Source organism: Streptomyces sp. XD-27 (assembly GCF_030553055.1).
Lineage (GTDB): Bacteria > Actinomycetota > Actinomycetes > Streptomycetales > Streptomycetaceae > Streptomyces.
Genome location: NZ_CP130713.1, coordinates 4510301 through 4567815, shown reverse-complemented (window position 1 = coordinate 4567815; position 57515 = coordinate 4510301). Strand labels below are relative to the sequence as shown.

Below are 57515 nucleotides of genomic sequence, written 5' to 3'. Positions count from 1 at the left end.
CACGACGAAGTCCTGACCGCTGTGGCTGTTCGACCAGCGGTCGCCGGCGAGGCCGAAGGTCGAGCCGAGCACGTAGGAGTGCAGCGGCGAGGTCCAGTCGCTGGTGCTCCGCACCGCGGGACGCGGGGCGCCACGCGACGCCTTCTTCTTGGCCGCGGCACGATCCTTGGCCTGCTTCGCGGCCCGGTCGGCGGCGGCCCGCTTCGCGGCGGCGTCCTTGGCGGCGGCCCGCGCCTGGGTGTCGGCCTGGGCCCGCACGTCGTCGGCGACGCTCGCCGAGGCGGCCGCCAGCATGGTCGTCCGGGAAGCGTCAGCGTCCGCGGCGAGCGCCACCCCGGCCCCCAGCGCGACCGACGCCCCCAGGCCCGCGGCCACAACGGCGGCGCGGGTTCGCAGGGCCGACGTGCGCGCGGTACGGGTCGTGGTGTGCTTCGTCATCTACAACTGCCTCTCGGGACGACCGCCAGAACATGAATGCATCCCGGAGACGCGGTGCGGCGCGCCGGGATGGCCATTCCTTGGTAACCCGGGATTGCCCGGTCGCCAACAGGCGCTGCTACTAGCCGAGGTCGTAGCGAGAGTCGGGGAAATAAGACCTCCTGACGACGGGGGACATCACCGAATAGTCGGATTCGACGTCCTCCTGAGGTATGAGAGACACCTGCCCGTGGCGGCGCTGACCTGCGCAAACAAGAATCAGAGAGGCCGTCCCGAACCCCTCCCGGACCAAAGTCCCGGGCACCCAGGGCCGAAAGTCCCGAACCCTTTCACTCGCCGCCCCCTATTCCGGCTAGTAGACCGGAAAAGGCCTGTGCCGCATGTCACCGGGACATAAGATCGACGCCTTTCTGACGGGACTTTCCACATGTCCGGTTCGGGACCAACGGCCCCCGCTCCGGCGGTAGCCTGTCCGGCGTGGATCCGGCAGTCATCGGCGCACGTCTGGCATCGACCGCGGTCGCACCGCTGGTCAGGAAACTGTTCGTGAGAGAGGGGGCGGGCGCGGGGCTGGTCGACAAGCCGGTCCGCATCTCGTCCCTGGTCTCGTTCAAGGGGAGAAGCGGACTCTTACGGAGAAGGACCTGCGGAAGCTGGCGGCCAAGCTGGTGGAGCAGGCGGTGGCGGCGGCGGGGCCGGGCGAGCGGCCGTGCCACGCGGATGAGGACGAGAGGGTCGCGGAGCTCCTGGCCGAGACCCTGCTCTGCCTGGGCGAGCTGGAGATGGAGGATGTCCAGGCCGTAGCGCTGGGGCCGCAGCGGCTGGCCTGGGAGCTCAGAGGCAGCCGGGGACCGAACGATCACGGGCAGGGGCCGCCTAACCGCTTCTACCTCCTCACCAGGCTCAGCGAGGACGCGGAGGGCCTCTACGACCGCCTGCTGGAGACCGCCTGCCTGCACATCCTCCACTTCTTCACCCAGCGCTCGACGTTCGTCGCCCGCACCCTGGTGGCGCAGAGCGACCAGCTCTACGAACTCATCACGAAAGTCGACGTTCTGATCGGCCGTCTGCCGTCGCAGTCCGCCGAGGACGCCGGCTTCGAGCGCCGCTACGCCAAGTACGTCACCGACAAGTACGGCATCCTCTCCATCGTCGGCGTCGACCTGCCCCGGGCCGAGACCAGTTGGCCGCTGGACGCCGCCTATCTGAGCCTGGAGGCGATACCCCGGGCCGGCGAGTCCGAGCCCGCCGCCGAGGCCGCGCCGCGCCCCGCCGACCAGGCCCTGTCCGGCCACGACCGGGTGCTGCTCCGCGGCGGCGCCGGCTCCGGCAAGACGACGCTCGTCCAGTGGCTGGCGGTCGCGACCGCCGGGCAACGCCCCGCCCCCGGACTGGAGCAGCTGATCGGCCGCGTACCCTTCGTCCTTCCGCTGCGCACCATCGCCCGCCAGGAGAGCCTGCCCACCCCCGACCGCCTGCTGGCCGCCGTCCGCAACCCGCTGCACGGCGCCCAGCCGCCCGGCTGGGCCGACCGCGTGCTGTCGGCCCGGCGCGGCGTCCTGCTCGTCGACGGCATCGACGAGATCCCCGACCGCGACCGGGAGCGCACCCGCGCCTGGCTGGACGACCTGCTCATCGCCTACCCCGGCAACCTGTGGCTCGTCACCTCGCGCCCCTCCGCCGTCGCCGACGACTGGCTGGCCGCGCAGGGCTTCACGGAGTTCGCGCTCTCCCCGATGGGCCGCGACGAGGTCACGGCGTTCATCGGCCGCTGGCACGACGCCGTACGGACCACCTGCCGGGACGACGAGGAACGGGCCGCCCTCGACGCATACGAGGAGGCGCTGCTCGCCGCCGTCACCACCAAGCAGGACCTGGCCAGGCTCGCCACCAACCCCCTGATGTGCGGCCTGATCTGCGCCCTGCACCGGTCCCGCCGCGGCTATCTGCCGCCCGGCCGCAAGGCGCTGTACGACGCCGCGCTGTCCATGCTGCTCACCCGCCGGGACACCGAACGGCACGTCTACGCGCCCGGGGACCCGCAACTGGACGAGGAGCCGCAGATCCAGCTCCTCCAGCGGCTCGCGTACTGGCTGATCCGCAACGGCCAGGCCGAGCTGGACCGCGAGCAGGCGGAACGGATCGTCGCCGACGCGCTGCCGAACGTACCCGCCGCCCAGGCGCTCGGCGGCGCGCCGCAGGTCCTGGACCACCTGCTGCTGCGCAGCGGCGTGCTGCGCGAACCCACGGCCGGGGCGGTGGAGTTCGTACACCGGACCTTCCAGGACTACCTGGGCGCGAAGGCGGCGGTGGAGCACGGGGACTTCGGGCTGCTGGTCAACAACTCCCACAACACCCAGTGGGAGGACGTGATCCGGATGGCGGTGGCGCACGCCCGGCCTCGTGAGCGGGCGGATCTGCTGAACGGGCTGCTGGAGCGGGGCGCCCGGCCCGGTGAACCCGCGTCGCTCCGCCTCCTGCTGCTGGCCGCGGCCTGCCTGGAGCACGCGCCGGACCTCGACCCGACCGTCCGCGACGCGGTCATGGACCGCCTCGCCTTCGTCGTCCCGCCGCTTGGCGCCCCAGCGGCCCGCGAGCTGGCCGAGGTGGGACCACTGGCCCTGGAACTACTGCCGTCCCTGGTTGAGTTGCCTGACAGAGTGACGGCTTTCACGAGGACAGACAGCCCGTTCACGAGCGAGGGCGAAGCGATCGACTACGCAGCCGAGGCATGCGTGATCGCAGCGACCCACGTACCCACCGACGCGGCCATCCCCTACCTGCGGCAGTTCGTCCGCCACCCCTTCCTGCCGGTGCGCTCCCAACTCGCGTCGAGCTGGGCGCGCTTCGACACACAGCGCTACTACGACGAGGTGGTCTCCCGCCTCGCGCCGGACGACCTGTACTTCGCGGCGGAAACCGAGGAGCACGCGCGGCGGCTGCTCGCCGACGGCTGCCGGATGCTGATGCTGCGCGGTGACTTCACCGAAGACACCATCCAGCACCACCTCCCGCCCGGCGCACTCACCCATCTGCGGCTGGACAGGAACGCCGCCGTCTCCGACCTGGCCTGCCTGGACCACGTCCAGGGGCTACGCGCCCTTGTCCTCACCCGGTGCGGCGCGGTCACCGACCTGTCGCCACTGACCGCGTTGTCCCTGCACAGCCTGGACTGGGCCCCGCCCGCGCCCCGAAGGCTGCCCCGGGGGCTGGAGCGGCTGACCACCCTGGAGCAGCTGCGCCTCACCCTGCCGGGCACGCAGCTACCCGTGGCCCCGCTCCCGCGCCTCACCTGGCTCGAACTCGACGTCTACCACCCGGAGCTGGACGTTCACGCCATCGCGCGATGCTTCCCCCGCCTCCGCCATCTGCGGGTGGCGTTCCGCAGCAGCCCCGACGAAGGCCGGATCGACCTGGCCCCACTGGCCGCCCTCACCGATCTGGAGACGGTGTCGATCGCGCGCGCGGACGTGACCGGCTCGGAGCGGCTGGACGGCATCGAGATCACCCTCCACAGCAAGCTACCGAGGCGGACGGGACTCCCGGCGTGAGCAACGGACACGACGACGAACACATCGAACTCGCCGACGCCGTCCAGGCCGTCCGCGACGAGCTGCTGGAGGCGGCAGCCCGCGCGGTGGGCGCGGATGTGGTCTTCGAAGTGGGCGACATCGGCATGGAGTTCACGGTCGAGCTCCGCAAGGAGACCAAGGGCGGCGGCCGGGTGAAGGCGTGGGTGGTGGACGCGGGCGCCGACCACACGCGGTCCGAGACCCGGGCCCACAAGGTCTCCTTCACCTTGAAGGCGAGGGACGCCCGCACCGGCAGCCCATGGCGCGTCCGCAGCCCGACGCAGGGCGGCACGGACCGCTTCGGTCGCGGCGCGGGGGCGGGTGACTCGTGAGCGCCACGCTCCGGCCCGCCGACCGCGCCGTCGTCGTCCTCACGGCGGACGGCCAGGGAAGCGGTGTCCTGCTCACCGAGCGGACCGCCATGACCAGCGCCCATGTGGTGGCGGGCCGCCGCGCCGTGTCGGTGGCCCATCCGTCCCGCGCCGACGATGTGCCGTGCAAGGTCGCCTGGCTGGACGAACGGCTGGACGCTGCGGTGCTGTACAGCGCGTACCCCCTGCTCAGCGCGGCGGATACGGCCCGGCTCGGCCGGATCCGCCTGGGCAGGCTCGCGACCCACGCTCCGCTGCCGCACTGCGAGATCGTCGGCTTTCCCGCCGTTCAGCGCTACGGCGCGCAGGGGCACATCGAGTACGACCAGTACGAGGGCAGCGTGCTGCCTTTGGCCGGGGCGCTGCGCGACATCCTGGTCTTCGAGACGGCGCGCGGAGCGGTGGCGGAACCGGAGGACGGCGGCTCGGCGTACGAGGGGCTGTCCGGCGCCCCGGTCTTCGCGGGCCCGGTGCTGCTCGGCATCGTCAAGGAGGTCCCGCGCGGGCGGCTGCACCGGCGGCTGGAGGCCGTCCCCGTGGCCTCGGTCTTCTACCAGCTGGACGGCGACGGGCCGTACTCCTCCGCCAAACCTCCAGGGGTCGGCTCTCGCACGCACCACCTGATCACGGGGGGAGTCGGTCAACTGCTGGCGCAGTGGTCGGAGGTCACCGACGTCCACCCGCACGACCACCTCTTCGAGGAGGAGTACGCCCGCGCGCTGCGCGCCCGCTACGGCAAGACCCGGCTCTTCGGGGTCGACGCACTCAGCCCGAGTGACACCACGTGGGACCTGGACACCGCGTACCTCGCCCTTGAGGCCGAATCGCCGCCTCGCGGGCAGAAGCCCGGAGAAGGCCCGGTCTGGCCCCAGACCCAGCCTGGCCGCGTCCATGACCTCCTGGCCGACCGGCCCCGGGTTCTGCTGCGCGGCGAGGCGGGAGCCGGAAAGACCACCTTGGTGTGGTGGCTGGCCGCGCACACCGCCTGCGGCACGCTGGGCCCGGAGCTGGCCGCGCTGGACGGCCTGGTGCCGTTCGTGGTGCCCATGCGCGCTCTGCGCGCGCAGGGCGGCGGCTTCCCCGCGCCCGCGCGGCTGCCGAGCGTGGCGGGCGTCCTCGCCGACGACCCGCCCGAAGGCTGGGCCCGCCGCGTACTGGTCTCCGGCCGTGCGTTTCTCCTGGTGGACGGGCTGGACGAGGTGCCCGCCTCGGACCGCGCGGAGGCCCACGCCTGGCTGTCGGAGCTGCTCGCCCTCTACCCGCAGACCCGGTGCCTGGTCACCGTGCGGCCCGGGGCGGTCGACGCCGACTGGCTGCGCTCGGAGCGGTTCGAGGAACTGAAGCTGCTGTCCATGCGCGAGCAGGACATCCAGGCGTTCGTCGCCGCCTGGCACCGCGCCGCGCGTCTGGGTTCCGCCGACCAGTCGGAGTTGGCGGAACTGGAGGAGGACCTCAAGCAGAAGTTCTCCCGCAACGCGGCACTGCGAGCGCTCGCCGGTACGCCCCTGCTCTGCGCGGTCATCTGCGCCCTGCACCGCCGCCGGGGCGGCCTGCTGCCGGAGACCCGCTGGGAGCTGTACCGGGCCACGCTGTCCATGCTGCTGGGCGACCGGGACAACCAGCGCCGGATCTGCACGCCCGAGGGCATACGGATGGGCGTGGAGGAGCACCAGCAGCTGCTCCAGACCATCGCGGTATGGCTGGTACGGGGCGGGCAGGCCCAGCTGTCCCGGGCCGAGGCAGAGGGCCAACTGACGCTGGCGATGCGGCTGATGCCGCGCGTACGGGACCAGGGCGCCCCCGCCGCTGTACTGACGCATCTGCTCAACCGCAGCGGCCTGCTCCATGAACGCGGCGACGGCTGCGTCCAGTTCATCCACCGCACCTTTCAGGACTACCTGGCCGCCAAGGCCCTGGTGGAGAGCGGAGGGTTGAAGGAGCTGCTGCGGCACGCGGGCGACGAGCAGTGGCAGGACGTCATCCTGATGGCCGTCGGCCATTGCCGACCCGCTGAACTGGGGGAGCTGATCGAGGGCCTCATCGAGCAGGGCGATGCCGTCCCGGCGAGAGTCGAGAAGCGGGAGAAGCTGCACATCCTCGCCGCGCGCTGCGCCCTGGACACGGTGGTGCTGGCCGACGACGTGCGGCAGGCGGTGGACGACCGTATCCGCGCGATGCTGCCCCCGTCCTCCGAGTCACTGGGCCGGCTGATGTTCCTGGGGCCGGGCCTGCTGCCCCACCTTCCCGGGCCGGGCGGTCTGGACGAACCGGCGGCATGGCGGGTGGCCACGCTCATCGGCAGGCTGGGCGGCCGCGAGGCGATCCCGTACGCGCGGCGTTTCGCCGACAGCGAGAGCGAACGGGTGCGCCAATGCCTGGCGCAGTGGTGGCTGAACTACCCGGCGGAACCCTACGCGACCGAAGTGCTGGCGCGGCTGCGGCTGGATGTTCTGTCGCTGACGGTCTGCCGCCGTGAGGAACTGCCTCTGCTGCGGCATATCGGTCCGCTGAGCCGCCTCGTCGTCCAGGGACCGTTCCCGATGGCCGAGCTCCGCCGCCATCTCGCCGCGATCGCCCCCAGCCATCTGGCGTTCCACAGAAATCCCCACCTCACCGACATCGCCTTCCTGCGCGACCAACCCGCCTTGCGCCAGCTGCGGCTGCTCAACTGCCCGCAGGCCTTCCGCGACCTGGATCAGACCCTGCCGGGCGTCTCCGACCTTGTCCTGCTGGGCCTGTCGGACGGAATCGACGTGACCAAGCTGCGGCGGGCGTTCCCCTCCCTCATCAAGCTCTCCCTCATCTTCCTGGAAAGGGGCATAAGGAGCTGGATGTGACGCCGCTGGCGGACCTGCCGAATCTCGTGCTGACGATCAACACGGGGGCCAACGACACCCTGCACGTCATCGGCGCCGAACTCTTCGGCGACCGCCTCAGGGTGCGCAGACGGACATAAATGCGAAGCCGCCCCGGACCCTTCCCGAAGGAACGGTCCGGGGCGCCCCCGTCACGCGATCCGGACGCTTACGCGTCCTTAGTCAGGTTGGGCCCCGCCCCACCCGTCGCCGACTCGATCGGCGGCGTGTCCGGCAGTGCCGACTTCTCCTCACCGCGGAAGGTGAACTTCTTCTCCTCACCCTCGCCCTCGGTGTCCACGACCACGATGTGACCGGGGCGCAGCTCGCCGAAGAGGATCTTCTCCGACAGCGTGTCCTCGATCTCGCGCTGGATCGTGCGGCGCAGCGGACGCGCGCCCAGGACCGGGTCGTAGCCCTTCTTGGCGAGCAGCTTCTTGGCGTCGCCGCTGAGCTCGATGCCCATGTCGCGGTCCTTGAGCCGCTCGTCCACCTTGGCGATCATCAGGTCGACGATCTGGATGATGTCTTCCTGCGACAGCTGGTGGAAGACGACGGTGTCGTCGACACGGTTGAGGAACTCGGGCCGGAAGTGCTGCTTGAGCTCTTCGTTGACCTTGTTCTTCATCCGCTCGTAGCCGGTCTTCACGTCGCCCTGGGCGGCGAAGCCCAGGTTGAAGCCCTTGGAGATGTCCCGGGTGCCGAGGTTGGTCGTCATGATGATGACCGTGTTCTTGAAGTCCACGACCCGGCCCTGGGAGTCGGTCAGGCGACCGTCCTCCAGGATCTGCAGCAGCGAGTTGAAGATGTCCGGGTGGGCCTTCTCGACCTCGTCGAAGAGGACGACGGAGAACGGCTTGCGGCGCACCTTCTCGGTGAGCTGGCCGCCCTCTTCGTAGCCCACGTATCCGGGCGGGGAGCCGAAGAGCCGCGAGACGGTGTGCTTCTCGCTGAACTCCGACATGTCGAGCGAGATGAGCGCGTCCTCGTCGCCGAAGAGGAACTCGGCGAGGGTCTTGCTCAGCTCGGTCTTACCGACACCGGACGGGCCGGCGAAGATGAACGAGCCGCCGGGGCGCTTGGGGTCCTTCAGACCCGCACGCGTGCGCCGGATGGCCTGCGAGAGCGCCTTGATGGCGTCCTTCTGGCCGATGACGCGCTTGTGGAGCTCGTCCTCCATGCGGAGCAGGCGGCTGGACTCCTCCTCGGTGAGCTTGAAGACCGGGATGCCGGTGGCCGTGGCCAGGACCTCGGCGATCAGCTCCTCGTCCACCTCGGCGACGACGTCCATGTCGCCGGCCTTCCACTCCTTCTCCCGCTTGGTCTTCGCGGCGAGGAGCTGCTTCTCCTTGTCGCGCAGGCCCGCGGCCATCTCGAAGTCCTGCGAGTCGATCGCGGACTCCTTCTCCCGGCGCACGTCGGCGATCTTCTCGTCGAACTCGCGCAGGTCCGGCGGCGCGGTCATCCGGCGGATGCGCATCCGGGAGCCTGCCTCGTCGATCAGGTCGATCGCCTTGTCCGGCAGGAAGCGGTCGGAGATGTACCGGTCGGCCAGGGTGGCGGCCGCGACCAGCGCGGAGTCGGTGATGGAGACGCGGTGGTGCGCCTCGTACCGGTCGCGCAGGCCCTTGAGGATCTCGATGGTGTGCGGCAGCGACGGCTCCGCGACCTGGATCGGCTGGAAGCGGCGCTCCAGGGCCGCGTCCTTCTCCAGGTGCTTGCGGTACTCGTCGAGCGTCGTCGCACCGATGGTCTGCAGCTCACCGCGGGCCAGCATCGGCTTGAGGATGCTGGCGGCGTCGATCGCGCCCTCGGCGGCGCCCGCACCCACCAGGGTGTGGAGCTCGTCGATGAACAGGATGATGTCGCCGCGGGTGCGGATCTCCTTGAGCACCTTCTTCAGGCGCTCCTCGAAGTCACCGCGGTAGCGGGAGCCGGCGACCAGGGCGCCGAGGTCGAGGGTGTAGAGGTGCTTGTCCTTGAGGGTCTCGGGCACCTCGCCCTTGACGATGGCCTGGGCCAGTCCTTCGACGACCGCCGTCTTGCCGACGCCGGGCTCGCCGATGAGGACCGGGTTGTTCTTGGTACGGCGGGACAGGACCTGCATGACCCGCTCGATCTCCTTCTCGCGCCCGATGACCGGGTCGAGCTTGGATTCGCGGGCGGCCTGGGTCAGGTTGCGGCCGAACTGGTCCAGGACGAGGGAGGTCGAGGGGGTGCCCTCGGCCGGACCGCCGGCGGTGGCGGCCTCCTTGCCCTGGTAGCCGGAGAGCAGCTGGATGACCTGCTGCCGGACCCGGTTCAGATCGGCGCCCAGCTTCACCAGGACCTGGGCGGCGACGCCCTCGCCCTCGCGGATCAGGCCGAGCAGGATGTGCTCCGTACCGATGTAGTTGTGGCCGAGCTGGAGGGCCTCGCGGAGCGACAGCTCCAGGACCTTCTTGGCACGGGGGGTGAAGGGAATGTGCCCGGACGGGGCCTGCTGGCCCTGGCCGATGATCTCCTCCACCTGCTGGCGGACCGCCTCAAGCGAAATGCCGAGGCTCTCCAGGGCCTTAGCGGCGACACCTTCACCCTCGTGGATGAGACCCAGGAGGATGTGCTCAGTGCCGATGTAGTTGTGGTTGAGCATCCGGGCTTCTTCCTGAGCCAGGACGACAACCCGCCGCGCGCGGTCGGTGAACCTCTCGAACATCGTTAATCGCTCCTCAGAGCGGTCAGAAAGATCGGGGACGATCCCCTCCCTGTCCTTCCGCATGCTAGTCCCGCAACACGGGACAGCTCATTCCAACTGCCGACACCCGTCCGGATCACCCCCTCTTCCGCGGGGAATCTCCTGCCCGAACAGCCGACAACTGCTCCAACTCGATGGTGCGAGACGATGTTCCCGCAGGCCAGGCATCTACGCCCGCCATCAGTACGCCGATGGCGAACGCCGAGTACCCGACACGCGGGGTCACCCCCGCCCACTAGGACTGTCTTACCCGCAAGGAGTGACACTCCATGCGGCGCGCACCGGTTCGCTCCGCTACGAGCGAACAACCTTGCGCCCCCTCATCTCCCCCAGGCGCCCCACTATCACCACGCTGCGCATCTCTGCGCGTACGAAGCGTAACCTCGCGGCCGCGCCGGAAGTTGTTCCGGACATGACTGATGCCGTACGGCGGTGGTACGCGCGGGAGCTGGGCTGGCCCACAACCGGCAGCGCCCCCGTCGAGCTGCTCACGGGGGTGCGCTTCGATGTGCTGGAGCTGCCGGCCGACGCGGGGTGCGCGGTGCTGCGCCGGGTGCCGCGGACCGGCCCGGTCGCGGTCGAGGGCCGCCGCATGCGGCTACTGGTGGCCGCGGGCAGCGCGGATGAGCTGCCGGGACTGCTCGACTGGCTGGAGTGGGGCGGCATCCCGCTGGATCTGACCGCTCTCGGATCGGGCGGCCGGATGGCCGCGCCCGTCCCGCCGGGCACGTGGGGGCCCCGCTCACAGAGTGCCGCCTTCTGGGTGCGGCCTCCCGAGCCGGGGTGCGACGTGGAGTCGGCGCTGCCGACCACCTGCTTCCGGCAGGGCCGGCGCGAAGGCGTCGGGGGCGATGGGGGCGCCCCCGATCTCGTACGGCTGGTGGGCGTCGCGGCGACCGAGTGCCACCGCGCCCGTTTGCTGGGTGCCCAGCGCCGTCAGGCGTTGGCCTTCTCGTATGCCTCGCGCACGGTGGCGGGGACACGGCCGCGGTCGTTGACCTCGTAGCCGTTCTCCTTCGCCCAGGCGCGGATCTTCGCGGTGTCCTGGCTGCTGCCCGCACCGGCACGCGCCCGGCTGCGGCCGGTCGCGGCACGGCCACCGGTGCGACGGCCGCTCTTGGTGAAGGGCTCCAGCGCCGCACGGAGCTTGTCGGCGTTCGCGGTGTTGAGGTCGATCTCGTAGGTCTTGCCGTCCAGCGCGAACGTCACCGTCTCGTCCGCCTCGCCGCCGTCAAGGTCGTCGACAAGAAGGACCTGAACCTTCTGGGCCACGGGGGATTCCTTTCAAGAAAACCGGGGGGAGGCACACCTGCTCTCCAAGGGCACCCCCCAGTAAATACAGTACGGGGCATTAGGAAACCGCTTTTCCCGGAAAAACACAAACCCCCGGGAAGGTTCGACCCATCCCCGCGGACGCCCTCGGGGCCGCCGCGGGGGGAAGTGTGAGGAGTTAGCCGGGAGGGCAGCCTCTGTTCCAGAGGTCCGGGATAGGGAGCGATTCGGACATAGGACGCGCGATCACAGTTGCAGAAGCATCCGGCTGTTGCCAAGGGTGTTCGGCTTCACCCGTTCGAGACCGAGGAACTCGGCGACACCCTCGTCATAGGAACGCAGCAGCTCGCTGTAGACATCACCGTCCACCGGCGTCTCTCCGATCTCGACGAACCCGTGCTTGGCGAAGAAGTCGACTTCGAAGGTGAGGCAGAAAATGCGCCGGACCCCGAGCCAGCGCGCCGTCTGCAAGAGCTTGTCCAGGACCGCGTGGCCTACACCAGTGCCCTTGACGGCGGGGTCGACGGCGAGAGTGCGGACCTCCGCCAGGTCTTCCCACATGACATGCAGCGCACCGCAGGCAATCACCTCGCCATCGGTGTCCCGCTCGGCGACCCAGAACTCCTGGATGTCCTCGTAAAGCGTCACGGTCGCTTTGTCGAGGAGGATGCGATCGACGACGTAGGCGTCGATGAGGCGGCGCACCGCGCGGACATCGCTGGTCCGGGCTCGGCGGACGGTGACGACTTTTGATACAGCGGACATAGCCGGACGCTATCGTCAGGGGTCAGCGGCGCTGTTCACCGGGGCTCTCGCCGGGCTCGTCGAGTTGTACGACGCGCATGGCATCCCGGAGAGCTTCCCGTTGCTGCTCGGACATCATCCCGAAGAACGCGACGAGCGCCGCCGCGGGGTTGTCACTGGCGGACCACGCCTCGTTCATGAGTGCGGCGGAGTAGGCGGCGCGAGTGGAGACCGCTTCATATCGATAGGCCCGGCCCGACTCTTCCCGGCGCAGCCAGCCCTTCTGATGCAGGTTGTCCATTACCGTCATCACGGTCGTGTAGGCGATGGACCGTTCCTGCCGAAGATCTTCCAGCACTTCTCGGACCGTGACCGGGCGGTTCCACTTCCACACCCGCGTCATGACCGCGTCTTCGAGGTCTCCCAATGGCCGAGGCACAAGAGAATAATAGTGGCAGATGTCGCAAATGCCCGTTCAATTTCGGCGGCGAAACGGGCGTACGGGGTGGCGTGCGTGTGGATCGCCGGGCCCGTACGCCCGCTTGTGCGCCTGTGTGTGCGCCCCTTGAAGTGCGTTCACGCGCTTCGCGCGTGCTGTTCCGTGCGCCCGACGGCGCCCGGTGTCGTGGCTGGGGCCGGGCCGGGGCCGGGGCCCTTCAGGCCTGTTCGGCGCCCTGCGACTGCCGGGCCGCCTCGGCGCGGGCCAGCGCGCTGTCCACGGCGGCGTCTTCCTTGGCCTTGTTCGGGCCGCCCTGACTCTTCACGATCGTCACGATCAGCGCGGTGAAGGCCACCGCCATCACGATCGGCGGGACCAGCGCGGAGACGTAATCCATGGCCTGCGGCCTCCTTCTGCGTGAGGCTTTCCAGATTACGGGGCGCCCGTACGGGGCCGACTCCGACCCCGGGCGTCGGGACGGGCCCGGGGGGGGAGCGTCGGGATGCCCCCGGGGGGGAGCGTCGGTACGGGCCCAGGGACTGGGCATCGGGACGGGCCCTGGGGCTGGTGTCCCGGGCCCGGTCATCGGGACGGGTTCTGAGGCTGGGTCCCGAGGCCGGTCATCGGGACGGGTCCCGGGGTCGGGCATCGGGGCCGGACATCGGGACAGGTCCCGGGGTCGGGCATCGGGGCCGGGCATCGGGACAGGCCCCGGGCCGGTCGCCGGTCAGGCCGTGCGGGCGGCCAGGCCACCCCCGTCCGCGGCCGGGCCGCCCCCACCCCGGGGGAGGCAGGCCCCGGCGGGCGGAGCGGGGCGGCGCTTGGGCGGGAAGACCTCCGCCGGGGTCGGCACCGGCCTGCCGGGGCTCGGCGCCCCCCGGCCGGGCCGCCCGGGGCCGGGGGGCTGCTTGCGGTCGGGCTGCCCGCGCTGCGGCTGCTTGCGCTCGGGCGCCTCCGGCTTCTTGCGCGGCTCGGGCTTGGGGTCGCTGCGCGGCGCCTCCTCCGGCTTCTCCGTGGCGCCCTGCACCCGCGCGGCGGCCAGCCCGCCGGGCAGCGCCAGCAGTCGGCCGCGCGCGGGGCGGAGCGGGCGAACGGTCCGGGAGCGGGGCGCCGGGGCCGAACGGCGGTGGGCGGGGGCGCCGGGGGCCGGGTGCGGGCCGGAGGCGCCGAAGGCGGGGTGCGCGGCCGGGGCGCCGGGGGCGCGGTGCGAGCCGGGGACGCCGACGGCCGGGTGCGGGGCGCCGGGGACCGAGTGCGGGAGGCCGGGGGCCGGACGTGCGGCCGGGGCGCCGGGGGCGGGGTGCGGGACGCCGCCCGGGGCGGGACTGGAGGCGCGGTGCGGGGCGCCGGAGGTCCCGGGGGCCGGGTGCGGGCCGGAGGTGCCGAAGGCGGGGTGCGCGGCCGGAGCGCCGGGGGCGCGGTGCGGGGCGCCGCCCGGGAGGGGGCCGGTCACCGCGGGTGGCGCTCCCACCGGACGACCGGTCGGGCTCGGCGCCGCCCCATCGGAGTGGTCCGCCGGGCTCGGCACCGTCACCCCCGGCAGGCGGTCCGCGAGTACGGCCCGCACCCGCCGCTCGGCGACCCGCTCGCACTGGCTCAGCAGCGCGCGGCGCCGCGCCCGCTCGACGGCACCGGACGGGGCGGTGCACAGCCGCCGCAGCGCGGCGAGGTCCTCGGGCAACGGCTGGTATCCGGCCGCGAGCGCGCGCCGCAGATGATCGACGTAGCCGGGGGCGGCGCCGGGAAGGGCGGCGCGGTAGCGGGCCAGGTCGGCGAGGAGAAAGGCGCGCATCCGCCCGCCCTCGCGGACCGCCGCGTCCACGGCTCGGGCGAGGCGCAGGCACTCCTGGACCTCCTCGGTCCGGCTGGGGCCGGGCAGCGCGGGAACGGTGGGGGGCTGGAGGGCGATGGCGAGGGCGCGTCTGAGCACTCGCAGCTCGTCCGCGCTGAACGCCATTCCGCCGCGGGGTCCATGTGGTGTGGGCATGGGGTGACTTTAAGTGCTAACCGGACAAAATCCGCTTAGCACTTAAAGTCGGGCGTGGCATGTCGCGCGCGGCGGGTGGGTGACGGGGCGGGCTGACGCGGCCCCGGATGCGGGTGGAGGGGCGGGGCGACACGGCCCCCGAGGCGGGTGAACGGGGCGGGGGTGACGCGGCCCCCGAGGCGGGTGAACGGGGCCGGACGACACGCCCCGCAAGGCGGGGGTGGCGGGCAGCTGCGGGCGGGCTCCGGCGGGCGGGGGCGGCGCGGACGGGGGCTGCGAAGTGAGCCAGGTGGGGGGGCGGCTGCGGCGCGGGGCGCCCGCCCGGCCGCGGCCGCCTGGGCAGCTGCGGCGTGGGCGGGAGGGGCGTCCGCGAAGCGAGCCAGGTGGCGGGCAGCTGCGGCGTGGGCCCCGGGAGCGGGCGGGTGTGACCCGAGCAGGGCGGCTGCGGCGCGAGCTACGGGGCGGGGCCGGTGCGGGGCAGCTGCGGCGGGGCGGGAGCCCGCCCCGCCGTCGGGGCGGACGCTACGCGGGCGGGGGCGGCTGCAGTGCGAGCCGGGTGGCGGGCGCAGTGCGAGCCGGGTGGCGGGCGCAGGTGCGGCGCGGGACGGCCTGCGATCCGGCCGGGGGCTGCGGCACGAGCCGGGGGCGGCTGCGAGGGCGGGTGCCCGCCCGGCCAGGTCGTCGGGGCGCCCCCGCCGGCGTACGTACACCGCCCCGAGGTGCCCCTCCCGGGCGTCCCGGGGCGGGGAGGGAACCACCGGGCGGCCCCTGCCGGGAGGCAATCCCTGGCGCCCCTCGGACGGAGAGGGAGCCACCGGGCGAGCCCTCCCGGAAGGCAATCCCCGGCGCCCCCAGACGGAGAGGGAACCACCGGGCGAGCCCTCCCGGAAGGCAGTCCCCGGTGCCCCCCCGGACGGAGAGGGACCCCGGGGCGCCCCGGCCAGGAGGGGCCCCGGGCACCCCGGCCCGCGGCATGTGGGCGTGGCCCAGGCCGCGGCATGTGGGCGTGGCCCGGGGCGCGGGAGGTGGGCGGTCCGGGGCGCCCGAGGCTGCGGTCAGGTTGTGGAGGTGCGGCGGCGACGGCGGGTGGTGGCTACCGCTGCCGCGCCCGCGATCAGTGCGGCCGCCGCGCCGCCCGCGAGCAGGCCGATGCCGCCCGCGCCGGTGAGCGCCAGCGAGCCGCCGTCAGAGCCGCCGCTGGTGGAGTCCGAGGAGCCTCCCGAGCCCGAGGAGGACCCCGAGGAGCCCGACCCGTCGGAGGAGTCGCCGGAGTCGCCGTCCGCGTCCGTTTCGTCGCCGTCGCCGTTGCCGTTGTCGTCCGAGCCGGCCGTGGATCCGTCCCCGTCCCCGTTGCCGTTCCCGCCGCCCGTCGACGCGCCGTCCGAGTCGTCGTCCGGGGCGTCCTTGAAGGTGATCGCGGCGGTGTCGTTGTCCGCGTCCGGGTCGCGCGGGTCGAAGCCCGCCGGGCCCGGCACCAGCTTGACGGCGCCCTCGGCCTTCCGGTCCGCGCCCTTGGCGATCTTCACGCCGAGGACGTACGACTGGCCCCCGCCCGGCAGCTCGTTCGACGCCTCGGGGCACAGGTAGCGGCTGTGGCCCGGCTCGAACGGCTTGGTCCGCCCCTCGGCGACGTATGTCAGGCAAGCGCCGTTGGTGTCGTCGTCCGGCTCCTCGTCCAGCTCGTTCCACGCGCCCGTAACGCCCTTGGGCAGCGTGACGTCCGCGTACAGCAGCGGCTTGCCGTCCCGGCGGTACGCGGCGGCCGGGCCGTGGTTGTCCAGGCCGAAGCGGAGCACGCCGGTCGCGGGCTCCCGCTTCACCGGCTCGATGACACCGCCCCGCGCGGCGAAGTCCGCGTGGTGGTCGGCGTCGAGGCGGACCGTGCTCTCCGCCTTCGTCTCGAACTCCCCGCCGGCGGACGGGCCGAAGGCGAGGGGGGCGTCGGTGCCCCGCTTGCCGCCCAGCGGATCCTTGGTGCCCGCGGGCACGGCCTCGGCCGAGAAGTCGACCCAGGTGGCGAGCGCCTTCTCCGTGACCTTGACGGTCAGCGGGTTGCCGAGCTTCGCGGACGCGCCCGGCTCCACGGTGGCGTCCACCATGCAGTGGGCCTCCGGGCGGCCGTCGTATTCCTCGTCGAACCAGCAGTTCTTGGGCCTGTTCGCGAAGGTGAGGCCGGGAACTCCGGTCAGCCGCAGCTCGATGCGCTCGACGGGCAGGTCGCCGTCGTTCCGTACGGCGATGGGGAGGTCGACCGTGTCGCCGGTCTTCAGGCCCTTGCTGTCCGGCAGCTTGCCGGCGACCAGCTTCGGGGAGCCCACCACCACGGTGGACGAGTCCGTGTCACCGGTCCCCTTGTCCGCCGTCACCTCGTACGTGATCGTGCCGCGCGCCCCCGGCTTCGCACCGGGCTCGGGCGTCAGCGTGAACGCCTCCCACGGGCCGCGCAGACCGCCGTCGTCGAGGCAGGTGACGACCGCGCCGGACGCCGTGCAGTCCTTGTGGTTGGCCTTGATGGTGGCGACGCCCTTGAGGCCGCCGGCGTCGATGACGAACTTGGCGTTCGTCGGCAGCGGCACCTCGGCGCCGCCGTCCGCGAAGGAGTACGTCACGTACGGGGCGACCGGGCCGCTTCCGGCCAGGTTGATCTGGCCCGGGGCGGTGATGACGGCCCACGCCTCGGTGACTCCGCCGTCGGCGAACGCCGCCGGAGCACCGGCGGCCGCGCCGAGTGCGATCACCGCCCCCGCGGCCGCCGCCTGTGTCGCCGTTCTCCTGCGCCCCATGGACTTCACGCTTCTCCCCGTACCGGAACCGCAATGCATCACCCCCAAGACAGCCGAACACGCCGGATGGTTGCCCTGTGATGAACGCGCGGTGGCGGCGGGGGCCGCGCCCTGAGTCAGCGGCGCCCCGAGGCAGCGGCCACGCCCTGAGGAGGCAGCGGCGCGCCCTAACTACGGGACACGTTAACTACGGGACACGTTCCGCTCGTAGACCAGCCGCAGCCCGATCAGCGTCAGCCATGGCTCGTGCTCGTCGATCACCGACGACTCGCCGAGCACCATCGGCGCCAGACCGCCGGTCGCGATCACCGTCACGTCGTCCGGGTCGTCCGCCAGCTCGCGCGCCATCCGCCGGACGACGCCGTCGACCTGGCCCGCGAAGCCGTACAGGATGCCGGACTGCATGGCCTCCACGGTGTTCTTGCCGATGACGCTGCGCGGCCGGGCGATCTCGATCTTGCGCAGCTGCGCGGCCCGTACCCCCAGCGCCTCCACGGAGGTCTCGATGCCGGGCGCGATGACCCCGCCGACGTACTCGCCGCGCGCGCTCACCGCGTCGAAGGTCGTCGCCGTACCGAAGTCGACCACCACGCATGGGCCGTCGTACAGCTCTATGGCGGCGAGCGCGTTGATGATGCGGTCGGCGCCGACCTCCTTGGGGTTGTCCATCAGGATCGGCACGCCGGTCTTCACGCCCGGCTCGACCAGCACGGACGGCACGTCGCCGTAGTAGCGGCGGGTCACCTCGCGCAGTTCGTGGAGCACGGACGGGACCGTGGAGCAGATGGCGATGCCCTCGATGCCGTCGCCCAGTTCGTCGCCGAGCAGCGGGTGCGTGCCCATCAGGCCCTGGAGCAGCACGGCCAGTTCGTCGGCGGTGCGGCGGGCGTCGGTGGAGATCCGCCAGTGCTCGACGATCTCGTCACCGTCGAACAGGCCGAGGGTGGTGTGGGTGTTGCCGACGTCGATGGTGAGCAGCATCAGCCCTGCTCCTCGGTGTCCGCGCCGTCGCCGGGGCGTACGGTGTCCGCGCCGTCGCCAGGGCGGCGTGCGCCGGTGCTCGCGTCGTCGCGCAGGTCCAGCCCGATGTCCAGGATCGGCGAGGAGTGGGTGAGCGCGCCGACCGCGAGGAAGTCCACGCCGGTGTCCGCGTACGTACGGGCGTTGTCGAGCGTCAGGCGGCCGGAGGACTCCAGAATGGCGCGGCCCGCGACGAGTTCGACGGCCGCCCGGGTCTGCTCGGGGGTGAAGTTGTCCAGCAGGATCAGGTCCGCGCCCTCGGCGAGCACCGGCGGGATCTGGTCGAGGGTGTCCACCTCGACCTCGATCGGCAGATCGGGGAACTGGCCGCGCACCGCCTTGAACGCCGCCGCCACGCCGCCCGCCGCGACCACGTGGTTGTCCTTGACGAGCGCGGCGTCCGACAGCGACATCCGGTGGTTGACGCCGCCGCCGCAGCGCACCGCGTACTTCTCCAGCGCCCGCAGCCCCGGCGTGGTCTTCCGGGTGTCGCGGACCTTGGCCTTGGTGCCCTCCAGGGCGTCCGCCCAGGCGCGGGTGGCGGTCGCGATGCCGGACAGCCGGCACATCAGGTTCAGCGCGCTGCGCTCGCCGGTGAGCAGATCGCGGGTACGGGCGCGTACGGACAGCAGCTTCTGGCCGGGCTCGACGCGGTCGCCGTCCGCCACGTGCCGCTCGACCTCGAACTCGTCGGTGCAGACGACGGAGAGGATCGCCTCGGCGATCCGCAGCCCGGCGACCGTGCCCGCCTCGCGGGCGGTGAAGTCGCCGGTGGCGCGGGCGTCTTCGGGGACGGTCGCGACGGTCGTCACGTCCACGCCCTGGTCGAGGTCCTCCTCGATGGCCATGTGCGCGATGTCCTCGACCTGTACGGGGTCCAGACCGGCGTCGGCGAGCAGCTGTGCGAGATCGGGGTCGAGACCGCACTCCATCGGGTCGAGACCGAACGCGCCGTTGTCGTCGCCGTCGGCACCGGCGCAACCGCAGGCGTCACCGCAGCCGGTGGCACCGCCAGGGACATCGCCCGGGACGCCGATCTGCGGCAGCGGCAGGTCGACTGGCTGTTCGCGGTGGGGCTGCGCGCGGTCGGGGGTCGTGCTCACGAGTGCGGCTCCGTCTCGGGTCGAAGGGCGGCGGCGGTCGTTCGGGGGAAGCCCGGCGATTCGGTCGTACGGACGTCGAGCGTGCAGTCCCGGCGCAGGGTGACCAGGAGGTGGCGGGCCCACGCCGCATCGTCCCGGTCGGGGCGGTCCTCGCGCCAGTGGCAGCCGCGGGTCTCCTCGCGGCGGAGCGCGGCGGCGACGAGCACGCGGGCGACGAGGAGGAGGTTGGTGGCCTCCCAGGTGTCGACGCCGGGCTCGGCCGTCTTGCCGTCTCGCCGCAGTTGCTCCGCGGCTTCGTGGTGGACGGATTCCAGCGCGGCCGCGGCGTGGGCGAGCGACTCGGCGGAACGGAGCACGCCGGCGCCGGCGGTCATGATGCGCTGGATGGTGTAGCGGGCCTCGGGGGCGAGGAGGGGGGCCGACTCCCCGCCGCCGGGGCGGCGTGCCCCGCCTGCCCGCCCTGATCAGGGGCGGGTAGCCCGGAGCCGGAGAGGGCGCGCGGCGCGGCGGCGGCACCCCGCGAACCGGTGGGCGGCTGTGCGGCCGCCGTGATGTCGTCAGCGATGCGCTCGGCGAAGACCAGGCCCTCCAGCAGGGAGTTGGAGGCCAGCCGGTTCGCGCCGTGGACGCCGGTGCAGGCGACCTCCCCGCACGCGTACAGCCCCGGCACCGTCGTACGCCCGTCCAGGTCGGTCCGTACGCCGCCGCTGGCGTAGTGCGCGGCGGGCGCCACGGGGATGGGCTCGGTCACCGGGTCGATGCCGTTCGCCCGGCAGGCGGCGAGGATGGTCGGGAAGCGGTGCTCCCACATCTGCGCGCCGAAGTGTCGGGCGTCCAGGTACATGTGCTCGGCGCCCTGCTCCAGCATGCGCCGCAAGATTCCCTTGGCCACGATGTCGCGCGGCGCCAGCTCGGCCAGTTCGTGCTGTCCCTGCATGAAGCGCACGCCGTCGGCGTCGACGAGGTACGCGCCCTCGCCCCGCACCGCCTCGGAGACCAGCGGCTGCTGGCCCTCGGCCTCCGGGCCCAGCCACAGCACGGTCGGGTGGAACTGCACGAACTCCAGGTCGCTGACCTCGGCCCCGGCCCGCAGCGCGAGCGCGACGCCGTCGCCGGTGGAGACGGCGGGGTTGGTGGTGGCGGAGAAGACCTGGCCCATGCCGCCGGTGGCCAGGACGACCGCCGGGGCGCGGACCGCGCCCACCCCGTCGTGGGCGCCCTCGCCCATGACGTGCAGGGTGACTCCGGCGGCGTGCCCGTCGGCGTCCTTGAGCAGGTCGAGGACGAGGGCGTGCTCGATGGTCTCGATACCGGCCGCGCGGACCGCCTCGACCAGTGCGCGGGAGATCTCCGCGCCGGTCGCGTCGCCGCCGGCGTGCGCGATCCGGCTGCGGTGGTGGCCGCCTTCGCGGGTCAGCAGGATCTCGCCGCTGTCCGCGTCCGTGTCGAACCGGGCGCCGGTGGCGATCAGCCGCCGCACCGCGTCGGGCCCCTCGGTGACCAGCAGGCGTACGGCGTCCTCGGCGCAGAGCCCGGCACCCGCGACGAGGGTGTCCTCCAGGTGCTGGCCGGGGGTGTCGCCGTCACCGAGGGCGGCCGCTATGCCGCCCTGCGCCCAGCGGGTGGAACCGTCGTCCAACCGGGCCTTGGTGACGACGGTGACCTTCGCCCCGGCGGCGGCGCAACGCAACGCGACGGTCAGACCCGCGACGCCGGAACCGACGACCACGACATCGGCGGGCACGCTCCAGCCGGGGGCGGGTGCGTGCAGCGCGGGCCCGTCCGGGACGGGGATGTACGAGGCGGGGAGGTACGGGACGGGGCCGGGCGGGATGGGCGCGTGTGCGGCCGGTCCGCCCGGGACGGGCGCCGCGGCCGTGCGGGCCTGGGCGGGAACGGAAGCGGTCGGACCGTCATGCGCCGCCTTGGCCACCGGACCGTCCTGGGCCTGGACGGCCGCCGCCGTGGCCTCCCGGGGTCCGGACGACCTCGTGGACGTCCGGGCGTCGTTGCGTATCGCCCCGTCGGTGCCGGGAGTGGCACCGGTGCCGGGAGTAGTGCCGGTGCCGGTGGTCGTGCCGGGTTCGGTGCCCGGCCGCGGGGTCGTCGTCATCGTGCGCTCCGGGCCTCGGTCGTCGTCTCCGGCAGGGCGTCCGCGCCGTCCGGACCTGCCGCCCGCATGGCATCCGCCTCGCGCAGGGCTGTCCCACGGCCCGTCTCCGTACCTGCCCGCCGGCCCGTCTCCGTACCGGTGCCGCGGAAGTCCAGGCGGATGTTGTCGATCAGACGCGTGGCGCCCACCTTCGCCGCGACCGCCAGCACCGCTTCGCCCGCGTACGTTCCGGGCACCTCGGTGAAGTCCGCGGGGTCGACCAGCCCCAGGTAGTCCAGGACCAGCGGGGGTTCGGCATGGGCCGCTTCCGCGAGGACGGCGTGGGCCGCGGCCCGTACCGCGTCGGGCGATGCCACGGGCACCGCGTCGGCCGGCGCGACGAACGCGTCCGCGTTCGGGTCCAGGTCCGGGTCCGTGTACGGACCCGCGCCCGCGCCCCGGGCGGCCAGTCGGCCCGCTTCCCGGCCGGCGAACAGCGCCCGGGACAGGCTGAGCGCGGTGGCCCGCTCCGGGCCCGACAGGTAGCGGTTGCGGCTGGACAGGGCCAGGCCGTCGCTCTCCCGGACCGTGGGAACGCCCACGATCTCGACCGGGAAGTCGAGGTCCCGCGCCATACGGCGGATCAGCGCGAGCTGCTGCGCGTCCTTCTCGCCGAAGAACGCCAGGTCGGGGCGGGTGAGGTGGAGCAGCTTGGCGACGACGGTCAGCATGCCGTCGAAGTGGCCGGGGCGGAAGGCGCCCTCGTACCGCTCGCCCATCGGCCCGGCGGACATCCGCACGCGCGGCTCTCCCCCGCCGGGGTACACCTCGTCGACCGACGGCGCGAAGACGATGTCCGCGCCCGCCTCGGCGGCGACGGCCAGGTCGGCGTCCAGCGTGCGCGGATAGCGGTCGAGGTCCTCGCCCGCGCCGAACTGGAGCGGGTTGACGAAGACCGTGGCGGTGACGAGCCCCTTGGCGCCGACGCGTTCCCGGGCCGCCCGGATCAGCGAGGCGTGCCCCTCGTGCAGCGCGCCCATGGTCATGACGACGGCGGTCCGCCCGGGCGGCGCGGCGAACCGCGTGAGCGCCCGGTCCAGGTCCGCGCGACGCGTGTACAGCTCGACGTCCGGCTCGCCCGGCCGGGCCGCATTCCACAGCTTCGGGCTCATGCGGCCCCTCCCACTCCTGAGTCTCCTGCGTCTCCTGCGTTTCCCGGGCCTCCCGCGCCTGCCGCGTCGGAGAGGACACCCAGCAGTTCCTCGGCCAGTTCCGGTTTGAGCAGCCCGTGCGCAAGGGCCCGGTCCGCGGTCGTACGGGCCATGGCGAGGTAGCCGGCGACGGCATGCGGCGCGTGGGCGCGCAGCTCGGCGACGTGCGCGGCGACGGTGCCCGCGTCACCGCGGGCGACCGGCCCGGTCAGCGCGGCGTCTCCGCTGCGCAGGGCGTTGTCCAGGGCGGCGCCCAGCAGCGGGCCGAGCATCCGGTGGGGGGCGGCGACGCCGGCGGCGGCCAGCAACTCCATCGACTGGGCGACCAGGGTGACCAGGTGGTTGGCGCCGATGGCGAGGGCCGCGTGGTAGAGCGGGCGGGCCGCCTCCGCGATCCACTCCGGCTCCCCGCCCATCTCGATCACGAGCGCCTCGGCGGCCAGCCGCAGCTCGTCGGGCGCGGTGACGCCGAAGGAGCAGCCCGCGAGCCGCTGTACGTCGACGGCGGTGCCGGTGAAGGTCATCGCGGGGTGCAGCGCGAGCGGCAGCGCGCCGGCCCGGAGGGCGGGGTCGAGCACGGCGGTGCCGTACCGCCCGGAGGTGTGCACGATCAGCTGGCCCGGCCGTACGGCGCCGGTCTCGGCGAGCCCGGCGACCAGCCCCGGCAGCACGTCGTCGGGAACGGTGAGCAGCACAAGCTCGGCGCGGGCGAGGACCTCGGCGGGCGGGACCAGCGGCACGTCGGGGAGCAGCGCGGCGGCCCGGCGCACGGAGGCGTCGGAGACGCCGGAGACGGCGACGGGGCGGTGCCCGGCGAGCCGGAGCGACGCGGCCAGCGCGGGGCCGACCCGTCCCGCTCCGACGACGCCGACGGTGAGCCGGGCGGGACGGTCCTGCGGCTCGGGGTGGTGGTGTGCGTTCACGCGGCGTGGGCCTTCCGTTCCAGTCCGCGAGGGGTACCGGACGATTCCTCGCCATGCTACGCGGATCGCCTCCCGAAGCGGGACGCCGGGAGCGGGGCCGCGGGGCCGCGGGGCCGCGGCAGGAAGCGGGCGCCTGGCCCGGTGTCGGGCCCTGGCCGCCGGGGCGACGGGCACCGGCCGCGGCCCGGCGGCAGGCCGCGGTGCCACCCCCGTGGCCGCCGGGGTCGTTGGGACTGTTGGGGCCGCTTGGGCCGCGGGGCCCGGCGGCGGCCGCGTATCCCGCGTAGCGGCGAGAGGCAAGCCCGCGTAGCGGCGAGAGGCGGGCAAGGGCCGTCGGGGGAGGCCGCCGGGCGGGGTCAGCGGCAGGCGTCGGGGTGCGTACGCGGGCGCGGGGCCCGCACGAACGCGGCGCGCCAGGCCCGCAGCAGCGCGGCCCCGCGGCTCCGGCGGACAGCCGAGCGACCGTCCTCGCGGCCGTCGGTCCCGGGCCGCGCCACCGCCCGCCGCAGGGAGGCGGCCGCGGTGCCCGGGGCGGGTGGCATCGGTTCGCCATGGAGGGCGGCGCGGTAGGCATCGAGCATGTGCTGCTGAGTGATCGACATGCCCCCACCGTGCGACCGGTTCCCGCGCCACGGCACGTCGATTGACGGTCCGCGTCAATCGACACGAGCCGTGGTCCGCGCGGCGGGCACCATATGGCCATGGCCATCGTCCTCGACATCGCCGGTCTGCCGCCCGAGCGCATCGTCTTCAGCCCCTCGCCCCTGTCCGAGCTCATGACCGCGTTGCACGTACTGGCCGAGCCGGGGCACCATCCGGGGCTGCACGGCTGGAGCACGGCCACCGCCGCCGCGCTCAAGCAGGACCTCGCCGACCGGCTGCACGAGGCGGACTTCCTGTGGAACTCGACGTTCTCCGACATCACCAGCCCGTTCGCGGCGCTCCCGTACGGCGAGGGGCGGCCCGGGGAGACGCTCGCCGAGGACCTGGACATGCTGGACCGGCTGGACGACGAGCTGTACGTCAACGCCGCGCTGGAGATCTCCTGCGCGAGCCGCTACTGCATGGGCGGCCCGTCGCCGCTCGTGGACGCCGCCGCGCGCGAACAGGCGCTGGAGCGGGCCGTCGCGCGCGGGCCGCGGCAGCTGAGCTTCGCGCAGCGGCTGCTGGCGGACCCGCCGGGGGTACGGGCCTGGATCCGGCGGCTCTTCGAGGACTGCGAGGAGGCGTTCTTCGCGAACGTCTGGCAGCGGGTGCGGGTGGAACTGGCCGCCGACGCCCGGCACAAGACGGAGGTGCTGCGCCGCAAGGGGCTGCGTGAGGCGCTGGCCGAGGTCTCGCCCGCGCTGGCGCTGGACGAGACGGGCACCCGCATCATCGTCGACAAACTGAGCAGCGGCCGCGGCACCACGGTGGACCCCGAGGCAGGGCCCGGCCTCACCTTCGTCCCGTCCTCGTTCGGCTGGCCGCATCTGATGGTGCTGCACGCACCGCGCTGGCGACCGGTGGTCCACTACCCGCTCGCCGCGCCGGAGCTGCCGGGCCCGGCCTCGGTGGAACTGCTGGGGCGGCGGATGGAGGCGCTGGCGCACCCGATGCGGATGCGCATCTGCCGCAACCTGGCGCGTGCCTCGTTCACCACGGGCGAGCTGGCCTCGGCGCACGGCATCAGCGCGCCCGAGGTGTCACGGCACATCGCCGTGATGAAGAAGGCGGGGCTGATCACGACGCGGCGGCGGGGCCGGTACGTGCTGCACCAGTTGAACCTGCCGGTGGTGGCCAGGCTGGGCAGCGACTTCCTGGAGGGCGTCCTGCGCTGACGCCCTCCGGCCGACCGCCGACGCCCTCCGCGCCGAACGCTGAGGCCCTCCGCCGACCGCTGACGCCGCCCACCGAGCGACCGCGCCCAGGCCGTACACCCGCCGCCCACGCGGCCTACGCGGCGAACGCGGCGCACCCAGCCGTACGCCCGCGACCCACGCCGCGCACCCAGCCGTACGCCCGCCGCCCACGCGGCTACGCGCCGCCCCCCGCTCCCGCCCGCACCAGACCCGTCTCGTACGCCAGCACCACCACCTGCACCCGGTCGCGCAGCCCCAGCTTCGTCAGGATGCGCCCCACGTGCGTCTTCACCGTGGCCTCGGAGAGCACCAGACGCGTCGCGATCTCGCCGTTCGACAGGCCCTGCGCGACCAGCAGCATCACCTCGCGCTCCCGCCCGGTCAGCCGGCCCAGCTCCGCCGGGACCCCGCCCGCCGCGCCGCCCACGCTGCCGCCGCCTCCGCTCGGCAGGATCGGCGCGAAACGGTCCAGCAGCCGACGCGTCGTACTGGGCGCCACGACCGCGTCACCGCTGTGTACGGCGCGGATCGCGGCGAGCAGTTCGCCCGGCGGCACGTCCTTGAGCATGAACCCGCCGGCCCCGGCCTTGAGCGCGGAGAACGCGTACTCGTCGAGGTCGAAGGTCGTCAGGATCAGCACCTTCGGCGCGTCCTCGCGCTCGCAGATGCGGCGGGTGGCCTCCACCCCGTCGAGCCGGGGCATCCGGACGTCCATCAGGACGACGTCCACGTCCGTGCCGCGCAGCACCTCCAGCGCCTCCGCGCCGTCCCCCGCCTCGGCGACGACCTCCATGTCGGGCTGGGCCGCCAGCACCATCCGGAACCCGGTGCGCAGCAGCACCTGGTCGTCCACGAGCATGACGCGGATCGCCATCGTCACGGTCCCTCTTCCTCTTCCTTGATCACGTCGCGCTGTTCCTTGACCACGTCGCGCTGTTCCTCGGTCGCGTCGCCTGCGTCAGCCGGCCGGCCTGAGCGGGAGCAGCGCGCTGATCCGGAAGCCTCCGCCAGGACGCGGTCCCGCGTCCAGCGTGCCACCCACCATGCCGACCCGCTCCCGCATGCCGATGAGGCCGTGGCCCTGGCCGTCCGCCCCGCCGTCCTCGTACATCTCGCGCTGCGCGCCGCGCCCGTCATCCTCCACCAGCAGGCCGAGCCCGTCGTCGAAGTACGTCAGCCGGACGCTCGCCTCCACGTCGGGGCCACCGTGCTTGCGGGTGTTGGTCAGCGCCTCCTGCACGATGCGGTACGCGGTCAGCTCGACGCCGCTGGGCAGCGGGCGCGGACTGCCCTCGACCCGGAAGTCGACCACCAGGCCCGCGCCGCGCACCTGCTCGATGAGGTCGTCTATCTGCTCGACGTCGGGCTGCGGCACGTAGTCGGTGCTGTCGGAGGGCTCGCCCGTGCGCAGCACGCCCAGCAGCCGCCGCATCTCGGCCAGCGCCTGGCGGCCGGTGCCGGAGATCGTCTCCAGCGCCTGCCTGGCCTGCTCGGGAGCGGCGTCCATGACGTACGCGGCGCCGTCGGCCTGCACCACCATCACGGACACGTTGTGCGCGACGACGTCGTGCAGCTCGCGGGCGATCCGCGCGCGCTCGGCCGCCACCGCCATCTTCGACCGCTCCTCGCGCTCCTTCTCCAGCCGGGCGGCCCGCTCCTCCAGCTGTGCGTAGTAGGCCCGGCGGGTGCGTATGGAGTCGCCCAGCACCCAGGCCAGCACGAAGGGGATCGTGAGGAAGGCCGTGACGACGAACCACTGCCAGGCGGTGTCCTGCCGCTCCCAGCGCGCGTTGCTGATGGTCGGTGCGAGGAGACCGGCGGCGAGCGCGTAGCGCGAGGCCCAGCGGGCGCCGTCGGCGGCGTTGGTGTAGACGATCACCAGCAGCGCGAAGTCGCTGGGGTTCGTCTCGACGTCCACGGCGAGCTGGGCCAGCCCGCAGACGGTCGCGAGCAGCAGCATCCTCTCGGGCACACGGCGGCGCAGCGCGACGACGAGCCCCAGGCCGAGGATGATCGGCACCGCGGCGAGCTGCGGGTCCCGGCCCGCGGTGTCCTCCATGTTCCACAGCAGGCCCATCCCGACCAGGAGGAGAGCCCAGAAGCTGTCCACCCCGGTCGGGTGCCTGCGGAGGAAGTCATAGAGCCGTTGCACGTCACCCAGCGTAGGCACGGCGGATAGGTGCACGGGTCAGCCAGACGGTCGATTCCCCGTGGCCCCGCCCTACTCCCCAAGGTGGATGCCGTTCCGCATAGCGTTGGACTGTGGTGAACGCATCCTCCGGCCCCGAGTGGCTCCGCTGGCGTACGGCGGCCGAGCGCGCGCTGTACGGCCCCGAGGGCTTCTTCCGGCGCCCCGAGGGCCCGGCGGGCCATTTTCGCACGTCCGTGCACGCCTCCCCGCGCTATGCGGAGGCGGTCGCCGAGCTGCTGCGCCGGGTGGACACGGCACTGGGCCGTCCCGCGGAACTCGCACTGGTGGACATGGGGGCCGGACGCGGTGAACTGCTGACGGGCGTCCTCGCGGCCCTGGACGGCGAGGCAGCCCAGGACGCGGCTCGGGGGGCGGTGCCGGACGCGACGGCCTCGGGCCCCGACGAGGCGACGGCCGCGGTTCCGGGCACGGCTCCGTACGCCGCCTCGGACGCGGCTGCCGCCGTCGGATCCGCCACCGGGCTCGTCGCCCGGCTGCGGCTCTGCGCCGTGGAGCGCGCGGCGCGGCCGGACGGTCTCGACCCGCGCGTGGAATGGCTCGCCGCCCCGCCCGAGGGCGTACAGGGCCTGCTCTTCGCCAACGAGTGGCTCGACAACGTGCCGGTGGACATCGCCGAGACGGGCCCCGACGGCGTACCCCGGTACGTCCTCGTCGCCCCCGACGGCACCGAGCGGCCCGGCCCCCCGGTCGACGGCGCCGACGCCGACTGGCTCGCCCGCTGGTGGCCGCTGGACGAGGCCGCGGGTCCGGGGGCGCGCGCCGAGATCGGCCGGCCGCGCGACGAGGCGTGGGCGGCGGCCGTCCGGTGCCTGCGGGCCGGGCTGGCCGTCGCCGTGGACTACGCGCACACGCGCGCCACCCGGCCGCCCTTCGGCACCCTGACCGGGTTCCGGGAGGGCCGGGAGGTACGGCCGGTGCCGGACGGCAGCTGCGACCTGACCGCGCACGTCGCCCTGGACGCCTGTGCGACGGCGGGCCACGAGGCGGTGGAGGAGGGCGGTGGGCCGTCCGGCGGCCCTCCGCACCGGCTCACCCAGCGGGACGCGCTCCGCGCGCTCGGCGTCACCGGGCGGCGGCCCCCGCTCGCCCTGGCCTCCCGCGATCCCGTCGGCTACGTACGGGCCCTGGCGGCGGCCGGTGCGGCGGCGGAGCTCACCGATCCGGCGGGCCTGGGCGCCTTCGGCTGGCTGCTCCAGCCGGTGGGCACCGGATGCCGGGACCTTGGCCGGAACCTCTGCCAGGGCCTCCACCAAGACTCCGGCCAGGGCCTTCACCAAGACCCCGACGAGGGCCTTCGCCAGGCCCCCGCCACGACCCCGGCCAAGACTCAGGCCGAAACCCCGCCCCGCCGGCCCCCTGAGACACTGGTGCCATGACGGAGACGACAGTCGGCATCGGCGGCGCGGCGGAGACCACCGACATGGTGCTGAACATCGGGCCGCAGCACCCCTCCACCCACGGTGTGCTGCGCCTCCGCCTCGTCCTCGACGGAGAGCGGATCCAGCACGCGGAGCCGGTCATCGGCTACATGCACCGCGGCGCGGAGAAGCTGTTCGAGGCGCGCGACTACCGCCAGATCATCGTGCTCGCCAACCGCCACGACTGGCTGTCGGCGTTCTCCAACGAACTGGGCGTCGTCATGGCCGTCGAGCGGATGCTCGGCATGGAGGTGCCCGAGCGGGCCGTGTGGACCCGCACCCTGCTCGCCGAGCTGAACCGGGTGCTCAACCACATGATGTTCCTGGGTTCGTACCCGCTCGAACTGGGCGGCATCACCCCCGTCTTCCACGCGTTCCAGGAGCGGGAGGAGCTCCAGCACGTGATGGAGGAGGTCTCCGGCGGCCGGATGCACTACATGTTCAACCGGGTCGGCGGCCTCAAGGAGGACCTCCCGGCCGGGTGGCTGGGCCGGGCCCGGCACGCCGTCGCCGAGGTGCGGTCCCGGATGGACGTGTACGACCGGCTGATCCTCGGCAACGAGATCTTCCGGGGCCGTACGAAGGGCGTCGGCGTGCTGTCGCGGGAGGCGGTGCACGCGTACGGGGTCAGCGGGCCCATCGCGCGCGCCTCCGGCGTCGACTTCGACCTGCGGCGGGACGAGCCGTACCTGGCGTACGGGGAGCTGGCCGACACCCTCAAGGTCGTGGTCCGCCAGGAGGGCGACAGCCTGGCCCGCTTCGAGTGCCTGCTGGAGCAGACCCACAACTCGCTGGACCTGGCGGACGCCTGCCTGGACCGGCTGGCGGAACTGCCGCCGGGCCCGATCAACCAGAGGCTGCCCAAGGTGCTCAAGGCCCCGGAGGGCCACACGTACGCCTGGACCGAGAACCCCCTGGGCCTCAACGGCTACTACCTCGTCTCCAAGGGCGAGAAGACGCCGTACCGGCTCAAGCTGCGCTCGGCCTCGTACAACAACATGCAGGCCCTGACCGAGCTGCTGCCGGGCACGCTGGTCGCCGACATGGTCGCGATCCTCGGTTCGCTGTTCTTCGTCGTCGGCGACATCGACAAGTAACCGACAAGTAGTCGACGACTCATCGGCAAGGGGACGAACGCGGTCAGGAGATCGCGCTGCGCAGCTCGCCCATGTCGATCTGCTCGGTCTCGTCGTGCGCGGTCAGGTCGATGACCTCGCCCGCCTCCTCCTGCCTGGCCTGCTCGGCGAGCGCCTCGTCGCCGACGACGTCCGCGAGGTCCTCGTCGACGGCCCCGGCCGCCGCCGGGGCGTCCGGCTCCTGCGGAGCCGTGGGCCGGGCCGACTTCTGCGTACCGAAGAAGTCGAAACCGCCTTCCACACGGGCGATGGCCCGGCGGGCGGCCGAGTAGGGGACGACGGCGGTCGCGACGTTGCGGGTGTGCACGCGCGCGTCGCTGTCAGCGGCGTTCCCCTCGGCCGCGTCACTCCCGGCCGCGCCGCCGGCGATCACCGCGGCGTCGGTCACGTCGCCCGCGGTCGTGTCGCCGTCGGTCACGTCGCCGGCGATCGTGTCCCGGGCGGTCGTGTCGCCGTCAGCCCTGTCGGCGTCCGCCGCATCGCCCGCCGTCGCCTCACCGGCGGTCGCGTCCTCGCCGCCGCTCGCCTCCTCGCCGGACAGGCGGCGCAGCGCGGCCGCGGCCCGGCGGAACGCCTCCGCATCGAGCGGCCGGGCCACTGCCGGGATCTCGGCAGACGCCTCACGCGCCACGTCCTCAGCCACCACGGACTTATCCGCCACGGACTCGTCCGCCACCGACTCAGCCGCCACGGACTCACCCACCACGGGCTCGCCCACCACGGATTCACCCGCTGTCGCACGCCTCGGCGCCGGGAGTTCGTTCGGTACGGCGTCCCGCACCAGCCGCCGGCGGCTCTCCAGCGCGCGGGCGCGCTCCGTCTCCGCCGTGGCGTACCGGCGCAGCAGGTCGGCGTGCTCGTTGCGGAGCCGGGCCAGTTCGGCCCGCTTGGCGCGCAGCTTGGCGTTGAGGTCCGCGCGCACCTCGCGCGCCTCCTCCACGTCCGCCTCCAGCTCGGCGGCGCGCTCCTCGGCGCGCCACTCCGCGCGCGTCTTCTCCTTTGTCAGCTCGGCGACGCGCTTGCCCGCGGCACGGTCCCAGCCACGCATCAGGAACGCGCCGACGACGGCGGCGGCGCTCGCGGCCACGGCCAGGCCGCGAATCACCGCTGTTTCTCCGAGGACCAGGGCGCCGGCAGCGGACGCTATGGCCACGGCCCCGACCGAGATCGGGGGAAGCAGCCGGTGCAGCGGTGGGGATTGGCGATGGCGTCCACGTGGCATGGCCTGAAACTTACCGTGCGTGTGGGGCGTTTGGGGCACCACCCCGGCAAACTCCCCCAAGGAAATTCCGCGCCCTCGCGCAGATTACCTTTCCAGCAGCCCCTTCTCCTTCAAGTAGTCCCCGGCGACATCAACAGGCTTGAGCCGCTCGGCATCAACCTTCTTGTTGAGTTCGGTGAGATCCTCGGTCGTCAGCACTCTGGTGATCTTGTTCAGGGCGTCCTCGATCCCCTTCGCGCCGGCCGACTTCGCATTCACCACCGGCAGCACGTTGTCCGCGTTCTGCAGATGCTTGTCGTCTTCGAGGAGGACGAGCCCGAACTGATCGAGTGTCGCGTCGGTGGTAACGGTCAGGACCATTTCATCCTTGCCGTTCTTGACCGCCTGCTTCGCCTGCACACTGCCGACGTCCAGCGGGTCGATACCGGCGACGTCGATGCCGTACGTCTTCTCCAGACCCGGCTGGCAGAACGGCCGCTTGGCGCATTCGTCGCCCGCCGCCAGCGTGACCTTCTGCTTCGATTTCCCCAGATCCGACAGCGTCTTGAGGCCGTGCTTCGCCGCGAACTCCGCGCTCACCGCGAACGCGTTCTGGTCGACCGCCTTGCCCGCGGGGAGCACCTTGAGCCCGCGCGGCTCCGCGAGCTTCCGCAGCGCCGCCATCGTGGTCCCCACGTCGGGTGAGGCGACCGGCGCGGCGTCGGAGCCGTGCCGCTTGGCGTTGAGGAACTCCGCGAGGGTGGCCGCGTACTCCGGCACGACGTCCACCTGGCCCTTCTCCAGGGCCGGTTCGTACAGCTCGCGGGCGTCGACGGTCTTGATCGACGTCGGGTACCCGGCGTCCTCGAGCACCCGCGCGTACAGCTCGGCGAGGATCCGTGACTCGGTGAAGGGTGCGGACCCGATCACCAGCGTCCCGGAGTCGCCCCCGCCCGACTCCTCCAGGCTCCTGCCGCCCCCGGCGGCGAGGACGGCCACCAGCGCCACGGCCGTGACCGCGCCCGCGGCGGTGAGTTCGAGGGTGGCCGGCGTCTTGGGGGCCCCTTCGGCGGACGCCTTCGGGCTCCCTCCGGCGGACGCGGCCTTCGGGGCCCCTCCGGCGGACACGGGCGAGGCCTCGGCAACCGACGCGACCGACGCAGCCGACGTGACCGACGCCGCCGGCCGTCCGACGCGCCGCCGCATCGGGTCCAGCAGCCGCTCCAGGAGCACGAGCGCGCCCTCCACCAGCAGCGCCAGCGCCGCCACCAGCACCGCACCGGCCACCACCTGCGCGGTGTCGGTGAGCCGGAAGCCGGCCGTGATGATCCGGCCCAGTCCCCCGCCGCCGGGCAGCGCGGCGAGCGTCGCGGTCGCCACGACCTGGACGGCGGCGGTCCGTACGCCCGTCATGAGCAGCGGGAAGGCGAGCGGCAGCTCGACCCGGCGGATCACCTGGCCGCCGGACATGCCCATGCCGCGCGCCGCCTCCACCGCCTCGCGGTCCACCTCGCGCATGCCGACGTACGCGTTGGTGAGCAGCGGCGGCACGGCGAACAGCACCAGGGCGAGGATCGTCGGCAGGTCGCCGTGCGTCCCCAGCGGGCTGAGCAGCAGCAGGACCAGCACGGCGAAGGTGGGCACGGCCCGCCCCGCGTTGGAGATGTTGACGGCCAGCGCGCCGCCCTTGCCGACGTGGCCGAGCAGCACCGCGAGCGGCAGCGCGACGGCGCACGCGACGGCCAGCGAGACGCACGTCAGCCAGAGGTGCTCGCCCAGCCGGTGCCAGACACCCGCGTCGCCGGACCAGTGCGAGCCGGTGGTCAGCCAGGTCCAGGTGTCGCCGATGAGACCCATCAGGCCCTCCCCCGCTTCCGCGTCCAGGGCGTCAGCAGCCGCTGTACGCCGAGCAGCAGCAGGTCCGCGGCGACGGCCAGCACCACGCACAGCACGGACGCGGTGAGCACCTGCGCCTTGAAGAAGCTGCGCATGCCCTCGTAGATGAGGTTGCCGAGCCCGCCGTAGCCGATGATCGCGCCGACCGTGGTGAGCGAGACGGTGGACACGGTCGTGATCCGCAGACCCGCCATCAGGGCGGGCAGCGCCAGCGGGAGTTCGACGTCGAACAGCATGCGGACCGGCCCGTAGCCCATCCCGCGTGCGGCCTCGCGGGCGTCCTCGGGCACCGCCGCGAGCCCGGCCAGGATGTTCCGCACCAGGATCGTCAGCGAATACAGCACCAGGCCGGTGACCACCACGGCCACCGACAGCCCGAATACGGGCAGCAACAGCGAGAACATCGCCAGCGACGGCACCGTGTACAGAATCGTCGTCAGACTGAGCAGCGGGCCCGCCACGATCCGCCAGCGGCGCGCCAGCAACGCGAGCGGAAAGGCCACCAGCAGGCCGATCGCCACGGCCGCGAGCGTAATGCCCACATGCTGGAGCGTGGCGTCCGTCAGCTCCTCACCGCGGGTCCGCAGATATTCCCCGCAGACCCACTCGTTGGTGATCAGGCAGTTCTCCGCCGCCACCGGCCCACCTCCCCGTCAATTCCCGCCGACCCTATCCCCGACCGCCGACATCTCATCGGCTTGCCACACAACGGCAACAATCTCCTCCGCGAATGCGGCCACAATGGGGACCGTGATCCGATTCGAGCACGTCACCAAGCGCTACGCCGACGGCACGACCGCCGTGGACGATCTGTCCTTCGAGGTCGCGGAGGGCGAGCTGGTCACGCTCGTCGGACCCTCGGGCTGCGGCAAGACCACCACGATGAAGATGGTCAACCGGCTGATCGAGCCGACGAGCGGTCAGATCCTGCTGGACGGCGAGGACATCTCCCGGGTCGACCCGGTCGGCCTCCGGCGCCGGATCGGCTATGTGATCCAGCAGGTGGGCCTGTTCCCGCACAAGACCGTGCTGGAGAACACCGCCACCGTTCCGGCGCTGCTGGGCTGGACGCGCCGCAAGGGCCGGGAGCGCGCCGCGGAACTGCTCGACCTCGTCGGTCTCGATCCGTCCGTCTACGGCGACCGCTACCCCGACCAGCTCTCCGGCGGCCAGCGCCAGCGCGTGGGCGTGGCCCGCGCGCTCGCCGCCGACCCGCCGGTGCTGCTGATGGACGAGCCGTTCGGCGCGGTCGACCCGGTGGTCCGCGAACACCTCCAGACGGAGTTCCTGCGGCTGCAGTCCCAGGTGCGCAAGACGGTGCTGTTCGTCACGCACGACATCGAGGAGGCGGTGCGGCTCGGGGACCGGATCGCGGTCTACGGGGCGGGGCGGATCGAGCAGTTCGACACCCCGGCGACGGTGCTGGGCGCGCCCGCGACGCCGTACGTGGCCGACTTCGTCGGCGCCGACCGGGGGCTCAAGCGGCTGTCGGTCACCCCCATCGAGCCCGGCGACCTCGAACAGCCGCCGGTCGTCCACCTCGACGACCCACTGCCGAAGGCCGCCGCCCGGCTCGCGGCGGACGGCGCCCGCTGGGCGGTCGTCCTGGACGACGCGGAGGGGCTGCACGGCTGGGTGTCGGCCGAGTCCCTGGCGTCCGGCGCAAAGGCGGCGACGGGCACGGTACGGGAGCGCGCGCGCCGGATGGACGCCTGGCTGCCGGTCGGCGCCCCGCTGAAGCAGGCGTTCAGCACGATGCTCCAGCACGACGCGGGCTGGATCGCCGTCCTCGACGGCGACCGCTTCGTGGGCGTCCTCACCCCGGGCCGGCTGCACGAGGCGCTGCGCCGTTCGATCGGCGCGGACGCGAAGGACATCGCCCGCACGGAGGTCACGTTGGAAACGGTCCCGGGCGCGTAACCCGGCCCGGGGCGCGGCCACCCGGCCCCGCGCCGGAAGGCGACACCGCTAGGCGGTGAGCCGGTCCTCGTCCTCGTCGTCCGGCAACCGGCACACCCGCTCCAGGAAGAGCGCCGCCGCGATCACCGCCACACCCGCCACCACCGAGGCGCCCGCGTAGATCGCCTGGTCGCGGCGGGGCGGGACGTCCAGCTCGTTCATGGCGAGGAAGAGGCCCACCCCGCCGTACATCCCGGAGATCAGCGCCGACACCAGCGCGCTGGCCTGGCCGAAGACCACCGCGCGGGCCGCCATCAGCGGGTTGACGCCCGTGGCGCCCGGCCTGCGCTCGCGCTGCGCCCGCAGGCGGGACCGCATCGACAGCGCCGTCGCGGCCAGGACGGCGGCGATCAGCCCCAGCACGATGGGCGCGGCCACGGGCACGCTCGGCAGGGTCCCCATCGTGTCCCAGAGGCGGGCTCCCGCCCACGAGATCACCCCGGCCGCGAGGAACAGCCCGACCAGCACCCTGATACGAAGTTGGCTCACCGAGCTGTCGCCCCTCACGTTCACGTCGTAGGTCCCACCTGCCCCAGAAACTACCGGGGTCCCCGGGGGGAACGCCTACTCGGGCAGCCGCAGTTCCAGGTCCGGGCGGGGCTCCACGCCGCCGCGGCCGACCTGCTCCACCAGCCGGGCCACCGGGCCCCGCCCCGGAACCTCGGCCTCCGGGTCCACGTCCTGCCACGGCACGAGGACGAAGGCGCGCTCATGGGCGCGCGGGTGCGGAAGGGTGAGCTCCGGGTCGTCCAGCACGACGTCCTGGTACGCCACGATGTCCACGTCCAGGGTGCGCGGGCCCCAGCGCTCGTCCCGCACCCGCCGGTACGCCTCCTCGATGGCGTGCCCGCGCTCCAGCAGGGAGGACGGCGGCAGGGTGGTCTTGATCAGCACCACCGCGTTGAAGTACGACGGCTGCGAGCCCGGGTCGACGCCCCACGGCTCCGTCTCGTACACCGGCGAGACCGCCTTGACCCGCACACCCGGGGTGTCCTCCAGCGCGTCGACCGCGCCCTGGAGCGTCTCCAGCCGGTTGCCCAGGCTGCTGCCCAGGGAGATCACGGCCCGTTTCGGGTTGCTCAACGTCACGTCGGCCGCGTCCACCTGTTCCACCACGGAGGCGGGGACGGGCTGCACGGTCGGGTCGCTGCTGCTCATCATGTTCTGCTCCGGGTGATGGTGATGGTCACGTCGTCGAAGGGCACGGTGATCGGCGCGTCCGGCTTGTGGACGACCACCTCCACCTCCCGCACCGCTTCGTGCTTCAGGCACCGATCGGCGATCCGCTCGGCGAGGGTCTCGATCAGGTCGACGGGTTCGCCCCGCACCACCTCCACGACCTCCTCGGCCACCACTCCGTAGTGAACGGTCTTGGTGAGGTCGTCACCGGCCGCCGCGGGCCGGGTGTCCAGACCGAGCACGAGGTCCACGACGAAGGTCTGGCCTTCCTCGCGTTCATGCGGAAACACCCCGTGGTGACCGCGGGCCCTCAGGCCCCGCAGCGCGACACGATCCACACGAATCACTCCTGCTGGTCGTCGGTGCGCGGGCGACACCGTCTCGCGGCGACGCCCACCCATCCCCAGTCCTCCGGTGGGGACAACCCAATCGAATCTACCTGCGAGCACCGACAGCGCTCACGTACGGGGGCCGGGGCACGGCTCCACGGCCGGACGCGCACGCCCCGGGCCGCGTCTACCCGCGCCCTCGTGAACCACTCACTACCCGGTCCCGACGCGACTCGAACGAGTGGCCCATCTCACATCCCGCTGACGGGGGTGTGCCGCCCGGCCACTCGGCGGTCCCGCAGGCGGTCCGCGTATCCGGAACCGTTCAGTCCGACGCCTCGGACTCCTCGTCGCTCTCGGCCAGCACCGGCGAGCCGTGGTGCGACCACAGCTTCCAGCCGTCCGCCGTGCGCCGGAAGACGTTCGTCGCCACGACCAGCTGCCCCACCAGCGGCCCCAGCTCGCCCTCCTCCTCGGCGGGAGCGCCGCTGAGGATGTTCTCCGTACACGTCACCAGGGCCGTGTCCGCGACCACCGACACCTCGACATCGGTGAGGAAGAACTGGATGTAGTCGGTGTTCGCCATGATCAGGGCGTACGAGCGGAGCACCTCGCCGCGGCCGCGCAGCACCGGCCACCCCGGGTGCACGCACGAGACGTCCCCGTCGAGCCAGAGTCGGCTGAGCCCCTCGTGGTCGCCCCGCTCCATCGCCTCGTAGAGCGCGGTGTTCGCCCGCTCCACCTGCTCGGCGTCGGTCAGCGACGTCACGTAAGGCCCGTCCCGCGGTGCGCCGCCGGGGCGCCCGCCGCGTCCTCGACGGCGCGGACCACCCGCACCGCGTCCGCGCTCGCCGCCACCTCGTGCACCCGCACCGCCCACGCCCCCTCACGCGCCGCGATCGCCGAGACCGCCGCGGTCGCGGCGTCCCGCTGCCGGGCGGGCGGCGGGGTGCCGCCGTCCCCGGCCAGGACCCGGCCCAGGAACCGCTTGCGGGACGCGGCCACCAGCACCGGCCGGCCCAGGGCGTGCAGCTCGGCCAGGTGCGCCACCAGCGCCAGGTCGTGCTCGGCGTTCTTGGCGAAGCCCAGCCCGGGGTCGACCACGATCCGGTCCGGGGCGATCCCGCCCGCGACCGCGCGGTCCACGCTCTCGCGCAGCTCGGCCAGCACCTCCGCGACCACGTCTCCGTAGACCGCGCGGTTGTTCATGTCGATCGACTGGCCGCGCCAGTGCATCACCACGAACGGCACCCCCGCGGCGGCCACCACCGGCACCATCGCGGCGTCGGCGCGCCCGCCGCTGACGTCGTTGACCAGGGCCGCGCCGGCCTCCACCGCGCGCTCGGCGACCGAGGCGCGCATGGTGTCGACGCTGACGACGGCGCCCGCTCCGGCCAGCTCGCGGACCACCGGGACCACCCGGCGCAGCTCCTCGGCCTCGTCGACGCGGGTCGCGCCGGGGCGGGTGGACTCACCGCCCACGTCCACCAGGTCGGCGCCGGCCGCCATCAGGTCCAGGCCGTGCTTGACGGCCAGCTCGGGGTCGAACCACTGGCCGCCGTCCGAGAAGGAGTCGGGCGTGACGTTCACCACGCCCATCACCGCGCACCGATCCCACTGGGGCAGACCGACCGGCCCGACACGACCACGCAACGTACTCATGCCTCCAGCGTAGGGGCTGCCCCCTTCCGGGCACCCTCCGCGCCTCCACGCGGCAGCAAGAGCCCGGGGAAGGGGCGCGGCCCCGCACGTTCCACGGACCCCCGCCGGGAGGCGCTACGGCTACGCCACGCGCTCGACCTCGTGCCGCCGCACCGGCGCGTCCGACAGTTCCGCGCAGGAGCCGGGCGGGGTCGGCTTGTCCCGGCGCCACAGGCGCGGCAGCGCCAGCGAGACGAAGCCCTCGGCCTGCATCGCCGCCAGGCCGATCCGCGGCAGGTCGCGGGTGTTGCGGAAGACCACGAACCGCGGCTCCCAGCGGGGCTGGAACTTGGCGTTGAACTTGTACAGCGACTCGATCTGGAACCAGCGCGAGAGGAACACCAGCAGCCCTCGCCAGCCGCGCAGCACCGGGCCCGCGCCCAGCTTCTCGCCGCGCGCCAGCGCCGACCGGAACATCGCGAAGTTCAGCGACACCCGCTTCACGTCCAGCCCGGCCGCGGCCTGGAGGGAGGCGACGATCAGCAGCTCGTTCATGCCGGGGTCGGCGCTGCGGTCGCGGCGCATCAGCTCCAGGGATATGCCGTCCTTGCCCCACGGCACGAAGTGCTGCATGGCCTTGAGGTCCCCGTACGGGCTCGGCGCCTCGCCCTCCTCCGGGGCCTTGTGCGCGGTCGCGATCACCGCGTCGCCGTCGTGGTCCGCGTCGATCCGGCCCAGGGCCATCGAGAAGCCGCGCTCGGTCTCGGTGTCCCGCCAGGCGTTCGCGGCCAGCTGGATGCGCGCCAGCTCCTCCGGGTCGAGGTCGCGGACCCGCCGCACCCGGGTCTCGTAGCCGTTGCGCTCGATGCGCTTGACCATCTGCCGTACGTTGCGCATCGACCGGCCGGTGAGGGTGAAGTCCGGCACGTCGACGATCGCCTCGTCGCCCAGCTCCAGCGCGTCCAGACCGGTCTCGCGGGTCCACACGTGGCCGCCCGTCTCGCTGCACCCCATGACCGCGGGGGTCCAGGAGTGCCGGCGGGCCTCCTCCATGAAGCGCTCGATGGCGCCCGGCCACGCCTCCACGTCGCCGATGGGGTCGCCGCTGGCCAGCATCACGCCGGAGACGACGCGGTAGCAGACGGCGGCCTTGCCGCTCGGGGAGAAGACGACGGCCTTGTCGTGCCGGAGCGCGAAGTAGCCGAGGGAGTCCCGGCCGCCGTGCTGGGCGAGCAGCTCCCGCAGCCGGTCCTCGTCGTCCTGGGTGAGCCGGGCCACCGGGTTCGCGGGGCGGAAGGCCAGGTAGGCGGTGGTGGCCACGGTCAGCAGGCCGAGGGCGCCGAGCGAGTAGCCGACGGTGTAGTCCACGCGGTCGATGTAGTCGACGGGGCCCTCGAACCCGAACAGGCCCCACATGATGTGCTCCAGCCGGTCCTGGACCGAGGGGCTGCCGACGACCTTGTCCGGGTGCCCGTCGACGATCAGCCAGCCCAGGCCCAGGCTGACCCCGCCCAGCACCACGAAGCTGGCCAGCGCCTTCCAGCGGCTGCGCGGGTCCGGCAGGGCGAAGAACTCCTCGCGGCGCCAGATCAGCAGCGCCAGCAGCGCGAGCGACAGCAGCGCGCCGCAGACCGAGTCCCGGTACATCAGCTGTGCGGTCGCCCCGATCGGCAGCAGCCCCACCGCGGCCACCCAGGCACGCCGCTTACGCCGCTTCAGCCCGTGCGCGAGCATCAGCAGCAGCAGGCCGACGACGATGGAGGAGGCGGCGGCCAGCGGGCTCACCGCTCCGGGCAACACCTCGGTGAAGGTGTGGAACTTGCTGTGTCGGAAGCGTGGGAAAATGCCGGATGCAACATTGAGCAGCCCGATCAGCATGCAGGCCGTGCCGACGACCGTGGGGATGGTCTCCGGACGTGGTCCGCGCATCAGGCGCCGCAGCCGCGGAGGAACCACCCCGGACTTTTCGCCATCTTGCATTTCAGACATTTGCTTTCCCGTCGCCCCTGTCGTGAGGATCTGCGTCCCGCGGACGCGGCACCTGGACAATTTGCGCCTTCCAAGACGGCGTTCATGGGCATGGGGTTCCATCGCGCGGCACGGGGGATGACCGACCGCCCGACAGAAAGACTGTGATGGGTCTCACCGCCACGAAAACCGTGCTGCTCGCCGTCCTTGTGGCGGTGCTGCTGTTCGCCGCGACCATCTGGCTATGGCCGAAGCTCGCGGGCCGCAGCGTACAGGCTGTACTGGGCCGAATAGGAACTCTGCTCCTGGCCCAGATATCGCTGTTCGCCGCGGTCGGCCTCTGGGCCAACCAGTCGTTCGGCTTCTACGGCTCCTGGGCGGATCTGCTCGGCACCGAGGACACTCCGGGGGTCGTGGTCGATCATGACACACCGCTGAGCAAGCAGGTGCAGGTCCAGGGCGTCCAGAAGGTGAACGTTCCGGGAAGCCACCAGGCCACCGTGGCCGGGCGGATCGAGAAGGTGACGATCCAGGGCCCGCAGTCCCGGATCGCCAGCAAGGCGTACGTCTACCTGCCGCCGGAGTACTTCCAGGAGGAGTACAAGAACCACAGGTTCCGCGCCGCCCTGGTGCTGACCGGCTACCCGGGCACCACCGAGGCGCTGATGTACGGGCTCAAGTACCCGCAGACGGCGCACAAGCTGGTCAAGGACGGCAAGATGCCGCCGATGGTGCTGGTGATGATGCGGCCCACCGTCAAGCCGCCGCGGGACACCGAGTGCATGGACGTGCCCGGCGGCCCGCAGACCGAGACCTACTTCACCCAGGACGTACGGAACGCGGTCACCGCCCACTACCGGGTCGGCGACAAGGCTCAGAACTGGGGCGTCATGGGCAACTCGACCGGCGGCTACTGCGCGCTGAAGATGCCGATGCGCCACCCGAAGGCGTTCTCCGTGGGCGTCGGGCTGTCGCCCGCGTACGAGGCGCCGAAGGACGCGACGACCGGCGACCTGTTCGGCGGCAGCGCCCAGGTCCGGCGGGAGAACAACCTGATGTGGCGGCTGGACCACAAGCCCGCCCCGCCGGTCTCGCTGCTGGTCACCAGCAGCAAGCACGGCGAGAAGCTCCACAAGAAGACCGAGAAGTTCATCGACAAGGTGATCAAGCTGAACCGCCAGGGTGCGCCCACCCGCATCTCGTCGATGATCCTCGAAAGCGGGGGGCACAACTTCAACACCTGGAAGCGCGAGATCCCCGGCTGCCTGGAGTGGCTGAGCAACCGGCTCGAGGCCCCTGAGGCACCCAAGCCCCCGGCGCACAAGGCCCCCAAGCCTCCGGCGCAGCGCTCCTGACGCCGGGGCCCTGCCGAAAGGTTCCGCCGGGGGGCCGGCGGAACCGGTGGGCCTCAGCGCCCGATGATCAGGCTCATCGCCTCGGAGCGGGAGGCGGGGTCACGCAGCTGGCCCCGCACCGCCGAGGTGATCGTCTTGGCGCCCGGCTTGCGTATCCCGCGCATCGACATGCACATGTGCTCGCACTCGATGACCACGATCACCCCGCGCGGCTCCAGGATCCGCACCAGCGACTCGGCGATCTGCGTGGTCAACCGCTCCTGGACCTGGGGCCGCCGCGCGTAGACGTCGACGAGGCGGGCGAGCTTCGACAGACCCGTGATCTTCCCGTCGTGCGACGGGATGTATCCGACGTGCGCGACACCCTGGAACGGCACCAGGTGATGCTCGCAGGTGCTGTACACCTCGATGTCCTTCACCAGCACCATCTCGTCGTGACCGAGGTCGAACGTCGTGGTGAGGACGTCCTCCGGCTCCTGCCACAGGCCCGAGAAGATCTCCTGGTACGCGCGGGCGACCCGGGCCGGCGTCTCCCGCAGGCCCTCGCGGTCCGGGTCCTCCCCGACCGCGATGAGCAGCTCCCTGACCGCGTTCTCCGCCCGCTTCTCGTCGAACACGCCGATGCGGCCTTCGCCGTCCAGTGTCACGGGATCGGTCATGGAAGTGCCTCGTTCCTTTACTTGCACATGTGCCTACACATGCGGAATGCCGCGTCACCAGGCTAGAACCTGGGTGCCGCGGCATTCATTCCGGGGCCGTACGGGGCCTTGGGGCCCCGTACGGCTCGGTGTCAGCTGCTCTCGCCGGTGGACTCCTCCGGCCGCTCCACGGCGGCGGTGTCCTCGGCCGTGCTCTTGGCCAGCGCCGGGGCCTGCGGCTGCGTGCCGTTGGCCACCGCCAGCTCCCTCGGCGAGGTGACCGGCGGGCGGGTGGAGGGCGTACGCCGCGAGGAGCCGGTCCACGCCGGGCGGGCCGGGCGCTTGACGATCGGGGCGAAGATCTCGGCGATCTCCTCCTTGTTGAGCGTCTCCTTCTCCAGCAGCGCCAGGACCAGGTTGTCCAGCACATCGCGGTTCTCGACGAGGATCTCCCAGGCCTCGTTGTGCGCGGCCTCGATGAGCTTCTTGACCTCCTCGTCGACCAGCGCGGCGACCTCTTCGGAGTAGTCGCGCTGGTGCGCCATCTCGCGGCCCAGGAACGGCTCGGAGTTGTCGGAGCCGAACTTGATCGCGCCGAGCCGCTCGGTCATGCCGTACTGCGTGACCATGGCGCGGGCGGTCGCGGTCGCCTTCTCGATGTCGTTGGAGGCGCCGGTGGTCGGGTCGTGGAAGACCAGTTCCTCCGCCGCGCGGCCGCCCATCATGTAGGCGAGCTGGTCCAGCATCTCGTTGCGCGTGGTCGAGTACTTGTCCTCGTCCGGCAGGACCATGGTGTAGCCCAGGGCCCGGCCGCGGGAGAGGATCGTGACCTTGTGCACCGGGTCGCTGTTCGGAGAGGCCGCCGCGACCAGGGCGTGACCGCCCTCGTGGTACGCGGTGATCTTCTTCTCCTTGTCGCTCATGATCCGGGTCCGCTTCTGCGGGCCGGCCACGACACGGTCGATCGCCTCGTCCAGGAAGTGGTTGTCGATCAGCTTCTTGTCGCTGCGGGCCGTGAGCAGCGCGGCCTCGTTCAGCACGTTCGACAGATCGGCACCGGTGAAGCCGGGGGTGCGCCGGGCGACGGCCGAGAGGTCGACGTCCGGGGCGACCGGCTTGCCCTTCTGGTGCACCTTGAGGATCTCCAGGCGGCCCTGCATGTCCGGGCGGTCGACGGCGATCTGCCGGTCGAAGCGGCCGGGGCGCAGCAGCGCCGGGTCCAGGATGTCCGGGCGGTTGGTGGCGGCGATCAGGATGACGCCGCCCTTGACGTCAAAGCCGTCCATCTCGACCAGCAGCTGGTTCAGCGTCTGCTCGCGCTCGTCGTGGCCGCCGCCCATGCCGGCGCCGCGGTGGCGGCCGACGGCGTCGATCTCGTCGACGAAGACGATCGCCGGGGCGTTGGCCTTGGCCTGCTCGAACAGGTCGCGGACCCGGGAGGCACCGACACCGACGAACATCTCGACGAAGTCGGAACCGGAGATCGAGTAGAACGGCACGCCCGCCTCACCCGCGACGGCGCGGGCGAGCAGCGTCTTGCCCGTACCGGGCGGGCCGTACAGCAGCACACCCTTGGGGATCTTGGCGCCCACGGCCTGGAACTTCGCCGGCTCCTGGAGGAACTCCTTGATCTCCTGGAGCTCCTCGACCGCCTCGTCCGACCCGGCCACGTCGGCGAAGGTCGTCTTCGGCGTGTCCTTGGTGATCAGCTTGGCCTTGGACTTGCCGAAGTTCATCACCCGGGAGCCGCCGCCCTGCGCCTGGTTCATCAGGAACAGGAAGACGACCACGATCAGCACGAACGGCAGGAGCGAGAGCAGGACGCTGATGAACGGGTTCTGCTTCGAGACCGAGACGTCGTACCCGTCGGGGAGCTGGCCCTTCTCGGCGTTGGCCTGGAGGGTCTTGGCGATGTCCACCCCGTAGTCACCGATGTAGGTGGCCTGGAGCTTGTCGCTGCCCGAGATCTTCTCGGCGTCGTCCTTGAGCTTGATCTTGATCTTGCGCTCGTCGCCAGTGGTGATCTCGGCCGACTTGACCCGGTTCTTGTCGATCGCCTCGACGACCTGGCTGGTGTCCACCGACTTGTAGCCGCCGGACGAGCCGACGACCTGCATCAACACGACCACGGCGAGGACGGCCAGCACGATCCACATGACTGGCCCACGGAAGTAGCGCTTCACGTCCATCCATACGGGGCGGAGCCGCCCCGTCCCTCCTGCCACAGTGAGGCACGGCAACCTGTTCGAACACTTCCGATGGCTGCCTGTGCGTGCGGTGTCTTACTCGGCCTGAAAAAGACTGACCTTCGGACGGTACCCCAGCATTGTCACTCGACGCCGCTGTGGACGGTCAACACAACCGTCCTCCCATGCTCCAACGGCGGGAACCCCCGGGAGGTTCCCGCACGGTACCGGCCGCCGGTACCAGGGTCGGTACGGGGCCGCCGGTACCCGGCCTGGCGTCAGCCGCCGTAGACGTGCGGGGCCAGCGTCCCGACGAAGGGCAGGTTCCGGTACTTCTCCGCGTAGTCCAGGCCGTAGCCGACGACGAACTCGTTCGGAATGTCGAAGCCGACCCACTTGACGTCGATCGCGACCTTGGCCGCCTCCGGCTTGCGCAGCAGCGTGCACACGTTCAGAGAGGCCGGCTCCCGCGAACCCAGGTTCGACAGCAGCCAGGACAGCGTCAGACCGGAGTCGATGATGTCCTCGACGATCAGGACGTGCCGGCCCTTGATGTCGGTGTCCAGGTCCTTGAGGATCCGCACCACACCGGAGGACTGGGTGCCCGCCCCGTACGAGGACACGGCCATCCAGTCCATGGTGACGGGGGTGGACAGGGCCCGGGCCAGGTCCGCCATGACCATCACGGCGCCCTTGAGGACTCCGATGATCAGCAGGTCCTTGCCCGCGTACTCCTCGTCGATCCGCGCGGCCAGCTCGGCCAGCTTCGCGTCGATCTCTTCCTTGGTGATCAGGACCGACTTGAGGTCGGTACCCATGTCCTTGTCGTCCACCCGCGCCACTTTCGTCTCTGAACCGGCTCGTCGGCTCGGGCGGTCAGCCCTGCCGGATGACCAGTCTGCCACCCTGCCTGAGCGCCTCGACCCGGCCGGGCAGGTTGATGGCCCGCTGGCCCCGCCATCCGGTCAGCAGCCGGTCCACTTCCTCCAGGTGCCGGGCGAAGAGGGAACCGGCCGGTGCGCCCGCGGCGATGGCCGTACGGCGCAGCACCCGGCGGCGGACGGCGGGCGGCAGCGCGTGCAGGGCGGCGGCGTCGAGCTGGATGCCGGCCGCGGCGTCGGCGGCGTCCGCGTCGGCGGCGCGCACGTCGGCCTCGGCGCGGGCCGCCCAGGCGTCCAGCGCGTCGGCGTCGTCGCGGGAGAGCTGGGCGGTGCGGGCGAGCGCCTCGACGACGCCCTTGCCCAGCGCCTTCTCCAGCATCGGCAGGGCCTCGTGCCGGACCCGGGAGCGGGTGTAGGCGGGATCGGTGTTGTGCGGGTCGTCCCAGACGGGCAGGGACTGGGCCAGGCACGCGCGGCGGGCGGTCTGGCGGTCCAGCTGGAGGAAGGGGCGGCGGTAGCGGCCGTAGGGCCCCGGCCCCTGGGAGATGGCGGGCATCCCGGACAGGGAGCGGATCCCGGAGCCGCGGGCCAGGCCCAGCAGCACCGTCTCCGCCTGGTCGTCGCGGGTGTGCCCGAGCAGCACGGCGGCGGCACCGTGGCGCTCGGCGGCGGCGTCCAGCGCCCGGTAGCGGGCGTCGCGGGCGGCGGCCTCGGGGCCGCCGGCGCGGCCGACGGTCACGGCGACGGTCTCGACGGGGTCGAACCCCAGTGCCCGGAGGCGGTCCGCGACCTCGGCGGCGCGCACCTCGGACCCGGCCTGGAGGCCGTGGTCGACGGTGACGGCGCCGGCGCGGATGCCGAGCTTGGGGGCCTCGAAGGCGACGGCGGAGGCGAGCGCCATGGAGTCGGCGCCGCCGGAGCAGGCGACGAGGACCAGCGGCGGGGCGGACCCCGCGGCGGACCCGCCGCGGGCGGGCGCCGGGGCGCCGGGCGCGGCGGCCGGCGCGGCGGAGGCGACCGCCGGGCCGGGGTGGCCGAGCACCGGGCCGCCGGGGCCGACGAGCACGTCGGAGTGCTCGCCGAGCGCGTCGGGGCGGTCGGCGTCGGGGCGGTCGACAAGGACGTCGTGGAGCACGCGGCGGACCGCCAGGCGTATCGCGGCGACCGCAGGATGGGGACCCATGTCCGTTTCCCATCTGTCAATCGAGGGGGCGCCTCGGAGGGGCTGCCTCGGGGCGTATGGCTCTTCTCGGGGCGTATGAACACTTCACTTCGTCACGCTGAGTACGTCGATGGTGACAGAAGTGAGCTGTTACCCGAGCATCGCACGCCCACCCTTCCGCCACGGTCCCTCGGACGGGTGATACCGAGGGCGTTCATCTGCCATGGCGGGTGCCGGGCTCACGACTCTGCCGTACGGTGCACCCGCGCGACCCACTCGGCGGGTTTGCTGATCTCCGACTTGGTCGGGAGGGTGTTCGGCGAGGTCCATACCCGGTTGAAACCGTCCATACCGACCTGGTCCACGACGGCCCGCACGAACCGCTCTCCATCACGGTACTGCCGCAGCTTCGCGTCCAGCCCCAGCAGCCGGCGTAGCGCCAGATCCAGGCGGCCCGCGCCGCTCGCCCGCCGCTTCTGGAACTTCTCCCGGATCTCCGCCACCGACGGCACGACCGCCGGGCCGACCCCGTCCATCACGTAGTCGGCGTGCCCCTCCAGCAGGGACATCACAGCGGTCAGCCGGCCGAGGATCTCGCGCTGGACGGGGGTCTGCACCAGCTCCACGATGCTGCGGCCGCCCTCCTCCTCGCCCTCGGGCCGGTTGCCGGTCAGCGACTGGGCGGCCTCGCGGAACCGTTCCAGCAGCGTCGCCGGGTCCACGTCGGTCTCGGCGAGGAACGCCTGGATCTCCGACTCGACGTGGTCGCGCAGCCAGGGCACGGCGGTGAACTGCGTACGGTGCGTCTCCTCGTGCAGGCACACCCACAGCCGGAAGTCGTGCGGCTCCACGTCCAACTCGCGCTCCACGTGCACGATGTTGGGCGCCACGAGCAGCAGCCGCCCGCCCCCGGCCCCGGCGGCGGGCAGCTCGCGGGTGGGCGGGGCGAACGTCTCGTACTGGCCGAGCACCCGGGAGGCGAGGAAGGACAGCAGCATGCCCAGCTCCACGCCGGTCACCTTGCCGCCGACCGTGCCGAGCACGGCGCCGCCCGGCACGCCGCCGCGGCGCTCCTGCATCTTGCCCAGCAGCGGCCGCAGGAGCTCGCGGAACCCCGCGACGTTGGCCTTGACCCAGCCGGTGCGGTCGACGACCAGCACGGGGGTGTCGGCCGCCGCGCCGACCGGAGCCATCCGCGTGAAGGCGCGGACGTGCTCCTCCGACGACTTCGCGTGCCGCCGCAGCTCGGCGACGACGGCCCGCGCCTCGTCCCGGCTCACCTCCGGCCCGGGCCGCACGAGTCGGCTCGCGGTCGCCACCGCGAGCTTCCAGTCGACCATCTCGGCACCACCGATGCTCGTCATGGGTTCACGGTACGTGCCGCGGGAGCCCCGCGGGCGCGGTGGCGCAGGGTTGCCCTCTCCCGCCGCGCGCGCCGCCACGGCGCGCCCCGGCCCGCCCCGACGTGCGCCGGGCGCGCCCTAACGGCAGCCGCAGTTGGCGACCGCCGAGGCGAGGCGGTCCAGGGCCCGCTGGGCACCCAGCGCGTCCGTCGTCCCCGTCGTCATGAACGCGAACACCAGCAGTCGGCCGTCGGCGTCCACGACCGTGCCCGCCAGCGTGTTGACGCCCGTCAGGGTGCCGGTCTTGGCGCGCACCACGCCGCGCCCCACCGCGTCCTGTGCGTACCGGCCGCGCAACGTACCGGTGAAGCCGGCGACCGGCAGGCCGGTGATGACCGGGCGCAGCTCGGGGTGCTCGCCGTCGGCGGCCCGTACGAGCACCTGCGACAGGAGCCCGGCGGACACCCGGTCGGCGCGGTCCAGGCCGCTGCCGTCCGCGATCTTCGCCCCGGTGACCGGCACGCCGAGCTTCTTCAGCCGGTCGGTGACGGCCCGCGCGGCGCCCGTGAAGCTCGCGGGCCGGTGGGCGGCGAGCGCGGTGTGCCGGGCGAGCGCCTCGGCGATGTCGTTGTCGCTGGTGGTCAGCATCCGCTCGACCAGCGCGGACAGCGGCTGGGAGCGGACGGTGGCGAGTACGTCGGCGTCCTTGGCCGCCTTGGCCCCGTTCGGCTCGCCCTTGACCGCGACACCCCGGTCCCGCAGCATCGCCGCGAACGTACGGGCCGCGTCGGCGGCCGGGTCGCCGCTGCGCGGGGCCGGGCCGTGGTCGCTCTCGTCCAGGCGCCCCTCGTCGGCCATCAGGGGGGTGACGGGCGAGATGTTCTCGTTGGGCCCGATCGGGTGCTGGACGGTGCCGGAGTACAGCGAGGTGTCGAAGCCGAGCGACACCCGCCGCGTGCCGCGCTTCTTGAGCGCGCGGGCCGTGTCGTCGGCGAGCTCGCGCAGGCTGGCGGGGTGGTCGCCGCCCTGGACGGCGCGGGCGGTGAGCGTCGGGTCGCCGCCGCCGACCAGGATGACGCGCCCCTTGCCGCCGTCGGCGACACGGGTGCTGAGCCGGTGCTCCGGGCCGAGCGCGGACAGCACCGCGGCCCCGGTGGCCAGCTTGATGACCGAGGCGGGGGTGGCCCCGGTGCCCGCGCCGGCGCCGTAGACCTGGCGGCCGGTGGCCGCGTCGACGACGGACGCGGTCCGCACCGGGCCCAGGGCCTGGTCGTCCAGCAGCGGTTCGAGCGCGTCGGCCAGGCCGGACGCGGTGGGCGGCGGCACCGCGTCCTCGCCGGTCCCCGGGGTCCCGGAGCCGGTGGGCGCGCCGAGCGCCGCCAGGACGGGGGCGGCGGCTCCGGGCTCCGGCCCGGCGTGCTGTGCGCCCCCCGGGCGCCGCTCCTGGGCCGCCGCGCGGGCGCGCTCGGCCGTACGCTGGCCGGAGTCCCACGGCCCGGCCGCGGCCACGGAGCCGGCCGCGACCGCGAGCCCGACCGCGGCGGCCAGCGCCGTCAGCCGCCATGTCTCCTTCCCCGAGCTCATGCCGGGAGGTGCCCCCAGCGCTCGGGTGGCTGCGCGCCACCGCGCCCGGGCGGCGTCGCGCCACCGCCTGACCTGCCACGATCTGGCCTCAGGCACCTAGGACCAGCCCCTTTCGCCACCACACACCTGCGTGGGGGACACTTAATCACCAGACCTATGTGTTGATCATGGAGGAGCCTCCCGTGGAGTTCGACGTCACCATCGAGATTCCGAAGGGTTCGCGGAACAAGTACGAGGTCGATCACGAGACGGGCCGTATCCGCCTTGACCGTCGACTCTTCACTTCGACCAGTTACCCCGCGGACTACGGCTTCGTCGAGAACACCCTCGGCGAGGACGGCGACCCGCTGGACGCGCTTGTGATCCTTGACGAGCCGACCTTCCCGGGCTGCCTGATCAAGTGCCGGGCGATCGGCATGTTCCGGATGACCGACGAGGCGGGCGGCGACGACAAGCTGCTGTGCGTGCCGGCGTCCGACCCGCGGGTGGAGCACCTGCGGGACATCCACCACGTTTCCGAGTTCGACCGCCTGGAGATCCAGCACTTCTTCGAGGTCTACAAGGACCTGGAGCCGGGCAAGTCGGTCGAGGGCGCGAACTGGGTCGGCCGCGCCGAGGCCGAGGCCGAGGTCGAGGCGTCGATCAAGCGCCTGGAGGCGGCGGGCGGCGCCCACCACTGAGCCTGCGGCGCAGCGCGTGACGGCGGGGCGGGGCACCGCGAAGGTGCCCCGCCCCGCCGTCGTTCCCGATCCGCGGTTCCGATCCGTGGTTCCCGATCCGCGGTTCGATCCGCGTGGAGATCCACCCGTATGGGCGGCGCCGGAACGGTGGGCTGGCAGCAGGCTCAGAAGCCGCGGGTGCGCTTGGCCGCGCGCCGGGTCGCCGCCCGCGGAGCCTTGATGACCAGCCGCGCCACCTCGCCCCCCAGGTTCACCCCGATCGCGATCGCAAGCGCCAGGGCCGCCGCCTGTGTGAGGTGGGCGATCCCCCGGTCCATGTCGTTCTTGGCCAGCGACAGCAGCCCGAAGTACGTGGCGCTACCGGGCAGCAGCGGCCCGATGGCCGCCGTGACGTACGGCAGCGCGGACGCATACCGGTATCGGGACAGCAGCTGCCCGAAGAGGCCGACGAGGCCCGCCGCGACCGCCGTGGCCGCGACCGGAGGCACCCCGGCGGTGTCGGCCAGCGCCCCGTACGTCACCCAGGCGACCCCGCCGTTGAGCGTCGCGTAGAGCACGGTGTGACGTTCCTGCTGGAGCAGTACGCAGAACGCCAGCGCGAGCACCATCGCCGAGAACGTCTGGACCACCGGCCGCTCCACGTGGCGCAGCGCCACCTCGGGATTGAGCTTGGCGCCGAGCTGCAGACCGCCGTAGAGCACCGTCAGCACGCCGCAGACGATGCCGACGATCAGATAGCCGACCTCCAGCAGCCGGGCGGAGGCGGTGATGTAGTAGCCGGTCAGCCCGTCCTGGACGCCCGCGACCAGCGCCCGCCCGGGGATCAGCGCGAACAGCCCACCGGTGATCACCGCGGACCCCTGGAGCCCGGCGTCCGCGACACTGAGCGCGACCCCCATCGCGGCGGGCGGCATCGCGGCCACCACGAACTGGTAGAACTCCGGCAGCCCGCGCCCCGACGCCAGCCACGCCAGCCGGTCGCCGAGCATGGCGCCGACCGCCGCCGCGAAGAACACCGGCCAGTCGCCGCCGACCAGCATGCTCGCCGCGCCCGCGAGCACGCCCGCCGCCACGGTGAGCGCCCAGCCGGGGTACGGGTGGCGGTTGCGGCGGATCTCGGCGAGCCGCCCGTACGCCTCCTCCAGCGTCACGTCCTGCGAGGTGATGTCGTGGACGAGCCGGAAGACGGCGGCCAGCCGGTTGTAGTCGGTGCCCCGGCGCCGCACCGTGCGGCTGATGGTCACCGGGTCGTCCACCAGCGAGGGCTGGTACGACACCGACAGCAGGGTGAAGGTGACGGTGGGCTCGTAGCGGGCCAGCCCGTAGGCGTGCGCCACGCCGAACATCGCCGCCTCGACGTCCTCGGCGTTCTCCCCGCCCGCCAGCAGCAGCTCGCCGATGCGCAGGGTCAGGTCGAGGACGCGCGGGACGGCGGGGCCCACGTCGCCGTACCGGTCGATGCGCTCCGGCGCCGGGCGCTCGCCGATCGGCATGCGCAGCATCGTGCGCATGCGGTCCTGCCACGGCGCTTCCTTGATCAGGCTGACCGTCGGTATGCCGTTCGCGGGCGTGAACACCGGGATGGCGCCGCTGTCCGCGGTCCCACCGGTGGTGACTCCGGGCGGCGGGACAAACGCCGAGCCCTCGGGCTCGTTTGTGGGCTCGGTGCTCAGTCCCTCGGGGACGGCGAACTCGGAGGTCGGGTGCTCGTCCTCGGGCGGCGCGGGCAGCGGCACGCCCAGCGGTGGTGTGAAGGCGCTGTGCGCCTCGTCCGACTGCGGCTTGCGGTCTTCCGGAGCCTCTGGTTCCGATGCTCCACCAGTGCGCTGCCGATCGGTCACCGCTCACTCCTCGAAAATGGCCTCCCACGTGTCACAGCAACCATGCACGATCCATGGCGGCCGTGGCCAAGGCAAGCCCGTCTCGGGACGCGGTCACGTGGAGCGCGAGGCCACCGCTTGGCGTGGCGGCCCCGCCCGGTGTGAGGTCAGCGCTTGGCGTGGCGGCCCCGCCCGGCCGGCGGCTGCGGCGGCTGCGGGGCCTGCGGCGCGGCGCCGCCGGCGGCGATCTGGCCCCCGGCCGCCGCGGCCTTCTTCGCCTGGCTGCGGGCCCGCAGGAACTCGATCGCGATCGGGATCACGGACAGCAGCACGATGCCGACGAGCATCGCCTCGATGTTCTTGTGCACGAAATCGATCTTGCCGAGCCAGGCGCCGAGCAGGGTGACGCCCGCGCCCCACAGCGTGCCGCCGATCACGTTGAAGGTGATGAAGGAGCGGTAGTTCATCCGGCTCACGCCCGCGATGATCGGCGTGAACGTACGGACGATGGGCACGAAGCGGGCCAGGACCAGGGACTTCGGCCCGTATTTCTCGAAGAACTCGTGGGCCTTCTCGACGTTCTCCTGCTTGAAGAGCTTGGAGTCGGGCCGCCGGAACAGCGCGGGTCCGACCTTCCGGCCGAAGAGGTACCCCACCTGGTCACCGATGATCGCCGCTGCCACCACACCGACGCAGACCAGCCACAGCGGCTGGTCGAGCTTCCCGGTGGTGATCAGCAGTCCGGTGGTGAACAGCAGCGAGTCGCCCGGCAGGAAGAAGCCGATGAGCAGCCCGGACTCCGCGAAGACGATCGCCATCACGCCGAGCGGGCCGAAGGTGTTGATCAGATGGTCCGGGTCCAGCCAGCTGGGTCCGAGCGCGAGAGTGGTCACGGGTGACAGGCTCCTGGGTCGAGGGGTGCAGGCTCTGTGCGAGGCCCGGCCGCAGGTGAGTGGACGGACATGAGTGCAGTGTGCCGACCAAAGCTATCAACGCCCCGTGCGGACGCTTGGTTCCAGATGACCGCCGGACAGGCCGACCGCCCGGCCGGTCAGGCGCCGGCCGGGCGGTCGAGAGACCCGTCACAGACGACGGGTCCGTCACAGACGACGGGTCCGTCACAGACGACGGTTCGGTCACATCTGACGGGCCGCGTTCGCCAGGATGGCCTCCCGCAGGTACGCGGCCAGCCCCGGCCGGACCGCCTCGAACGTGGCGGTGAACCGCGGATCCGTCGTGAACATCTCGGCGAGCCCGGTGTGGATCTCGTACGTGCACGCGTAGTGGTGGCGGCAGATCTGCTGCCGGTGCTCCTCCGCCAGCTCCATGGCCGACTCCGACTCCGGCTCCGCCCCGGACTCCATCAGCGCCGCGATCCGGCGGGTCCAGTCGTCGCCCTCCGCCTTGATCCGCAGCCAGTCCTCCTTGGTGTACGAGGCCGCCCTGCGCTGGGACTCGCGGTACGCCTCCGTGTCGCCCCAGCGGCGCTCGACCTCCTCGGCGTACTGGTCGGGGTCGTGGTCGCCGAAGACCTCGAACTTCTCCTCCGGCGTGAGGTTGATGCCCATCTTCCGTGCCTCCATGGCGTGTTCGACGGCGGCGGCCATCTTCTGGAGCGACTCGATCCGCGCGGTCAGCAGCTCGTGCTGGCGCCGCAGGTGCTCCTGCGGGTCCGCGTCCGGGTCGTCCAGGAGCGCCGCCACCTCGTCGAGCGGAAAGCCGAGCTCCCGGTAGAACAGGATCTGCTGCAGCCGGTCCAGATCGGCGTCGTCGTACCGCCGGTGCCCGGCGCCGCTGCGCGCGCCCGGCCGCAGCAGGCCGATCTCGTCGTAGTGGTGCAGCGTGCGCACCGTGACGCCCGCGAAGTCCGCGACCTGTCCCACGGAATAGCTCATGCCGGTCCGCTCCCTTCCTGGTACGCGCTCCACCGTCCTTCCTCACGCCGCGTGAGGTGCAAGTCCACATCGCGGAAATCGCCGTGCCGCCCGGCACGCCGCTGGCATTCTGCGACGCATGCTGGGGATAACGGATCTCTCGACGTATCTGGCGGGACTCGCCCTGATCATCCTGCTGCCGGGGCCGAACTCGCTGTACGTGGTGTCGGTCGCGGCCCGCCGCGGGCCTCGCGCGGCCTACGGCGCCGCCTGCGCCGTGCTGTGCGGCGACGCGGTGCTGATGGCGCTGTCGGCGGGCGGGGTGGCGTCGCTGCTGACGGCGAGCCCGGTGCTGTTCTCGGTGGTGAAGTTCGCGGGCGCGGGCTATCTGACGTGGCTCGCGGTGGGGATGCTGCGCGGGGCGTGGGCGCTGTGGCGCGGGCGCGGGCGCGGCGCACGGACGGCCGAGCGGGCCGGGGACAGCGCGCGAACGGCCGAGCAAGCCGGGGACGGCGCGCGAACGGCCCGGCGAGCCGCGGACGGCGAGGAGAGCGCGCTGACCACCGGGATCAAGGAGGCGGCGGAGCGCCCGTTCCGCCGCGCGCTGGTGATCAGCCTGCTGAACCCCAAGGCGATCCTGTTCTTCATCTCGTTCTTCGTGCAGTTCGTCGACCCGGAGTACGCGCATCCGGCGCTGTCGTTCGTGGTGCTGGGCGCCTGGGCGGAGCTGTTCAGCCTCACGTATCTGACGATCCTGATCTTCAGCGGCTCGTTCCTGGCGGCGACCTTCCGGCGCCGCAAGCGGCTGACGGCGGCGCTGTCGGCCACGGCGGGTACGGCGTTCCTGGGCTTCGCGGCGAAGCTGTCGCTCAGCAGCGCGGGCTGACGGCGGAGACGACACGAGCGCCGCACACCACGGACCTCATGGGAACTATGCCCGTATTGTCACGGCATGTCACTCCATAAGGGCGCCGGCGCCGGCGGTCCGGCCGGACCACGCGATCTGTCCGTCAACCCGTTCTACGGCACGGCCGATCCGGTCGGCGGCCTGTCCGGTCCGCCGCCCCGCCACCGGCTCCCCGACGGGCCGATGCCGCCGTCGGCGGCGTACCGCTGCGTCCACGACGAGCTGATGCTCGACGGCAACGCACGGCTGAACCTCGCCACCTTCGTCACCACGTGGATGGAGCCGGAGGCGGACGTGCTGATGGCCGAGTGCCGCGACAAGAACATGATCGACAAGGACGAGTACCCGCGCACCGCCGAACTGGAGCGGCGCTGTGTCGCGATGCTCGCCGACCTGTGGCACGCGCCCGACCCCGACAGCGTCGTCGGCTGCTCCACCACCGGGTCCAGCGAGGCGTGCATGCTCGCGGGAATGGCGCTCAAACGCCGCTGGGCGCGGAAGAACACCGACCGCTATCCGGCCACCGCCCGGCCCAATCTCGTGATGGGCGTGAACGTCCAGGTCTGCTGGGAGAAGTTCTGCACCTTCTGGGAGGTCGAGGCCCGGCAGGTGCCCATGGACGGCGAGCGCTTCCACCTCGATCCGCAGGCCGCCGCCGAGCTGTGCGACGAGAACACCATCGGCGTCGTCTCCGTCCTGGGCTCCACCTTCGACGGGTCCTACGAGCCGGTCGCCGCGGTGTGCGCGGCGCTCGACGCGCTCCAGGAGCGTACGGGGCTCGACGTACCCGTGCATGTCGACGGCGCGTCCGGCGCGATGGTGGCGCCGTTCCTCGACCCGGACCTGGAGTGGGACTTCCGGCTGCCGCGCGTCGCGTCCATCAACACTTCCGGGCACAAGTACGGGCTGGTGTACCCGGGGTGGGGTGGGCCCTGTGGCGTACGGCCGCCGACCTGCCGGAAGAGCTCGTCTTCCGGGTGAACTACCTCGGCGGCGACATGCCGACCTTCGCGCTCAACTTCTCCCGGCCCGGAGCGCAGGTGGCCGCCCAGTACTACACGTTCCTGCGGCTCGGCCGCGACGGCTTCCGCGCGGTGCAGCAGACCGCGCGGGACGTGGCGTGCTCGCTGGCCGAGCGGATCGCGGCGCTGGGCGACTTCCGGCTGCTGACGCGCGGGGACCAACTGCCGGTGTTCGCCTTCACGACGGCGGACGGCGTCGACGCGTACGACGTCTTCGACGTCTCGCGGCGGCTGCGCGAGGCGGGCTGGCTGGTGCCGGCCTACACCTTCCCGCCGCGCCGGCAGGACCTGTCCGTGCTGCGGGTGGTGTGCCGCAACGGGTTCTCGGCGGACCTGGCCGACATGCTCCTCGACGACCTGACGCGGCTGCTGCCCGAACTGCGGCAGCAGGAGCGGCCGTCGGACGGGCCGCGCGCGGCGGCTACCGCTTTCCATCACTGAGGCGCGGCCCGCGCGGAGGACCAGAGGCCGCTGCCGCGCCGAGGACCAGAGGCGCCGCTGCCGCGCCCGGAAGGTTCGCCGATGACGCGCGGAGGGCGCGCCCCCACCTGGGGCGTGTCCGGCGCGCGGAGGACGCGCCCCCACCTGGAACGTGTCCGGCACCCGAGGATGCGCCTGCGGGTGGGGTGCGCCCTCACCGGGGCTCGGGGCTCGTCCGGCCACCGGGCTGACGGAAAGGCGTGCTCAGCCCGTACGCAGGGTCTGGACCCGGAGGATCTCCGCCCGGCGCCGCGCCGCGGCCAGCGCGCCGGGGCGGCGGCCGGGCACCCGCGTCCGCAGTTCGACCAGCGCCGGGGCCAGCGCACCGGCCCGCACCGGGTCCTGCACCTGCTGCCACTGGTGGTGGGCGCGGTCCACGGCGCCCTCGACGTCCGGGTCACCGGGATGCTGATGGTTGCCGAGCCGGATCCGGGCCGCGGCCATCCACAACTCGCAGGCGCGCGCGGGGTCGTCGGCGAGCCGGGCGAGGTCGGCCCGTACCTCCAGCCAGTGGACCGTCTCCGGCGAACTGGGCCCTGACGCGCGCATCGCCTCCTGCTCCCATGCGGCGGCCATGGCGGCGGCCTCGCTGTGCCGCCCGGCACGCGCGGCTTCGAGGATCGCGGCGTGCCGCTCGTCCGGCGGCTGCGGGACCGGCCGTGGCTGCGGGGGCAGATGCTGCTGGGGCGGGTGAGGCGGCCGGGGCGGCGGAGGCGGGAACGGAGCGGAGGGACTGGGCCCGGCGGAGGGGCCGGGCTCAGCAGAGGAGACGGCTCCGACGGAGGGGGCTGGTGCGGCTGAGGACGCCGGTGCGGTGGAGGACGCCGGTACAGCGGATGGGGCAGCTCCGGCGGAGGGCGCCGGCGCGGGGGAAGGGGTAGCCCCGGCGGAAGGCGCCGGTACAGCGGAGGGGGCTGGTGCGGCGAACTGGGCGTCTTCAACGGGCGGGACGTCTCCGACAATCGCGGGGTCCGGCGCGGGCGCAGGGTCCAGCGCGGGCGCAGGGACCGGCTCGGGTCCCAGTTCCGGCTCGGACGCGGGAACAGGTCCGGGCACCGGGGCTTGCGTGGGCGCGAGCTCCGGCGCAGATTCCCGCTCAAGCGCGAGCTCCCGGCCCGGCGCAGCTTCCCCGTCCGGCGCGGGTCCCCGCTCCGGCGCGGGCTCCCGGCCCGGTATGGCTTCCCGGCCCGGCACCGTTTCGTGGCCCCCGTCCGGCTCTCGGTCCGGCCCCGGTGCGCGGCCCTCCTCCGGCTCCCGGT

47 protein-coding genes and 3 pseudogenes (2 of these 50 running past the window's edge) are annotated in these 57515 nt (G+C 72.8%); 13 read left to right on the top strand and 37 right to left on the bottom strand.

Annotation, left to right across the window (positions count from 1 at the left end; translation table 11 throughout):
* Nucleotides 1–438 carry the 5' portion of a M23 family metallopeptidase gene (locus Q3Y56_RS19650; protein WP_304463191.1) on the bottom strand. Its footprint begins 318 nt before the window's first position, so only the first 438 of its 756 coding nucleotides appear in the window; it begins with the start codon at nt 436–438; its stop codon lies off the left edge, out of view.
* 668 nt (nt 439–1106) lie between these two features.
* Between Q3Y56_RS19650 and Q3Y56_RS19645 the strand changes: the two genes are divergently transcribed.
* The 4 genes from Q3Y56_RS19645 to Q3Y56_RS19630 are packed head-to-tail and all read left to right on the top strand — an operon-like array spanning nt 1107 to nt 7337.
* Nucleotides 1107–3989 carry an NACHT domain-containing NTPase gene (locus Q3Y56_RS19645; RefSeq protein WP_369696767.1) on the top strand — a complete coding sequence of 961 codons (2883 nt, stop codon included), beginning with the start codon at nt 1107–1109 and terminating at the stop codon, nt 3987–3989.
* Nucleotides 3986–4342: a trypco2 family protein gene (locus Q3Y56_RS19640; protein WP_304463190.1), complete on the top strand. Its 357-nt coding sequence runs from the start codon at nt 3986–3988 to the stop codon at nt 4340–4342. Before Q3Y56_RS19645 ends, Q3Y56_RS19640 begins: the two co-directional genes overlap by 4 nt.
* Nucleotides 4339–7218, top strand: coding sequence for an NACHT domain-containing NTPase (locus tag Q3Y56_RS19635; RefSeq protein WP_304463189.1), 2880 nt, complete (start codon nt 4339–4341; stop codon nt 7216–7218). Before Q3Y56_RS19640 ends, Q3Y56_RS19635 begins: the two co-directional genes overlap by 4 nt.
* Nucleotides 7215–7337, top strand: coding sequence for a hypothetical protein (locus tag Q3Y56_RS19630; RefSeq protein ID WP_304463188.1), 123 nt, complete (start codon nt 7215–7217; stop codon nt 7335–7337). Before Q3Y56_RS19635 ends, Q3Y56_RS19630 begins: the two co-directional genes overlap by 4 nt.
* 68 nt (nt 7338–7405) lie before the next feature.
* Here the strand turns inward: Q3Y56_RS19630 and Q3Y56_RS19625 are convergent, their stop codons facing one another.
* Entirely contained in the window at nt 7406–9931 is a 2526-nt protein-coding gene (locus Q3Y56_RS19625) for an ATP-dependent Clp protease ATP-binding subunit (RefSeq protein WP_304463187.1), read from the bottom strand.
* 451 nt (nt 9932–10382) lie between these two features.
* Here Q3Y56_RS19625 and Q3Y56_RS19620 point away from each other — a divergent pair, with 451 nt between their 5' ends.
* Complete coding sequence (locus tag Q3Y56_RS19620) at nt 10383–10976, top strand: SCO3374 family protein (RefSeq protein ID WP_304463186.1); 594 nt, start codon at nt 10383–10385, stop codon at nt 10974–10976.
* Here Q3Y56_RS19620 and Q3Y56_RS19615 read toward each other — a convergent pair.
* The 13 genes and pseudogenes from Q3Y56_RS19615 to Q3Y56_RS19555 form a co-directional block, all read right to left on the bottom strand.
* Nucleotides 10907–11242, bottom strand: a complete 336-nt coding sequence (locus tag Q3Y56_RS19615; protein ID WP_304463185.1) for an Lsr2 family protein — start codon at nt 11240–11242, stop codon at nt 10907–10909. The two genes, Q3Y56_RS19620 and Q3Y56_RS19615, sit on opposite strands and share 70 nt — an antisense overlap.
* A 246-nt stretch (nt 11243–11488) precedes the next feature.
* On the bottom strand, nt 11489–12007 hold the full coding sequence (locus Q3Y56_RS19610) for an amino-acid N-acetyltransferase (protein ID WP_304463184.1): 519 nt from the start codon (nt 12005–12007) through the stop codon (nt 11489–11491).
* 22 nt (nt 12008–12029) lie between these two features.
* The gene (locus Q3Y56_RS19605) at nt 12030–12425 is read right to left on the bottom strand and encodes a BlaI/MecI/CopY family transcriptional regulator (RefSeq protein ID WP_304463183.1); all 396 of its coding nucleotides are present in this window, start codon (nt 12423–12425) and stop codon (nt 12030–12032) included.
* A 217-nt stretch (nt 12426–12642) separates the two neighbouring features.
* Complete coding sequence (locus tag Q3Y56_RS19600; RefSeq protein ID WP_304463182.1) at nt 12643–12822, bottom strand: hypothetical protein; 180 nt, start codon at nt 12820–12822, stop codon at nt 12643–12645.
* 330 nt (nt 12823–13152) lie between these two features.
* Nucleotides 13153–14412: a hypothetical protein gene (locus Q3Y56_RS33550; RefSeq protein ID WP_369696766.1), complete on the bottom strand. Its 1260-nt coding sequence runs from the start codon at nt 14410–14412 to the stop codon at nt 13153–13155.
* Between the two features lie 1055 nt (nt 14413–15467).
* On the bottom strand, nt 15468–17195 hold the full coding sequence (locus tag Q3Y56_RS19585) for a hypothetical protein (RefSeq protein WP_304463181.1): 1728 nt from the start codon (nt 17193–17195) through the stop codon (nt 15468–15470).
* Between the two features lie 183 nt (nt 17196–17378).
* Nucleotides 17379–18176, bottom strand: coding sequence for a type III pantothenate kinase (locus tag Q3Y56_RS19580; RefSeq protein ID WP_304463180.1), 798 nt, complete (start codon nt 18174–18176; stop codon nt 17379–17381).
* Nucleotides 18176–19318, bottom strand: a complete 1143-nt coding sequence (gene nadC, locus Q3Y56_RS19575) for a carboxylating nicotinate-nucleotide diphosphorylase (RefSeq protein ID WP_304463179.1) — start codon at nt 19316–19318, stop codon at nt 18176–18178. Before nadC ends, Q3Y56_RS19580 begins: the two co-directional genes overlap by 1 nt.
* Nucleotides 19315–19740: pseudogene (locus Q3Y56_RS33545) on the bottom strand (L-aspartate oxidase); the annotation flags it as partial. The pseudogene Q3Y56_RS33545 and the gene nadC, both read right to left, overlap by 4 nt.
* Nucleotides 19689–21431: an L-aspartate oxidase gene (locus Q3Y56_RS19570; protein WP_369696765.1), complete on the bottom strand. Its 1743-nt coding sequence runs from the start codon at nt 21429–21431 to the stop codon at nt 19689–19691. The pseudogene Q3Y56_RS33545 and the gene Q3Y56_RS19570, both read right to left, overlap by 52 nt.
* A complete protein-coding gene (gene panC / locus Q3Y56_RS19565; protein WP_304463178.1) occupies nt 21428–22582 on the bottom strand; it encodes a pantoate--beta-alanine ligase in 1155 nt (384 codons plus the stop codon). The genes Q3Y56_RS19570 and panC overlap by 4 nt, the downstream gene beginning before the upstream one ends.
* Nucleotides 22579–23544: a Rossmann-like and DUF2520 domain-containing protein gene (locus tag Q3Y56_RS19560; protein ID WP_304463177.1), complete on the bottom strand. Its 966-nt coding sequence runs from the start codon at nt 23542–23544 to the stop codon at nt 22579–22581. Before Q3Y56_RS19560 ends, panC begins: the two co-directional genes overlap by 4 nt.
* A gap of 356 nt (nt 23545–23900) precedes the next feature.
* The gene (locus Q3Y56_RS19555; RefSeq protein WP_304463176.1) at nt 23901–24146 is read right to left on the bottom strand and encodes a hypothetical protein; all 246 of its coding nucleotides are present in this window, start codon (nt 24144–24146) and stop codon (nt 23901–23903) included.
* Nucleotides 24147–24245: 99 nt separating this feature from the next.
* Here Q3Y56_RS19555 and Q3Y56_RS19550 point away from each other — a divergent pair, with 99 nt between their 5' ends.
* The gene (locus tag Q3Y56_RS19550) at nt 24246–25364 is read left to right on the top strand and encodes a DUF5937 family protein (protein ID WP_304463175.1); all 1119 of its coding nucleotides are present in this window, start codon (nt 24246–24248) and stop codon (nt 25362–25364) included.
* Nucleotides 25365–25560: 196 nt separating this feature from the next.
* On the opposite strand, the gene Q3Y56_RS19545 is transcribed toward Q3Y56_RS19550, so the two are convergent.
* Nucleotides 25561–26259 carry a response regulator transcription factor gene (locus tag Q3Y56_RS19545; protein WP_304465692.1) on the bottom strand — a complete coding sequence of 233 codons (699 nt, stop codon included), beginning with the start codon at nt 26257–26259 and terminating at the stop codon, nt 25561–25563.
* An 84-nt stretch (nt 26260–26343) separates the two neighbouring features.
* Complete coding sequence (locus tag Q3Y56_RS19540) at nt 26344–27537, bottom strand: sensor histidine kinase (protein ID WP_304463174.1); 1194 nt, start codon at nt 27535–27537, stop codon at nt 26344–26346.
* Nucleotides 27538–27647: 110 nt separating this feature from the next.
* Between Q3Y56_RS19540 and Q3Y56_RS19535 the strand changes: the two genes are divergently transcribed.
* Nucleotides 27648–28973: an SAM-dependent methyltransferase gene (locus Q3Y56_RS19535; RefSeq protein WP_369696764.1), complete on the top strand. Its 1326-nt coding sequence runs from the start codon at nt 27648–27650 to the stop codon at nt 28971–28973.
* Nucleotides 28970–30112: an NADH-quinone oxidoreductase subunit D gene (locus tag Q3Y56_RS19530; RefSeq protein WP_304463173.1), complete on the top strand. Its 1143-nt coding sequence runs from the start codon at nt 28970–28972 to the stop codon at nt 30110–30112. The genes Q3Y56_RS19535 and Q3Y56_RS19530 overlap by 4 nt, the downstream gene beginning before the upstream one ends.
* A 43-nt stretch (nt 30113–30155) precedes the next feature.
* On the opposite strand, the gene Q3Y56_RS19525 is transcribed toward Q3Y56_RS19530, so the two are convergent.
* The 4 genes and pseudogenes from Q3Y56_RS19525 to Q3Y56_RS19510 all read right to left on the bottom strand — a co-directional run bounded on the left by Q3Y56_RS19525 (nt 30156) and on the right by Q3Y56_RS19510 (nt 33886).
* Nucleotides 30156–31304, bottom strand: coding sequence for a hypothetical protein (locus tag Q3Y56_RS19525; RefSeq protein ID WP_369696763.1), 1149 nt, complete (start codon nt 31302–31304; stop codon nt 30156–30158).
* A gap of 153 nt (nt 31305–31457) precedes the next feature.
* Nucleotides 31458–32351, bottom strand: a complete 894-nt coding sequence (locus Q3Y56_RS19520) for an ABC transporter substrate-binding protein (RefSeq protein ID WP_304465690.1) — start codon at nt 32349–32351, stop codon at nt 31458–31460.
* Nucleotides 32352–32579: 228 nt separating this feature from the next.
* Nucleotides 32580–33209, bottom strand: a pseudogene (locus Q3Y56_RS19515) (ABC transporter permease); the annotation flags it as partial.
* Nucleotides 33209–33886, bottom strand: a complete 678-nt coding sequence (locus Q3Y56_RS19510) for an ABC transporter permease (RefSeq protein ID WP_304463171.1) — start codon at nt 33884–33886, stop codon at nt 33209–33211. The gene Q3Y56_RS19510 and the pseudogene Q3Y56_RS19515, both read right to left, overlap by 1 nt.
* 112 nt (nt 33887–33998) lie before the next feature.
* Here Q3Y56_RS19510 and Q3Y56_RS19505 point away from each other — a divergent pair, with 112 nt between their 5' ends.
* Nucleotides 33999–35168 carry an ABC transporter ATP-binding protein gene (locus Q3Y56_RS19505; RefSeq protein ID WP_304463170.1) on the top strand — a complete coding sequence of 390 codons (1170 nt, stop codon included), beginning with the start codon at nt 33999–34001 and terminating at the stop codon, nt 35166–35168.
* A 48-nt stretch (nt 35169–35216) separates the two neighbouring features.
* Here Q3Y56_RS19505 and Q3Y56_RS19500 read toward each other — a convergent pair whose 3' ends face one another.
* From Q3Y56_RS19500 to Q3Y56_RS19475, 6 genes are all read right to left on the bottom strand, one after another.
* Nucleotides 35217–35696, bottom strand: coding sequence for a DUF3180 domain-containing protein (locus Q3Y56_RS19500; RefSeq protein ID WP_304463169.1), 480 nt, complete (start codon nt 35694–35696; stop codon nt 35217–35219).
* Nucleotides 35697–35771: 75 nt separating this feature from the next.
* Nucleotides 35772–36365 (bottom strand): 2-amino-4-hydroxy-6-hydroxymethyldihydropteridine diphosphokinase, encoded by a 594-nt coding sequence (gene folK / locus Q3Y56_RS19495; protein ID WP_304465689.1) that lies wholly within the window; start codon nt 36363–36365, stop codon nt 35772–35774.
* Entirely contained in the window at nt 36365–36724 is a 360-nt protein-coding gene (folB, locus tag Q3Y56_RS19490; protein WP_304463168.1) for a dihydroneopterin aldolase, read from the bottom strand. Before folB ends, folK begins: the two co-directional genes overlap by 1 nt.
* A gap of 316 nt (nt 36725–37040) precedes the next feature.
* Entirely contained in the window at nt 37041–37484 is a 444-nt protein-coding gene (locus Q3Y56_RS19485) for a nuclear transport factor 2 family protein (RefSeq protein WP_304463167.1), read from the bottom strand.
* Nucleotides 37481–38377, bottom strand: a complete 897-nt coding sequence (gene folP / locus Q3Y56_RS19480; RefSeq protein WP_304463166.1) for a dihydropteroate synthase — start codon at nt 38375–38377, stop codon at nt 37481–37483. Before folP ends, Q3Y56_RS19485 begins: the two co-directional genes overlap by 4 nt.
* A gap of 120 nt (nt 38378–38497) precedes the next feature.
* Nucleotides 38498–40345: a phosphatidylglycerol lysyltransferase domain-containing protein gene (locus Q3Y56_RS19475; RefSeq protein WP_304463165.1), complete on the bottom strand. Its 1848-nt coding sequence runs from the start codon at nt 40343–40345 to the stop codon at nt 38498–38500.
* 146 nt (nt 40346–40491) lie between these two features.
* On the opposite strand from Q3Y56_RS19475, the gene Q3Y56_RS19470 reads away from it, so the two are divergent.
* Nucleotides 40492–41679, top strand: coding sequence for an esterase family protein (locus tag Q3Y56_RS19470; protein WP_304463164.1), 1188 nt, complete (start codon nt 40492–40494; stop codon nt 41677–41679).
* A gap of 53 nt (nt 41680–41732) precedes the next feature.
* On the opposite strand, the gene folE is transcribed toward Q3Y56_RS19470, so the two are convergent.
* The 6 genes from folE to dacB all read right to left on the bottom strand — a co-directional run bounded on the left by folE (nt 41733) and on the right by dacB (nt 49473).
* Nucleotides 41733–42338 (bottom strand): GTP cyclohydrolase I FolE, encoded by a 606-nt coding sequence (gene folE, locus Q3Y56_RS19465; protein WP_304463163.1) that lies wholly within the window; start codon nt 42336–42338, stop codon nt 41733–41735.
* 131 nt (nt 42339–42469) lie between these two features.
* The gene (gene ftsH / locus Q3Y56_RS19460) at nt 42470–44506 is read right to left on the bottom strand and encodes an ATP-dependent zinc metalloprotease FtsH (protein WP_304463162.1); all 2037 of its coding nucleotides are present in this window, start codon (nt 44504–44506) and stop codon (nt 42470–42472) included.
* Nucleotides 44507–44781: 275 nt separating this feature from the next.
* Entirely contained in the window at nt 44782–45321 is a 540-nt protein-coding gene (hpt, locus tag Q3Y56_RS19455; protein ID WP_304465688.1) for a hypoxanthine phosphoribosyltransferase, read from the bottom strand.
* Between the two features lie 58 nt (nt 45322–45379).
* The gene (gene tilS, locus Q3Y56_RS19450) at nt 45380–46567 is read right to left on the bottom strand and encodes a tRNA lysidine(34) synthetase TilS (protein ID WP_304463161.1); all 1188 of its coding nucleotides are present in this window, start codon (nt 46565–46567) and stop codon (nt 45380–45382) included.
* A gap of 218 nt (nt 46568–46785) precedes the next feature.
* Nucleotides 46786–47910, bottom strand: a complete 1125-nt coding sequence (locus tag Q3Y56_RS19445) for a zinc-dependent metalloprotease (RefSeq protein WP_304463160.1) — start codon at nt 47908–47910, stop codon at nt 46786–46788.
* A 117-nt stretch (nt 47911–48027) separates the two neighbouring features.
* Nucleotides 48028–49473: a D-alanyl-D-alanine carboxypeptidase/D-alanyl-D-alanine-endopeptidase gene (dacB, locus tag Q3Y56_RS19440; protein WP_304463159.1), complete on the bottom strand. Its 1446-nt coding sequence runs from the start codon at nt 49471–49473 to the stop codon at nt 48028–48030.
* Nucleotides 49474–49655: 182 nt separating this feature from the next.
* Between dacB and Q3Y56_RS19435 the strand changes: the two genes are divergently transcribed.
* Nucleotides 49656–50153, top strand: a complete 498-nt coding sequence (locus Q3Y56_RS19435) for an inorganic diphosphatase (RefSeq protein ID WP_304465687.1) — start codon at nt 49656–49658, stop codon at nt 50151–50153.
* A 164-nt stretch (nt 50154–50317) separates the two neighbouring features.
* Here Q3Y56_RS19435 and Q3Y56_RS19430 read toward each other — a convergent pair whose 3' ends face one another.
* From Q3Y56_RS19430 to Q3Y56_RS19420, 3 genes are all read right to left on the bottom strand, one after another.
* Entirely contained in the window at nt 50318–51994 is a 1677-nt protein-coding gene (locus Q3Y56_RS19430; RefSeq protein WP_304463158.1) for a threonine/serine exporter ThrE family protein, read from the bottom strand.
* 146 nt (nt 51995–52140) lie between these two features.
* A complete protein-coding gene (locus Q3Y56_RS19425) occupies nt 52141–52866 on the bottom strand; it encodes a DedA family protein (RefSeq protein ID WP_304463157.1) in 726 nt (241 codons plus the stop codon).
* 243 nt (nt 52867–53109) lie between these two features.
* Nucleotides 53110–53868, bottom strand: coding sequence for a MerR family transcriptional regulator (locus tag Q3Y56_RS19420; protein ID WP_304463156.1), 759 nt, complete (start codon nt 53866–53868; stop codon nt 53110–53112).
* 118 nt (nt 53869–53986) lie between these two features.
* Between Q3Y56_RS19420 and leuE the strand changes: the two genes are divergently transcribed.
* Nucleotides 53987–54733: a leucine efflux protein LeuE gene (gene leuE / locus Q3Y56_RS19415; RefSeq protein ID WP_304463155.1), complete on the top strand. Its 747-nt coding sequence runs from the start codon at nt 53987–53989 to the stop codon at nt 54731–54733.
* Between the two features lie 66 nt (nt 54734–54799).
* Nucleotides 54800–56217: pseudogene (locus tag Q3Y56_RS19410) on the top strand (glutamate decarboxylase).
* 243 nt (nt 56218–56460) lie between these two features.
* On the opposite strand, the gene Q3Y56_RS19405 reads toward Q3Y56_RS19410, so the two are convergent.
* Nucleotides 56461–57515 carry the final stretch of a hypothetical protein gene (locus tag Q3Y56_RS19405; protein WP_304463154.1) on the bottom strand. It continues 1165 nt past the right edge of the window, so only the last 1055 of its 2220 coding nucleotides appear in the window; its start codon lies beyond the right edge, outside the window — the gene reads right to left on this strand; its stop codon occupies nt 56461–56463.

Excerpts from the sequence above, each read along its gene's own strand:
- Q3Y56_RS19625 (WP_304463187.1), bottom strand. The coding sequence starts at position 9,931 with ATGTTCGAGAGGTTCACCGACCGCGCGCGGCGGGTTGTCGTCCTGGCT.
- Q3Y56_RS19620 (WP_304463186.1), top strand. The coding sequence starts at position 10,383 with ATGACTGATGCCGTACGGCGGTGGTACGCGCGGGAGCTGGGCTGGCCC.
- Q3Y56_RS19610 (WP_304463184.1), bottom strand. The coding sequence starts at position 12,007 with ATGTCCGCTGTATCAAAAGTCGTCACCGTCCGCCGAGCCCGGACCAGC.
- Q3Y56_RS19600 (WP_304463182.1), bottom strand. The coding sequence starts at position 12,822 with ATGGATTACGTCTCCGCGCTGGTCCCGCCGATCGTGATGGCGGTGGCC.
- Q3Y56_RS33550 (WP_369696766.1), bottom strand. The coding sequence starts at position 14,412 with ATGCCCACACCACATGGACCCCGCGGCGGAATGGCGTTCAGCGCGGAC.
- Q3Y56_RS19585 (WP_304463181.1), bottom strand. The coding sequence starts at position 17,195 with ATGGGGCGCAGGAGAACGGCGACACAGGCGGCGGCCGCGGGGGCGGTG.
- Q3Y56_RS19580 (WP_304463180.1), bottom strand. The coding sequence starts at position 18,176 with ATGCTGCTCACCATCGACGTCGGCAACACCCACACCACCCTCGGCCTG.
- Q3Y56_RS19570 (WP_369696765.1), bottom strand. The coding sequence starts at position 21,431 with ATGACGACGACCCCGCGGCCGGGCACCGAACCCGGCACGACCACCGGC.
- panC (WP_304463178.1), bottom strand. The coding sequence starts at position 22,582 with ATGAGCCCGAAGCTGTGGAATGCGGCCCGGCCGGGCGAGCCGGACGTC.
- Q3Y56_RS19555 (WP_304463176.1), bottom strand. The coding sequence starts at position 24,146 with ATGTCGATCACTCAGCAGCACATGCTCGATGCCTACCGCGCCGCCCTC.
- Q3Y56_RS19550 (WP_304463175.1), top strand. The coding sequence starts at position 24,246 with ATGGCCATCGTCCTCGACATCGCCGGTCTGCCGCCCGAGCGCATCGTC.
- Q3Y56_RS19545 (WP_304465692.1), bottom strand. The coding sequence starts at position 26,259 with ATGGCGATCCGCGTCATGCTCGTGGACGACCAGGTGCTGCTGCGCACC.
- Q3Y56_RS19530 (WP_304463173.1), top strand. The coding sequence starts at position 28,970 with ATGACGGAGACGACAGTCGGCATCGGCGGCGCGGCGGAGACCACCGAC.
- folK (WP_304465689.1), bottom strand. The coding sequence starts at position 36,365 with ATGAGCAGCAGCGACCCGACCGTGCAGCCCGTCCCCGCCTCCGTGGTG.
- folP (WP_304463166.1), bottom strand. The coding sequence starts at position 38,377 with ATGAGTACGTTGCGTGGTCGTGTCGGGCCGGTCGGTCTGCCCCAGTGG.
- Q3Y56_RS19475 (WP_304463165.1), bottom strand. The coding sequence starts at position 40,345 with ATGTCTGAAATGCAAGATGGCGAAAAGTCCGGGGTGGTTCCTCCGCGG.
- Q3Y56_RS19470 (WP_304463164.1), top strand. The coding sequence starts at position 40,492 with ATGGGTCTCACCGCCACGAAAACCGTGCTGCTCGCCGTCCTTGTGGCG.
- folE (WP_304463163.1), bottom strand. The coding sequence starts at position 42,338 with ATGACCGATCCCGTGACACTGGACGGCGAAGGCCGCATCGGCGTGTTC.
- ftsH (WP_304463162.1), bottom strand. The coding sequence starts at position 44,506 with ATGGACGTGAAGCGCTACTTCCGTGGGCCAGTCATGTGGATCGTGCTG.
- hpt (WP_304465688.1), bottom strand. The coding sequence starts at position 45,321 with ATGGGTACCGACCTCAAGTCGGTCCTGATCACCAAGGAAGAGATCGAC.
- tilS (WP_304463161.1), bottom strand. The coding sequence starts at position 46,567 with ATGGGTCCCCATCCTGCGGTCGCCGCGATACGCCTGGCGGTCCGCCGC.
- Q3Y56_RS19445 (WP_304463160.1), bottom strand. The coding sequence starts at position 47,910 with ATGACGAGCATCGGTGGTGCCGAGATGGTCGACTGGAAGCTCGCGGTG.
- dacB (WP_304463159.1), bottom strand. The coding sequence starts at position 49,473 with ATGAGCTCGGGGAAGGAGACATGGCGGCTGACGGCGCTGGCCGCCGCG.
- Q3Y56_RS19420 (WP_304463156.1), bottom strand. The coding sequence starts at position 53,868 with ATGAGCTATTCCGTGGGACAGGTCGCGGACTTCGCGGGCGTCACGGTG.
- leuE (WP_304463155.1), top strand. The coding sequence starts at position 53,987 with ATGCTGGGGATAACGGATCTCTCGACGTATCTGGCGGGACTCGCCCTG.